The organism is Mesobacillus boroniphilus JCM 21738 (genome assembly GCF_000517385.1).
GTDB lineage: Bacteria > Bacillota > Bacilli > Bacillales > Cytobacillaceae > Mesobacillus > Mesobacillus boroniphilus.
In genome coordinates, this window is the sequence record NZ_BAUW01000030.1 from 1 (window position 1) to 40,695 (window position 40,695).

The window sequence follows — 40,695 nt, forward strand, 5'->3', positions numbered from 1 at the left end:
TGGATTTCCAAATAACATAATGAACTTCGGTAATTCAGCCGGAGTTCATTATGCTTTTGCTGAATCGTTACTTAGGTGTTATTCGAATAAGGTGGTGAAGTATATGACGGCAATTATCGAGACGAAAGAGCTTAGCATTACATTTGGCGGCCATACCGCGGTAGACTCTGTCAGCATCTCAGTTCCGCATAATCATTTCAAATCAATCATCGGTCCGAATGGTGCTGGGAAAACGACTTTCTTTAACCTGTTGAGCGGGCAGCTCGCGCCGACGAAAGGACAGGTCATGTATAAAGGCAGTGACATCACGAAGCTCTCACCGACCAAAAGGACAAGGGCAGGAATTGGACGGTCCTTCCAGATCACCAATGTATTCCCCAATCTGACGGTGATGGAAAATGTCCGTCTAGCGGTGCAGTCACATGAAGGAGTCCGCTATCAGATGCTGAGGCATTTCCGTTCTTTTAAAGAATTTGAGGAGCAGGCAGAAGAGTGGCTGAAGCTTGTTTTGCTGAATGACAAGAAGGATGCACTTGCAACAAACCTTGCCCACGGTGAAAAAAGGAAGCTGGAGATCGCAATGCTTCTTGCTTTGAACACAGAGGTGCTGCTGCTTGATGAACCGACAGCAGGCATGTCTCTTGAAGAGGTTCCGGCAATCCTGGAGGTAATCAGGAAAATTAAACAACGCGGCGACCGGACGATCATCTTGATTGAACACAAAATGGATATGATCATGGATCTTTCTGATACCATCATGGTCCTGTTCAATGGCGCCTTGCTTGCTGACGGTACGCCAAAGGAAATCATGAAAAATGAAACGGTCCAGTCTGCCTATTTGGGAGGTTTGCATAATGAGCACGCTGCTGAAGCTTGAACAGGTTGAAACATTCATTGGACAGTATCACATCCTTCAAGGCATCTCATTTGAAGTGCCGAAGGGGGAGGTTACCGTACTGCTGGGCCGAAACGGTGCCGGGAAAACAACGACACTCAGGACAATAATGGGCCTGAACCCGGCTGCTAAAGGTTCGGTTCAATTTAAAGGAAAAGAAATCAAGAGTCTGCCGACCTATACGATTGCCAATAACGGGATTGGATATGTTCCAGAAGACCAGGGGATTTTGCCGGCCTAACCGTAGAAGAAAATATCAAGGTGGCAGTCAAAAAGGAGAACGATGAGACCCAACAGCGACTGAATTGGATTCTTGACCTTTTTTCCTGATTTGAAAAAGTTCTGGAAAAAACCAGGCGGGCTTTTGAGCGGCGGCCAAAAGCAGATGCTTTCTATCGCAAGAGCATATGTCAATGACAATGAACTTCTCTTGATCGATGAACCGAGCAAAGGCCTCGCTCCGATCGTTGTCGAGAAGGTAATGGAATCCATCCAGCAAATGAAGGATAAAACGACAATTATTCTTGTTGAACAAAACTTCATGATGGCCAGCACGATTGGCGACAGCTTTTACATCATCGATGATGGCAGGACGGTTTCGAATGGCTCGATGAACCTCCTCCGCGAGGACGAAGAAATGAGACGGAAATACCTCGGCATTGCGTAGGAAAGGGGGAAGCAAAAGTGGATGTTTTGATTAACTTAAGCCTTAACGGTCTTGCCACGGGAATGCTGATCTTCCTTCTGGCAGCCGGACTTACTTTGATTTTCGGGTTGATGGATGTACTAAACTTTGCCCATGGTGGATTGTTTGCCTGGGGCGCGTACAGCGGCATATGGATTTATACCTCGACCGGAAGCTTTTTTATTGGGATCATCGGTGCCATCCTTACTGGGATGATCCTCGGAATTGTAACCGAGCGCTGGATCATTAAACCTGTGTACGGCAACCATGTACAGCAAATATTAATCACGCTTGGCTTGATGCTTGTTTTATCGGAGATGTTAAAAGTGGTCTGGGGACCTAACCAGATTTCAGCGGTAACCCCTGATTACCTTTCAGGCAGCTGGGAGTTTGGCGGGATCATCATTATAAAATACCGGGTTTTCATCATAGCTGTCGGGTTCGCGGTATTCCTGGCCGTACAATACTTGCTTAAAAAGACGAAAATTGGCCTGGTTGTCCGCGCGGGTGTCATGAACAAGGAAATGGTCCAATCACTCGGAGTAAACATTCAGAGAGTATTCATGTTCGTGTTCATGATTGGTGCCGGAATGGCCGCTCTTGGCGGGATGCTGCTAGGACCATATTCCGGGGTGATTTATGCGGATATGGGGATGGAATTCGCGATCCTCGCGTTCATCGTAGTGGTCATCGGCGGAATGGGCAGCTTTACAGGCTCGGTGATGGCTGCAATTCTGGTTGGATTGTCAGGTTCATTCATGGCCTATTATGTTCCAGACCTTGCGCTGGCAGCAAACATGCTGCTTATGGCAGTCGTGCTGATCTTCAGCCACAGGGCTTATTCGGGGCAAAGGGGTGAGGAGATGATGACAAGAATATTTTCAAATCGCATGAACATCTTATATTTGCTTGTCGCCGGGTTCCTGGCAGTGCTTCCATTTGTCTACGATTCAAGAAGCTTGCTCATCCTTCTCTCCCAGGTGTTCATTTTTGCCGTATTGGCAATGAGCTATGACATCCTGCTAGGGTATACGGGTATCGTCTCGTTCGGCCATGCGATGTTCTTCGGCATCGGGGCTTACACAGTTGGTGTCTTTATGAAGAGATTCGAACCAGAAACAAGCTACTTTTTGCTGGCTGTTCTGGTCACGATTTTACTGACTGCTGTGGTCAGTTATTTCGTCGGGCTTTTGACACTGCGGCTGAAAAGTCATTTTTACGCAATGCTGACGATGGCATTCGCTGGATTGTTTTTAGTACTCGCTGAAAAATGGCGCACAGTTACTTATGGAAATGATGGCTTCACTTTCAGGGTGCCGGATTTCCTCAAGGACAGGACAGACTTTTACCTGATCTGCCTTGGTGCCATGGTCATTGTCTTCATTTTATTAAAAAGATTCACCAATTCCCCACTCGGAAGGGTTCTTCAGGCAATCAGGGAAAATGAGCAGCGGACAGAATCGCTCGGATATAGCGTTTTACAATATAAAATCATTGCCAGTGTCGTATCGGGCGTCATCGCTGGTATTGCAGGTATTTTATACGCTGTTTCCCTGAGGTTCGTTAACACGAGTGTTTTTACAATGGATATCACACTGGATGCATTGCTGATGACGATCATTGGCGGAGTCGGTACGCTTGTTGGGGCAATTATAGGCGCGGGAATCATCGAGTTTTCCCATCACTGGCTGACAGAACTGGCAAAGGTTCACTGGATTTTCGAAAGATGGATCATCTTTTTCGGAATCATTTATATTCTCGCTGTCATGTTCTTCCCTCAGGGGATTGTCGGTTCCTTGCAGAAGCTGAAATTCAGAAAGAAAAAGAAAGCTTCGGTTCCGGTTGAATCAGAGACTGTAAGCCAGGGAGATTTGTGATGGAAACAAAGCAAGTTACTTCATTCGTACTTCGTTTCCAGCTCGCAGACATCGAAATGGGCAGCGGCAGAAAATACTGGAGAGTCAAGGTAACATATGTGCAGGAAGAAAAGGAAGCAGTGTTTGAATCCGTAGAGTCGGCAATGGAATTTATTAAAGAGATTGTTGGAGAATCATAGAGTTAGTTTTTACTGTTCAACTTCAGCGCTTGCGCTTTTTTAAAAAGGAGGGGAGAAGATGCAGATTGGCATTGTCAGTACGGGAATTTTCCTTCCTGAAAATTACATCACAGGAGCAGAAATTGCCCAGTTGGCAGGAATTCCCGAACGAGTTGTGGGAGAAAAAATGGGAATCAAGAAAAAACCAGTGCCCGGTCCGGGTGACCATACATGTGAGATGGGAATCAAGGCTGCGAGGGTTGCATTGGAAAAAGCAAACATGGATCCGTTGGACATCGATCTTGTCATCTATATTGGCGAGGAATACAAGGAGTATCCATTATGGACAGCCGGAATCAAGCTGCAGGAGGAAATCGGTGCAAGGAATGCCTGGGCCTTCGATACTGCCCTAAGGTGTGGAACGACTGTGATGGCTCTGAAACTCGCAAAGATGATGCTCTCTGATCCGGAAATCAATAACGTCCTCCTCGCTGGAGGCTATCGCAATGGTGATTTCATAGATTACCAGAATCCGAGGACAAGGTTCATGTACAATCTCGGGGCCGGCGGCGGTGCAATTTTATTGAAAAAGGGCCATCAGGAGAATGTGCTGTTCGAAACAGAAATGATTACGGATGGGTCTTTTTCGGAAGATGTCGTGGTGGTTGCCGGCGGGACAAAAAATCCGATTTCAGCAGAGAATCTGGCGCGAGGTCTTTATCAGCTTGATGTGCTCGACCCACAGGGGATGAAGGAGAGGCTCGAGCAAAAGTCGATGGCCAATTTCCTAAAGGTCATCCGGCGGTCCGTTGAGAAAAGCGGTTTTTTAGAAAAAGACATATCCTACGTCGGGATGCTGCACATGAAGCGGTCGGCACATGATTTTGTATTGAGGGAGCTAGGGCTTGCGGAAGAAAAATCTATCTACCTCGAAGACTATGGGCATATTGGACAGATCGACCAGATCCTATCGCTGGAACTGGCAGAAAAGGCAGGGGAATTGAAGGATGGGGATGTTGTCGTTCTTGTCAGTGCCGGGATTGGTTATGCATGGGGTGCAACAACTATTGTTTGGGGAAAGGGTGTGCAGTAATGGAAAAAACGGCAGTGGAATTGAAGAAGGTTGACTTGCCAAATGGTGAAACAATTGCTTATAGAGAACGGGATGGCGGAACCAAAAATGTTCTGTTGATCCACGGAAACATGACATCTTCCAAACACTGGGACTTGTTGATTGATCAAATAGATCCCGAATATAAAATATTCGCTGTGGACCTGCGGGGATTCGGGGAGTCCAGCTATCACAAGCCAATCATGTCCATCAAGGATTTTTCTGATGATGTAAAGATGTTTGTCGATGTAATTGGATTGAAGGATTTTGCTCTTGTTGGCTGGTCGACGGGAGGAGCAGTAGGTATGCAGTTTGCCGCTGATTACCCAGGTTATTGTGAAAAACTTGTATTGCTCGCCTCTGCATCAACGAGAGGATATCCTTTCTTTGGCACGAGTGAGGAAGGTCTGCCGGATCTTAACAACCGACTGGTTACTTATGAAGATGTTAAAGCGGATGCTGGTAAAACGATTGCCGTCCAGACGGCCTATGACCAGCAGAATAGAGGATTTTTAAAAGCAATGTGGAATATGTTGATTTATACCGATCGTCAGCCGGAAGAACGGCATTATGATGAGTATGTTGATGATATGCTGACACAGCGTAATTTGGCTGAAGTCTACCATTCTCTTAATATTTTTAACATTAGTCCGTTAAATAATGGCTTGAAGGATGGAACGGACCAGGTGAAGGATATCCAGATTCCTGTGCTTGTGCTCCGGGGTGACCGGGATCTCGTAGTTACAAGCAGGATGGCAGAGGAAATTGTTGAAGATTTTGAGGGACGGGCAAGGTTTGTGGAACTGAAAAATTGTGGCCATTCGCATTAGTCGATGACCTGGATCAGCTGTTGCAGCATATCGAAGGATTTTTAGCAGAGTAGGAAGGTGTTTTTATGAGATTAAAAGATAAGGTAGCAATTATTACTGGGGCAGCGAACGGAATTGGGCTTGCTGCAGCTAAGACTTTTGCCCGTGAAGGTGCCAAAGTGGCAATGGCGGACTTCGATGAGGAAACAGGAACGAAGCGTTCAGCTGAACTGTCAGCTGAGGGCTATGACGTCGCTTTTTTTCAGGTGAATGTTGCCGACAGGACCAGTGTTGACTCGTTGGTTCAAAATGTTCTAGTCCACTTTGGCAAAATTGATATTTTAATAAATAATGCAGGGATCACCAGGGATGGGATGCTTCATAAGCTTTCGGCAGAGGATTTTCAAAAGGTCGTTGATGTCAATCTGACCGGCGTGTTCCATTGTGCACAGGCCGTTGTGCCAGCAATGGTACAGCAGGGTTCAGGGAGAATCATCAATACATCATCCGTTTCCGGGATATATGGAAATGTGGGACAGACAAACTATGCAGCGACCAAAGCAGGTGTCGTCGGGATGACGAAAACATGGGCAAAAGAACTGGGCCGCAAAGGCATCAATGTAAATGCAGTTGCTCCTGGTTTTATTGAAACGGGTATGACCGCTGCAGTGCCGGCCAAAGTGATCGAACAAATGAAGATGCTTGTCCCGCTTGGCAGGCTCGGTTTGCCAGAGGATATTGCAGATGCTTATCTATTCCTTGCCTCGGATGAATCGAAATATATAAACGGCACGACTCTCCATGTCGATGGCGGGATTATGATGTAAGATTGAAAAGCGCACTTGCTGCGCTTTTTTATTTTGGATAGGTGTGGGGAAAGGAATGATTTCTATTCTATTGGAGAGTAAATTATTCAACCGGGAATAAATTTCTTTCAACCGGGAATAAAACTGCTCCAACCGGGAATAAAACCATCCCAACCGTCTATAAATACGACCCAACCGTCTATAAATACGACCCAACCGTTTATAAAACTCCGCTAACCGTTGAAAAAATCGTCCCAACCGTTTAAATAAATCTTCAAACCGCGAAAAGCCCTCCCAACTGGTATTAAAACTGTTCCAACTGGTATTAAACTCCGCTAAAATATAGTCTCAACCGTAAATAAATCCGAGCTTACCGTAAATAAAATGATCTCAACCGTAAATAAATCCTCCAATCTCTCGAAAATAAACCCTAAAAGGCCAACTCACCCTAAAAAACAGCTAATTAAATGTTTATCTCACTTTCTAATTCCCTGATCATCACTTTAGGGTTAAATCCCCTCCAAAAGTGGTAAATGGTATTAAAAAAGGATGAGGTGCTGTACATGGAAGAAACAAAGCAGAAGTACTACTTTAATATAGAAAGCGGCGAGGTGCTGGACACGCCGGCTGAGCCGGAGGGCCATTTATTCACGTTGATTGCGACAGGTGAAGAGATCAAGGATCTGCGCGAATACCTGGAGGCAAACTATAAAGCAGACTGGGCAACATACGGAAATTCCCATCTGCATCCTTTCAAGGACCCAGACCGTGAACATGCTGAATATGATGTATCGATGAAGGGAATATATGCAATGATTTACAGGCTTGGCGATGCCGAAGCGAAGAATCATGTAAGAAGCATGGGAATTCTAACAGAAGAAGAGTTGCATAGCTAAACTGAACGCCACAGCATAATATGCTGTGGTGTTAATTCTTTGTTGTGTAACTATCCTGTAACTCCCTTTTCTTAAAATAAATCCATCATGACGAGAGAGGGAGAGATTGCGGTGAGGTGGGAGCTCGATTGGCTTGAAGCAAGAGCAAGTTTGACCCCGGAGGCTGCTGCGATTGTCGATGCAGGGACAGGTCAGAACTGGTCATACAGGGAAGTCAATGATCGGGCTAAAGCAATCGCGGCGTGGATGGATTCAAATGGGGTTAAAAAGGGAGACAGAATAGCCTTGCTCGCGCCAAATGGAATCTGTTATTTTGATATGCTGTTTGCCTGTGGAAAGATTGGTGCAATTTTCGTGCCATTGAACTGGAGGCTATCTGTCGATGAATTAGCCTCTATTATAGAAGATTGTGAACCCTCGATCCTTGCATTCCATTCTAGTTTTACAAAAGAAGTGACGATGATCTGGGGTGAGGAAGACCGCTGTATTCAAATAAATGGTAGCCGATTCTCGAGGCTTATTGAGCAATTTGCGGATCAGCGGGAACTGCATGAAATAGATTTGGCTGAGGAAGACCCTCTGGCGATGATTTATACTGGCGGAACGACAGGAAAGCCAAAAGGAGCGGTTTTGTCACATCGGGCAATCATCTGGAATAGCGTTTCCACGATCGCTAGCTGGAATTTGACGAATGAGGACACGACGGTTACGTATTTACCTTTATTCCATACTGGCGGTTTGAACGCTCTATCAATTCCTATTTTGATGGCAGGAGGAAAGGTCGTGCTGGCAAACGATTTTACCCCCGAAAACGCGATTGATAGTTTAATGAAGCATAAGTGCACAATCGTTCTGTTCGTTCCTACAATGCACCATATGCTTGTAAAATCAGAGCTTTTCCAAAAGGCAGATTTAAAGGATGTAAAGTTATTTTTATCAGGGGGGGCGCCGTGTCCGCTTGATATTTATGAAGCTTATAAACGGAAGGGGATTGCTTTCAAGGAGGGCTATGGCCTGACTGAAGCAGGTCCGAATAATTTTACATAGACCCTTCAGAGGCAAATGTAAAAAGAGGTTCAGTCGGCAAACCGATGTTGTTCCATAATATCAGGATCCTGAATGAAGACGGCAACGAGACAGGGGCGGATGAGGTCGGTGAACTCGCCATCCAGGGAAATCATGCCTTTTCTTATTACTGGAAAAATAAGAACGCTACCGAAGACACCTTGAAGGATGGCTGGCTATACACAGGCGATCTAGCGAAAAAAGATAGAGAGGGCTATTACTATATTGTCGGCAGGAAAAAAGAGATGATCATCACTGGTGGTGAAAATGTGTATCCACTTGAAATTGAGCACTGGCTCTGTGCACACCCTTCGATACGTGAGGCGGCTGTGGTCGGGATGCCGGATGAAAAATGGGGAGAAGTCGTGACTGCGTTCATTGTTCTTGAAGAGGGAGCTGTTTTGGGGGAGCAGGAAGCCAAAATGCATTGCAGGCAGAAACTCGGCGGTTATAAAATCCCGAAAGTGATTAAGACAATCGGCCAGATGCCGAAAACGCATGTAGGCAAAATCGATAAAAAACAACTAAAAGAAGTCGCACTGGCTGCTTCTGATAAGCCCGTCAGTTAAAATAGAAAAAGGCATTTCAGCCAGCGTTTGCTGACTGGAGTGCCTTTTTTTGCATCAATACGCAAAGTACAATATTAACAGAGAAGAGTGATGACAAGAGAATCATGACTCCGCTGAATGGCAGCAGTGCAGCAACTGGCGGAGCGAGACTTGCCCCTGTCAGCAGGATAAATGAATACAGCGACAATGCTTTGGCGCGCTGGCTGCTGCCATAGAAACCGATCAGGGTAATGACGGTCGGGATGACGAGTGAAATACTTGAAACAAAAAAGATGGAGAAGAAAATCAAAGCTCCGGTGGTCTGGAAGAAAAGCAGCAGGAACGCGCTTGTTGACCCGATGGCCAATCCGAACATCAATGTCCGCAGCTCACCCAATCTATCCATCAGTTGACCCGTGAAAAGGGAAAGAGAAGCGCCAATCAATCCAACAAGCCTGATCATCAGCAGGTCTGTTTCAGGTCCGTCAAAATAACGGCCGATTGCATCATAGAAAGCGATTATCGCAAATAACAGTGAGAATGTAATACTATAGCATTTCATTAAGCGGGGATCTTTTAGCAATTGAAAAAAGATTTTCCTTAAAGGCTTGCTTTCTACCGTCTGTGGTGGTGATTCTTTCAGCAGGATAAAAGCAGCAGCAAATAGAATAAAATAGGCAGCAGAAAAGAAAAAGAAGATGCTGTTCCAAGAAAACACATCTGCCAGAAAGTCACTGGCAACCTGCCCAAAGATTCCGGCAATCAAAAATCCAGTATTGATCAGCACAACAAGGATAGTCCTCTGCCGAAAATTGAATACATCATAGGAGTAGGCGAAAGCAACTGAAGCGAAGGTAGCCAGAGTGATTCCCTGCAGCGAACGGGCGATCCACAAACTGAGAGATCCGGCAGAAAAGCCGACGGCCAGTGTTGTCAATGCAGAGGCCAAAAGTCCGAACACAAGGATTTTCCTCCGTCCTGTGAAATCGGATACCGGGCCGAATGACAGCAGTCCGCAGGCATAGAAAAAAGTGAACAGCCCACCGGCGAGGACAACGTGGGATTCGGCGATTAAAAGGTCATTCGAAAGAACGGAATAAATGGGAATCAGCGTATAAATATTGCTTGCCACCATGATGGCGCAAATTGTCAGAAGGATGGAAGCCTTGTGAAAAAAGGACATGGATTTCATGTATATCACCTGCCACCACTAACATATGCAGCTACCGCTGATTTTGCAGTTTGTTTGGGAAAAATTAACGGGCTTCCTGCTTCCAAAATGGCCTGAAAAAAAGGTATAATGAATGATATATAGAACAATCGTTTGGTATCAAGAAGGCGCATGAATATGAAGCGCCTTTTTCAATTTTAAAAGTGATAGAGAGATAGATTTTTTGAGATAGAAAGGGGAAGTCAGATGTCTGTACGTTTAGTGCTCGGGCGCTCAGGAAGCGGCAAGACCGAGATGATCATAAAGGAAATCAAGGACAGGCTCATCTCGGACCCGCAGGGGGATCCGGTTGTTTATCTTGTCCCTGAACAAATGTCATTCCTTTCCGAATACAGATTGTCCACTGACCCTGAACTCGGGGGGATGATCAGGCGCAGGTATTCAGCTTTCCGCGCCTTGCCTGGAGAATCCTGCAGGAAACAGGCGGATATACTCGCCAGCATTTGGATAGCGTCGGGATCAGCATGATGATTCGCAAAATCATTGAAGATAAAAAAGATGACTTGAAAATCTTCCAAAAGGCAGCGGATAAAAATGGCTTTGTCCAGCAGATGGAGCAGATGCTGATCGAGTTCAAACGCTATGCGATAAACCCGGATGAGCTCGCTGGGAAAATGGAGCAAAATTCCGCAGGCAATAAAGCGCTGAAGGATAAAATCCATGACCTAGAGTTAGTCTATCGTCAATTTGAAGATGAACTATTCGGCAAATATATTGATTCAGAGGATTACTTCAAACTGCTTGCCGAGAAGATTCCTGCCTCTGGATATTTGAAAAATGCAGAAGTGTACATCGATGGTTTTTACAGTTTTACGCCACTTGAATTGATGATAATTGACCAGTTGATCGGCACTTGTAAAAGAGTGACCATCGCGCTGCCTGTCGACAAGGGTTTTAAAGAGGAGCAGCCTGACGAACTGCATTTATTCAGGATAACTGGAGAAACCTGCTCAACGCTTTATGACATGATTAGGACAAAAGGTTATGAGCAGGAAGAAGATGTAGTGTTGACAGAGCAGAGACGCTGGCAGGATGAATCCCTTAAGCACCTTGAAAAAGAATTTGATTCCAGGCCTGCTGTTAAATATAACGGGGAGGCTGCGATCCATATCGCCCAGGCTGCCAACAGAAGGGCGGAACTTGAAGGAGTGGCGCGCAAGATTCTCGGCCTTGCAAGGGATAATGGTTACCGTTACCGTGATATTGCAGTTTTGATGAGAGGCAGCGAATACCGCGAAGTGCTTGAAACGATCTTTGATGATTATGGACTTCCATACTTTATCGATCAGAAGCGGAATATGCTTCATCATCCATTGATTGAGCTGGTCCGTTCCAGCCTTGAAACGGTTTTAATGAACTGGCGATATGAACCGATTTTCCGGGCTGTGAAAACTGACTTATTGTTCCCGGATGGCGTTAATCTGAACAAGATGCGCGAACAGATGGATGTTCTGGAAAACTATGTACTTGCATACGGCATCCAGGGAGATAAATGGACGAAAAAAGAACGTTGGAAATACCGGAGGATCCGCGGCCTGGAGTATGAAGGTGTGGCCCAGACGGACGCGGAAAAACAGACAGAACAGGAACTGAATGACCTGCGCCTGTTGATTACTTCTCCGCTGCTGCGGATGGCACGCCGCCTGAAGCGCGCTGACACGGGAAGAAAGCTTTCTGAAGCAGTCTATCTATTCATGGAAGAACTGGATATTCCAGCCAAGCTTGAAGCATGGAGAATGGGTGCTGAACAGGAAGGAAGGCTTGTAGAGGCGAGGGAGCATGAACAAGCTTGGAATGCAGTGATCAACCTTCTTGACCAGTTCGTCGAGATGCTTGGTGACACGAAGGTTGCGCCAAAACAGTTCGTTTCAATTCTTGATGCTGGTTTTGAATCATTAAGATTCTCGCTGATCCCTCCGGCAATTGACCAGATATTGGTTGCCGACCTTGAAAAGACAAGGCTTGCCGATGTTAAGGTCGCATTTGTCATCGGCGTCAATGAAGGTGTTCTGCCGGCGAAGATGTCGGAGGAGGGAATTTTTGCGGATGATGACAGGGAGCTTTTGCAGTCAAAAGGCATAAAGCTTGCCCCAAGCAGCCGCACGAAGCTGCTGGACGAAAACTTCATTGCTTATAAGGCATTTGTAACGCCGTCAGAACAGCTGTATATCAGTTACCCTATCGCCAATGAAGAAGGGAAAGCATTGATGCCATCTTCATTCATTAAGAGGATATCTGATCTTTTCCCTGAACATCAAGCGCATTTCTTCCTGCCGGATCCATCGGAATTGCCGGAAGAGGAGCAAATAGAGTACGCAGCTGGTGAAAATGTTGCTCTGTCCTTTCTGACATCCCAGCTTCAATTGAAGAAGCGCAATTATCCAGTCTATGATTTTTGGTGGGATGTGTACGATTATTATTTAAAGAATCATCAATGGGCTGATACTGCACGCAAGGTCCTTTCTAGCCTATTCTACGAAAACAGGACGAAGCAGTTGTCTGAAGAAGTCACGAAGGAGCTATACGGTGATGAAATCCAGGCGAGCGTCTCAAGGATGGAATTGTTCAATAGCTGTCCATTCTCGCATTATGTCCAGTATGGCTTGAAGCTGCGTGACCGCCAGATTTTCCGTCTTGAGGCTCCGGATATCGGTGATCTGTTCCATGCTGCGTTGAAGGAAATTGCCGAAACAGTGATGCAGCAAAATCTCAGCTGGGCCCAGCTTACAAGAGCCCAGGCTGAAGAACTGGCAAGGGATGCGGTCCAAAAGCTGGCTCCTAAACTGCAGAAAGAGATCCTGATGAGCTCGAACAGGCATCATTATATCAGGCAGAAGCTGCAGAATATCATCAGTCGAGCTTCACTAGTTTTAAGTGAGCATGCCAAGGTCAGCGGATTTTCACCTGTAGGCCTGGAACTCGGCTTCGGCCGCCAGGGAAAACTGCCGCCGCTTGCTTTTTCGCTTAAAAATGGCACCAGGATGGAACTGATGGGCCGGATTGACCGCGTCGATAAAGCAGAAGACGACAAGGGAATGTACCTTCGGGTCGTCGATTATAAATCCAGCGTGAAGGATGTCAATTTGACGGAGGTTTATTATGGTGTGGCCCTTCAGATGCTCACCTACCTGGACATGATCATCACTCATTCGCCACTGTTGGTCGGCAAGCCTGCTGACCCGGCAGGAGTACTGTATTTCCATGTCCATAACCCTATTGTCAACGCATCGAAAATGCTGACTCTTGATGAAATAGAAGAGGAAATTCTCAAACGCTTTAAAATGAATGGATTGCTGCTTAGCGATGAGAATGTCATCAGGATGATGGACAATGGACTGGATACAGGCAGTTCGCAGATTATCTCCGCAGGTTTTAAAAAGGATGGAAGTCTGCTTAAAAGCTCGAAAGTGGCCAGCAAGGAAGACTTTGATCATTTGCGGCAATTCGTTCGCCATAAGTATGTGGAGACCGGTAACAGGATTGTCAGAGGAATCGTCGATGTGGCGCCGTATAAGCTAAAGGACAGGACACCATGTACATTCTGTTCCTTCAAGCCGGTCTGCCAGTTTGACCAGGGAGTGGAATCGAATGATTTCAGGAAGCTTCCGGTCATTAAAAAAGAAGATTTGCTAGCGTCGCTCCGCCAAGACCAGGGGATTGAAGCTAAAGATGGCTTGCCAGGCGTAAATGATAGATTAGAAGAAATCAAGAAACAGGATATTCTGGCATCAATGAGAGAGGAGGAAGAGGATCTTGGCTAAAACAAATATAGCGCCAGTACCAGAAGGGGCAACCTGGACGGAAGACCAGTGGAAGGCGATCATGGCATCGGGGCAGGATATCCTTGTCGCAGCGGCTGCAGGATCCGGAAAAACTGCGGTGCTTGTTGAGCGGATCATCAAGAAAATCACTTCAGAAAGCAATCCGATTGATGTAGATGAATTGCTCGTAGTGACATTCACCAATGCATCCGCGGCAGAAATGCGCCACAGGATTGGGGAAGCGCTCGAAAAAGCGATCGACAGCAACCCAGCTTCAACCCATTTGAAAAAGCAGCTTAGCCTGTTGAACAGAGCGTCTATTTCAACACTCCATTCTTTTTGCCTTGAAGTAATCAGAAAGTATTATTACCTGATCGATGTAGACCCTGGTTTCAGGATTGCTGATGAAACCGAAGGACAGCTGCTTAGGGACGAAGTGATTGAGGACCTTTTCGAAGAAGAATACGGAAAGGCAGATAACCAGCACTTTTTCAACCTGGTGGATACGTTCACGAATGACCGCAGCGATGAAGGCTTGAAGGATATCATTGTTGATCTTTTTGATTTCGCCAGATCCAATCCTTCTCCTGATGCATATCTTGATTCAATCGTTTCAATGTATGAGGCAGCAGGCAGCACGGAAATTGAGAACCTGCCCTTCATGAAAGTGCTCATTGCGGATATTGAGCTCCAGCTCCAGGGGGCAAAACAACTTCTTGAAAAAGGGATGGAGATTGCCAAAATGCCCGGAGGTCCTGCGCCTAGGGCAGTTAATTTCACTGAAGACCTGCATGTGATTGATACTTTGCTTGCTGCAAAAGACCGATCTTGGGCAGAGCTTTATGATGCGATCCAGCTCGCCAATTTTGGCAGGGCGAAAACATGCCGCGGTGATGAATTCAACAAAGATCTTGTGGATAAGGCGGCCAAACTCAGAGACCGGACAAAGAAAATCGTCCAGGATTTGAGAGGGGAACTGTTTTCACGAAAACCTGAAAGTTTCCTGAAGGATATGCAGGAAATGAAGCCTTTGATCGCTGTGCTGATCAACCTTGTAAAAGAATTCTCGAGCAGGTTTGGAAAAGTGAAGCAGGACCGTGGGCTCGTTGACTTCTCGGATCTTGAGCATTATACCTTGGAAATTCTCACAGCAAATTCGGGTACTGAGGAAGCAATGCCGGCGGGTGATTCGAAACCTTCAGAAGCAGCACTCGCCTATCGTGAAAAATTCAAAGAAGTGCTTGTGGACGAATACCAGGATACGAACATGGTACAGGAAGCGATTCTCCAGCTTGTGACCGCTGAAGGAGAAGCGTCAGGAAACCTGTTCATGGTTGGCGATGTGAAGCAGTCGATTTACAAGTTCCGTCTTGCTGAGCCTAATCTGTTCCTTGGTAAATACAACAGGTTCACATCCAATGGGGAAGGGACAGGATTAAAAATAGACCTGGCCAAGAACTTCCGAAGCCGCAGAGAGGTTCTTGACGGGACCAATTATTTATTCAAGCAAATCATGGGGATCAAGGTTGGCGAGATCCATTACGATGAAAATGCCGAGCTGAAAAAAGGAGCGCTTATCCTGAAGATGATGAGTTCCCTGTGGAGCTGCTCTTGATTGATAAAAGTGAAGGTACATCATCAGAAAGTGATCCTGAAGAGGATAGTGAAACGGCAGCAGGTGAATTCGACGCAGATGACCTTGAACAATCCCAGCTCGAAGCAAGGCTGATGGCGAAGCATATTAAGGATATGGTAGAAGAGCGCCGGGGTGTTTACAATCCGAAAATAAAGACTTCAAAACCCGTTAACTACCGTGATATCGTCATACTCCTCCGCTCGATGACATGGGCGCCGCAAATTATGGAGGAGTTCAAGCAGCAGGGCATTCCGATTTACGCGAACCTGTCCACCGGTTATTTCCAGGCAACAGAGGTAGCGATCATGATTTCCTTGTTGAAGGTGATCGACAATCCTTATCAGGACATCCCTCTGGCTGCCGTCTTGAGATCCCCGATTGTCGGGCTGGATGAACAAGAGCTTGCCATCATCAGGGTCAGCCAGAAATGGGGTTCCTTCTATGAAGCATTGACAGCATTCTGCCTTCAAAAGCCGTTGCCGGAAAATGAAGGATTGCATGAGAAGACAAGTCGCTTTTTCAAAAGTTTAAAGAGCTGGAGGACTTCAGCAAGACAGGGTTCCGTTTCTGATTTGATCTGGCAATTATATAGAGAAACCCGTTTCTTCGATTTTGCAGGCGGGATGCCAGGAGGTAAGCAGCGCCAGGCAAACCTGCGGGCACTATATGATCGCGCGAGACAATATGAAGCCACGAGTTTCCGCGGCCTGTTCCGCTTTTTGCGATTCATTGAGCGGATGAGGGAGCGAGGCGACGACCTTGGTGCCGCCAGGGCTCTTGGAGAACAGGAAGATGTGGTCAGGATCATGACGATCCACAGCAGCAAGGGCCTTGAGTTCCCGGTAGTATTCGTTGCCGGCCTGGCCCGCAATTTCAATACGATGGACCTGAAGAAATTCTACATGCTCGACAAGGAGTTTGGTTTCGCGGCAAAATATATCAATCCCGAGAAGCGAATTTCCTATCCATCCTTGCCGCAGTTAGCCTTCAAGCGCAAGCATAAGATGGAAATGCTGGCAGAGGAAATGAGAGTACTATACGTTGCCTTGACGCGTGCCAAGGAAAAGCTTTACTTAATCGGATCGGTCAAGGATGCAGAAAAAACGATCAGCAAATGGCAGGACGAAGCAAGCATCCTGACTGGCTGCTGGATGAATATTTACGGGCGTCAGCTTCGGGCTATATCGACTGGATTGGCCCCGCGGTGATTCGCCATCGAGATTGTGACAGTATCAGGAAAAGTGCGGAACCCCTTCATACTGCACTGGGCGACGATATCACTTGCCATCCTTCACGCTGGAAAATCGAAAGCATTAAAGCAGAGGAAATCGCTTCATATGCAGATGGAAAAACCGAAGAGCATGAAAGCTTGATGGACTTTGTTGAAGCAGGAAAACCTGTAAACAAAGAATCTCAACTGGCAGAAACAGTGAACAGACAGCTTTCATGGAATTATCACTTCAAGGAAGCGGCAAACCACCGTTCAAAACAGTCCGTTACCGAGCTGAAGCGCAATCACGAAACCAGGGATGAAGAGAGCGGTACACAGATTGTCAGGAGGTTTGCAAAACCAATCCTCAACAGGCCAAGATTCATGCAGGAGAAAATGCTTACACCTGCAGAACGGGGAACGGCGATGCATATGGTCATGCAGCATATCGATCTTAACCAGCCAGTAACGGAAGCTTCACTGGAGATGCAGCTGGGGAAGATGGTGGAGAAGGAGTTGCTTTTCCATGAGCAACGTGATGCTGTAGATAAGAAATGGATACTTGCCTTTTTTGAAACGGACATTGGCAAACGGCTGTTGACTGCGGAAAAAGTCAGCCGGGAGGTACCTTTTATCTGTCATTGCCATCAAAAGAAGTATATCCGGATTGGCAGGGAGAGAACGAGCCGATTTTTATCCAGGGTGTAGTCGACTGTATTTTCCAGGATGAAAAAGGAACAGTTCTCCTTGATTTTAAAACGGATGGCATCCATGACCGTTACAAAGGCGGTTTCGAACAGGCAAAGCCGATTCTGGAAGAACGCTATCGAATCCAAATCAGCCTGTATGCCAAAGCAATCGAACAAGTGTGGAAGCAGCCGGTAGAAGAGAAGTTCTTGTATTTCTTCGACGGCGGCCATCTGCTTGAACTGAATCAGCTATAAAGTAATGTTAAAAACCGGCAGGATGAGAATAATAATCCTGCCGGTTTTTTGGTTTGTCTTGGAAAAGTGTCCGATAGAAGGGCTGTATCGGACAAACGGAAGGCGAAGGAGAGGAAAAGTGTCCGATAGATAAGCACTTATTGATATCCGATAAAGGAGAGGGATTCTAACTAATATAAATTGAGTCCAATAAGCAGAGTCCCGTGAGTAATATCGCACCTCACCTGTTTCTGGGTTCGCACTTTGATTTAAAGGCTATATGAGTAAGGTAACTGCTGATCAATGATAAGAGCAATGACCAAATCACGAATGGTAGGGAGGGATCACCAAGTGGCAAAGAAAAAGCAATCCGGGACATGCGAATTATGCGGCCGGGAAGAGGTTGAGGTGACAATCCACCACCTGACTCCTAAGGAAATGGGAGGCACCTTCATGTCAACGGCAAATCTATGTATCCCTTGTCATAAACAGATTCATGCTTTATTCACGAATGAGGAGCTCGCCACCAGTTTAAACACGGTCGATCAGCTACGCTCCCATCCTGAATTGCAAAAGTTTCTGAAATGGATAAAAAAGCAGCCTTCTACAAGGCTGCCGATAATTTCAAAATCTAATGCGCGGAAAAGAAATAAGCGCTAGTTATTTCCTACTGTCGGCTGGTCAATCAGGTTGGCATCTAGGACATTGCTGGCACTTAATCCATTGTTCGTTACAATGAATCCGCCTGTATTGAATCCACCCTGCCCAGCGACTGTTTTTGAATTGCTTTTTGGCGAGATGAACAGCGTGTCGCCAAACTGCACCGTCCCGCCGCCTACATTCAATATTTGCACAGGACCTATTATTGCTGGCATTGAAAACATCCTTTTCTGCTTTTGTTTAGTCTTTTTTGTAGCTAATGTTGCTGTAGAAAACCGATTGATGCTCAGTGATCAAGGCTAGAAGCTCCATAATAAATCTATATGCCTTCTTCATCCGACTTGTTATTACGGGGCAAAAGCTGGCGTATATGCTTTACCCTGGCTTCCATGACTATATTGCAGCTGTTACCAAGGTGCACAACAGACGAGGAAGAGGCTCCCAGGATATCAATGTTCCGTACCTTCAATACAGGGTTAATATTATGGGTTGCGAAGACGACATTGTCTTCACTTGCTGGCTGAAATGGGATTGCCTCCGAAAAAACCGGATATGCATTGAAATTACCTTCATTATCAAAAAAAATCTCTGCCTCTCTTTGTACGGCCAATGCCCTGGAAATCGCCTGTATTTGCTCCGAATCACCGATCTGAAAAATCGAAGAGAAGGATACTGAGTCAATTTTGATATGGTCAACACATGTTATTCTTTGCAGCATAGCGATCACGATATATCCGGCGACAATGGCACAAATGGACCGACAATCAACGATTCGGCAGGTGTGTCAAAGGTAGCTGCGAGCTGGATTGTTTCAGCGTCCCCAACCATCAAAAGTGAGGAGCTCGACACACCGATGACCCTGATGTCGCCTACACAAATATCTCGGTTATAGACTCGGAAATTCATTATGAACGTCCTTCCTTTACATTATCCGGCAGGTTTTTCAAGAACAGGAATACACCATTCTGGATTTCCTGTTTAAGCAAATCAATCACCTTTTCATTCATCTGAGGGCTTAGTTCGGTGCCTCTTTCACTTGATGATTGTTCCTGTAAATGTTGAGCCACTCTGCCAGACAACTGTTTTTTAATATCATTTTTTATGAACTCAAAATATGAATCATCTACACTGATTCCCAAATCGGTTTGTGCACCTCGGTAAATATTCTCCAAATCAGATTCCAGGTATTGGTTCAGTGCTGTTTCAAGCTCGATTGTCCTTTTAAATAACTGCTTTGGCGGAATCGGGACATTCACAGATTTTTGATCAACGCTAAAATCTTCGATACCATCCAAATCTGATGGGTTCAAGCCGATATTTAAGGTCCCTTCGAGCGTTTCCACTTTTAACTGGTCGAATTTATACTCGATATTTCCGATTTGAACCGGAGGCCGTTCCTTAAGTGCAGCAATTTCCTGCTGCAGCTCCAAAACCATCTTCTCCAATCTGGCAGTCTTTCTGCTCTGGTGCTCCACATATAAATGCAGCTTCTTTACATATTGATAGAATTCCGTGTTCAAACGAATCACCTCGCCTCGACCCAGCATTTTGACACTAGTTTAATTTTTACGGACAGGAGCCTGCAGTGGTACGGCTGGAGCTTCCAATGTGCCTCCAGGTACACCCTCCATGCCAGTTGAAATTTCCGTAGGGTGGACAGCCTCTGGAGCAGGTGCTGTGAATCCCCCGGTATTATAAAGGTAAGAAACTGGCTTTATCATTCCTGCACTGCCAATTTGCAGCACAGAAGAATTTGTGATTCCATCAATCTTCAGAAGGTTGATATTGATCGATTGTTGTATATAAAAATTCATTGTACTCACCCGCATTATACATTCAGATAATTGCCTTGATCGACGGCATCTGGATCATAGGTATTTGTTGAACTTTGGTTATTGTACACGGTCAATCCATCTCCGGTATTGAATGAACCAGCACCGGAAAAAGTTTTTGCATTGGAAACGGGGCTTATTCTGTAAACATCGCCTATGTGGAAGACAGCGCTGTTCCCAAGGGAAATGACCTGTGCGACTCCAACAATTGCTGGCATTTGCAACACCCTTTAATTAGATTTCTTTAATATCCTATGTGCCCAGGCAAAGAATGTGATTAAAATGCCTATTGTGTTTAAGTGGTTCTTTTCGCAGATTTTTTCCTTTTAAAAAAGGGTGTTCGTTATTTGTCTTATTCAGAAAAAATCCTAAGCTGAAAAGCAACTAATCATAGCAAAAAAACATGTTATATAACAGGTGAAAAATATATATAACAGAAGTGGTAATATGTTAATATATTTATATATTTAGAATTATAAAATTATTCTACAGGAGGCAGATTATGAACGTTCCATTGCTGTTGAGCCAGTTTCTAGACCGTGCAGTGTCGCTTTACGGAGACAAGAAAGCCATTTTTTCAGAAGACAGGGCGCTTACATATTCTGAGTTGAATGAAAGGGTAAACAGGCTTTCGGATGGATTAAGAAAGCTTGGAGTGTGCAAGGGTGACCGGATTGCCTATCTTGCCCCGAATTCGGTCGAAATGCTCGAAGGCTTCTATGGTGTATTCCAGGTTGGCGGAGTCATGGTCCCGTTGAATATTCGCCTGAAGCCGGATGATTATTTGTTCATCCTTAACCACAGTGAATCAAAGGTTTTGTTCGTGGACCAGGATTTATATCATTTAATCCAGCCAATCAAGGATCAACTAGAAAGCGTTCAGCACATTATTGTCCACTACAAGGAAGATAGCCTGGATGAAATCAGTTATGACGAATGGCTTTCACAGCTTTCTGCTGAAACGTTCAAACGTGAAGAGCTTGATGAAAATGATGTCTGCAGTCTGCTTTATACGAGTGGGACGACCGGGAATCCAAAAGGAGTCATGCTCACGCACCGGAATAATTACCTGCACGCACTCAGCACGATGCACCATTTACGCGTAAGCGATGAGGATGTCCTCCTGCATGTCCTGCCGATGTTCCATGTTAACGGATGGGGATCGCCATTTTATTACACTGCGAACGGGGCATCCCAGGTATGCTTGCGAAAACGACCCCTGAGACTATTTTTAACGCGTTGGAAAAACATAAAGTCAGTGTCATGCATATGGCTCCAACTGTGTTGAATGCGCTGCTTCAGTTTTATGAGAAAAATGTCCCGAGTATCGAACAGCAGGTACGGGTGGTCATCGCCGGTTCTGCACCGCCACCAGCATTCGTAACAAGAGTGGAAAAAGAACTTGGCTGGGAGTTCATCCAGGTGTACGGAATGACAGAATCATCACCATTAAGCACGATTTCAACAATCAGGTCGCATTTGAAGCAGCTTCCTTTGAATGAACAATACCGAATGAAAGCAAAAGCAGGAATTTCAATGATTGGCAGCCAGGTAAAGGTCGTGAATGATCATGGCGATGAAGTGGCCCATGATGGCAAGGAAATAGGGGAAGTCATTACCCGAAGCAATGGAGTCATGAAGCTACTGGAAAAATGAAGAGGCGACGATGGAAACAATCCGTAATGGCTGGCTCCATACCGGTGATATGGCGACAGTCGATAAATACGGCAACATTGATATTGTTGACCGCAAGAAAGACGTCATCATTAGCGGCGGCGAAAATATTTCTTCCATCGAAGTCGAGGGAGTATTGTATGATCACCCTGCAGTCCTGGAAGCAGCGGTCATTGCCGTCCCTCACGAAAAATGGGGCGAGACTCCGCATGCATATATTGTGCTTCGTGAAAAAGAGCAAGTCACAGAACGAGAGCTCATCGCTTTTTCGAGAGAAAAACTTGCCCATTTCAAGGCAATTACAGGAGTGACTTTCGTAAAAGAACTGCCGAAAACAGCTTCCGGCAAAATTCAAAAGGTCCATTTGCGAAATGAATACTGGGAAGCAAATGGCAAGACCGGCAGATTTGTAAATTAATAGCCTGAGGGGGATTGCCTTGTTGCGTCCCCCTTTTCTTTTTATTCTGCTTATAGTATCCTTTGGCACATTGGTAAATTGTGTGATATACATAGATTAGATGTTAACTTATAAGTGGAATGAGGGGGAAGATGGAGATTAACGGACGGGTATCCGGAAATAGGGTTGTTTCAATTGACCGGATGCGAGGCTTTTCATTAATGGGGATATTTCTTGTAAATATGATTTCATTCCATTCGCCCTATTTTTATATCGATCCAGAAACATGGTGGGGTGGAAACACAAATTTATTTACATACCAGTTCATTGATATATTTATCCAGGCAAGCTTTTACCCGCTGTTTGCAATGTTGTTCGGGTATGGGCTGGTTATTTTAAGAGAACGAACTCTTGAAAAAGGGATGAGCTTCAATCCTCTTGCATTAAGGAGACTTTCGATCCTGTTGTTGATAGGGATCATCCATGCATTTTTAATCTGGCCAGGTGATATTCTTATAACCTATGCAGTATGCGGTTTTGTTTTCCTTCTGGTTATTGGCTGGAGTGCAAAGAGGCTGCTCATTGCCGGATTGGGTTTATACATAGTTCCAAATATTCTCTTGTTGTTGATGCTTGGTGCAGCATCAGTCATTGACGGCGGAGAGGGATTTTCAATGTATGACGCACAAGCTGCAGAACAGACGATAACCATCTATCAAAATGGCAGCTTTGCTGAAGTGACATATCATAGAATAATTGAATGGAATAAAAATAATAACCTGTTTGGATTGTTTTTATATTTGATCACTATCCTTCCTCTGTTCATGGTTGGAGCAGGAGCGGCAAAGCTCAGATTGTTTGAGAATGTACAGGACAAGAAAAGGAAGATTGCAATCGCTGCCGCTGTCCTCGCAACTCTTGGCCTTCTGATAAAAGCAATTCCATACCTGTATGGAAAAACATTGATGACGGATTATGCGCAGGATGTTTTTGGCGGTGCGATGGTTGCGATGGCGTATGCACTGATGATTGCGCTGATTTCTGAGCTTAAAAAATTTGACAGGCTGCTCTACCCGCTGGAAGCTGCCGGCAGGCTCTCAATCAGCAATTACCTATTCCAGTCCGTCGTTTCGACATTGATTTTTTACAGTTATGGACTAGGATACTATGGGAAATTTTCCGTTTTTCAGGAACAATTCTTGCGCTTGGAATTTATGTAATTCAGTTGGCATTTAGCAGCTGGTGGGTCAAAAGATTTTACTACGGTCCGGTCGAATGGCTTTGGCGCAGTGGCACATACATGAAGAAACAGCGTTTTAAAAAAGGGGAAGCCTGATGGAGAAGGTTATCAAAAGGAGGGCCTTAACATGAAATTCGCTACATATAAAAATGAATCTGGCCAGTTTATTGGAATTGTCAGTACAGAAGGGACCCAAGTCCTGCCGCTTCGGGAAGCCTATGAAAAAATGGGTGGAGAAACAGCGATACCAGCTGATATGCTAGAGGCTATTTCAATGGGAGATGTATTTTATCAGGAAGCAATAAAAACATTGCAATGGGTAAGCGAGAACAATCTGGACAGCGAGCTATTCATCCCGCTTGAATCAGTAGAATTGCTAGCACCGATTCCGCGTCCGTCCAAGAATATTTTCTGTGTGGGCAAAAATTACGCCGAGCATGCAATAGAGATGGGCAGCAAGGACGATATTCCTGAGCATGTAATGGTGTTCACGAAAGCACCTACTACTGTCATTGCTCATGATCAGAACATTCATGAGCATAAAGAATTGACTGAGCAATTGGATTATGAAGGCGAGCTTGCAGTAGTGATCGGGAAAAAGGGTAAAGCGATCAACAGGGAGGAGGCTTTGGATTATGTGTTTGGCTATACAATCATTAACGATGTGACTGCCCGCGATCTCCAGGCAAAACACAAACAGTTTTTCATTGGGAAAAGCCTTGATACTACTTGCCCGATGGGACCATGGATTGTCCATAAATCAGCCATCTCAAATCCGAACAACCTGGATATCAAGACCACAGTAAATGGAGAAGTGAGACAGGATTCCAATACGGAAAACTTCATTTTCCCGGTAGAAGAGGTCATTGCAGTGCTCTCACAGGGAATGATACTCGAGCCAGGAGATATCATTGCTACCGGAACACCAGCAGGCGTAGGCAAAGGCTTCAAGCTCCAAGGTTCCTGAAGGCTGGGGATACAATTGAAATTACTGTTGAAGGAATTGGGACATTAAGGAACAAGGTGGAGAGTTAATCATAGCCTGGCCAGTTTATTTTAGTTTTTTTAGCGACGTTATGATATGATATTTTAGAATTTACTATTAGGAGGACGGGTACATGATACATGCCCATATGACAGCCTGGTTTTTGGCTTTGGTTTTATTCTTTGTAGCACTTGGTCTACATAAAAGCGGTAAGGAAAAAGGCGCAAAAATTGTCCAGATGATCCTTAGGCTGTTTTACGTGCTGATTCTATTGACTGGCTTCTGGCTTCTTTTCAGCATCAATATCGGCCTGATGTATGTGTTGAAAGCAGCAGTAGGCTTGTGGGTAATCGCAATGCTGGAAATGATTTTAATCCGTACAAAAAAGAGCGAAAAAGCGTCTGTACTGTGGATTCAATTCATTGTCGCAGTTCTTCTTGTACTATATTTAGGTTTCTCACTTCCACTTGGAACATATTTGTTCTAATAGTGAAATTGTCGAAAGAAAGCTGTCCTTATAGGCAGCTTTTTCTTTTTTTGTCATATCTTAACCCCATAAAATATGATAATTTAAGAGAAGGGTTATTGGAGAAATATAATAATTGGAGAATGCAATGGCTACGACAAAAAGCTGCGTTTACGAAAATGACAAACAACTTAATAGCTTTATAGAGGGCAATTCATTCAAAGACCACCACAATGTATTGGTGCAGATTTTTTTCAGTCAAAAAGATAAACCTGTGCTTCAGCATATGGAGCAGTTGCTAAAAAAGCAGCTGCCCGCCTCCATTGTGTTGAGCTGTGAAGCAAATGGCTGCTTCACTGGTGATAATCAATTCGTTATCTCATTTACCGTTTTCGATAAACAGGAACTTAATCCTATTCTTCAAGATGAGTACACGATCAACACATTGAATAATCTTGTCGAAACCTCACAACAAGACATCCTTCTGCTTAACGAAAGCCTCGAAGTGTCCGAGCAATACTATCGTTCGCTGTTTGATAACAATGGAGATTTTGTCTATTCAACTGATTTGACAGGGAATTTCACAAGTATAAACCAGGCATTCATGAAAACCTTTGGCTATACCGAAAATGAACTTATCGGCAGGTCAGCGCTCGACTTTATCAACCAGGAAGATGTGCACCGTGCCAAAATGCATTTTATTCAGGCGCTAAAGGGAAAAGATCAGACCTACACAATTGAGATTCCAGTCAAGAGCGGTGAAACCCAGATTTTTCAGATCAAAAATATTCCGATTACGGTAAATGGTACATGTGTAGGAACGTATGGTATTGGCCGGAATATTACACTCCAGAAAAAAACAGAGGAAAAGATCATTCAGCTTGCCTACTACGACCAGGATACGGGATTGCCGAACAGGATGAGGTTTACCGAACAGCTCGAAGAAATGATTCACCGTGCCAGGCAAAAGAAAGAACTCCTTGCTGTTCTTGTCATTGATATAGACCGTTTCAAAATCATCAATGACAGTCTCGGACATTATGCTGGTGATATTGTTTTGAAAGAACTGGCAGAAAGAATTCAGGCTCGGCTTCCAGCAGGCGCTTATCTCGGAAGATTCAGCGGGGATAAGTTCACGATGCTGCTGACAGAGAATGTCAGCATTGACCAGACGACAAGAACAGCCAGGGAATTACAGAATCTTATTTCAATGCCTTTATTTTACCAGAGTCAGGAATTCATCGTTACGGCAAGCATTGGAATCAGCTCCTTCCCGGGGGATGGTCTTGATGAGCATGTACTGTTGAAAAATGCGGATATTGCGATGAACCGTTCGAAAAATCAGGGCGGCAACAAGATTACTTACTTCTCAACGGGAATGAACGATCAGGCAATGGTCCGGCTTGAGCTTGAAAGCTATTTAAGGAAAGCGCTTCAAAAGAATGAATTCCATCTTTGCTACCAGCCGCTTATGGACTTGAAATCAGGAGAGATAACCTGTACAGAAGCCCTTATACGCTGGCAGCATCCGCATCTTGGGCTGGTTTCGCCAGCACAATTCATACCTTTGGCAGAGGAAACAGGGTTGATTGAAGAAATCGGAGCATGGGTGCTGACCACCGCATGTGTCCAGACAAAAGCCTGGCAGCAGAATGGATTCCCGAATCTCGGTATCTCGGTAAATGTATCAGCCTATCAGTTCCAGCAGCATGCTTTTATTGGACAGGTAATACAAGCGCTGGAAACTTCACAGCTTGCACCAGGGTACCTTTCCCTGGAACTGACAGAGAGCGCGATGCTGAAAGATATCGTCTATAGCATTTCGGTTATGAAATCGTTACAGGAACTTGGGGTAAAGGTTTCGATTGATGATTTTGGGACAGGTTATTCTTCATTAAGCTATTTGCGCAATTTGCCAATCGATACGCTCAAAATCGACCAGTCATTTATCAATAATCTTCATGATGACCCATCAGATATTGCAATCGTCAAGGCAATCATCACGATGGGACAGGGGCTCTCCGTAAAAATTGTTGCCGAGGGTGTTGAAACACATGAACAGCTGAACCTTCTAAGAGATTTGGACTGCCATTATGCCCAGGGTTACTACATCCAAAAGCCGCTTGATATAGATGCTTTCGAAAAAGGCTTCAGGACTGTGGAAAAAGTTGAGTATACCGTAAAATAATTCATAGCCTGCACAATGAGTGCAGGCTCTTTTTGTCACTTAAGAAATTCTCTCAATAACGGTCCGTTTCCCGTTATTCAAGGTCAATTCGAACCTGTCATTTTGTGTTTCAAAGTAGTCAAAGTGATGTTGTACACTGCAGATGAATTCTTCATTATCAAGAATTAAAAAATTGACTCCTGAAACCCCTTTTTCATGATCAAGGAAGGTCAGGTGGTTATAACAATAAATGCAGTCATAGATCGAAAAGTTGAGCGAATTCAATGTATTGATAAATTGGACAAAAGCTTCATCATTCAGTTCATCAAGCAGGCGCTCGAATGAATAGATCAATTGTTTCCTGATCCTGATCATTTCCTGGTCCTGCAAAGTGATTTGTTCACCCCCGGTTTGGATGCAGCCATTATCCACCAAAAACCCCTTGCACCATTTATTGTTTCGCTGCACTTCAACCTCTTGATGGATGAATTCATCGACAAGTGCGGCCTCTTCTGTTTCTTCATCAAAGAAAACCCATTGTGAATTAATATATTCTACTGTCCCGGTGTTGAAGGCTCGGGGCTGGAATTCAATTAGATTGCTTCGTTGTTGTCGATTCATTTGGATCCTCCGTTAATTATCGCTCACCTTCTTTGTAGACAGATTTTAGCGAATTTATAACATGATTTAAAAGATAGGCAATTAACCAGTTGGGATGTTTGTGCATAAGATGAGTAATGCTTAAGCAATTGTCTAGTTTCTGAAAGTGCTTATTGACATTAAAAAGTTCCGCTGAAAGGATTGATCAAAAAATGTGTGGAATAACTGGCTGGGTAGACTATCGTAAAAATATGGATCATGAACGCGAGACCATGGCAAAAATGGCGGAAACTTTGAGTAAAAGAGGTCCCGACGATACCAATGTATGGACATCTGTGCACGCCGCGCTGGGTCATAAAAGGCTGGTCGTTGTCGATCCTGAGGGCGGCAAACAGCCAATGACCAGAACACAAGAAGATAACCGTTATACCATTTGTTATAACGGAGAACTTTATAATACGGAAGACCTCAGAAAAGCACTGCTATTAAAAGGATATTCTTTTAACGGTCATTCTGATACAGAGGTTTTGCTTACTTCTTTCATGGAATGGAAGGAAAACTGCCTGGAGCATTTAAACGGAATCTTTGCCTTTGCTGTTTGGGATCACGAGCAAGAACAATTGTTCATTGGCCGTGACCGACTCGGTGTGAAGCCGCTGTTTTTTCTTGAAACAGCATCTGGTCTTATGTTTGCTTCTGAACAAAAGGCACTGCTGGCACATCCGGAGGTGAAGGCTGAGGTAGACAGGGAAGGACTTTGTGAGGTGTTTGGGCTTGGACCATCCCGTTCTCCCGGGGCAGGTATTTTTAAAAACATGAAAGAGCTCCGACCTGGCCATGGGATGACTTTTTCAAAAAGCGGGCTGAAAGTCTGGAGGTATTGGAACGTAAAAAGTGAGAAACACAGCGATACTTTAGATGAAACAGCTGAAAAAGTGCGGGAATTGTTCACAGATGCTGTCACAAGACAGCTGGTTTCAGATGTGCCGCTATGCACCTTCCTCTCAGGAGGACTGGATTCAAGCGCAATCACTGCTATTGCAGCTGAGCATTATAAAGCGGAGGGAAAGGGCAGCCTGCATACTTACTCAATCGATTACGAAGGAAATGACCAGTATTTCAAAGAAAACGAATTCCAGCCAAATGCCGATGCCTTCTGGATCAATAAAATGACGGAAACATTTGGTACTGTTCACCATAACAGCATCATCTCCCAGGAGGATCTGGCTGGCTATCTAACTGAAGCTGTCCATGTCCGGGATCTGCCAGGAATGGCTGACATCGATTCATCACTGCTCTGGTTTTGCCGGGAAATCAAACAGGATTTTACCGTAGGACTTTCAGGTGAATGTGCTGACGAGATATTTGGCGGCTACCCGTGGTTCCACAGAGGAAGACTTGAATAGACCAGGATTTCCATGGATGCGGTCGATTAATGAACGTCAAAACATGCTGAGGGACCACTGGCGTAAAAAATTGAGTTTGGAAGATTATATGATGGCAAAATTCAACGATACGATCGCAGAGGTGCCGGTACTGGATGGTGAAAGTCAAGTAGAGGCTAAGCGCAGACAATTATTCTATCTGAATATCATCTGGTTCATGACAACACTTCTAGATCGGAAAGACCGGATGAGCATGGGAGCCAGCCTTGAGGTGAGGGTACCGTTTGCCGACCACCGGCTTGTTGAATATGTCTGGAACATCCCATGGGAAATGAAGATGCACGGCAACAGAGAAAAAGGAATCCTGCGCAAAGCATTGGAGGGCACATTGCCAGATGAAGTATTATATCGTAAAAAAAGTCCGTATCCTAAGACTCATCACCCGGGCTATACGCAGACAGTACAGGGGATGCTGTCAGAATTCATGGCTGATTCGAACAGTGCGCTGCATGAATTCTTTGACAGGGCTACACTGCAAAAAATGATTGAGTCCGAGGGCGCATCCTTCAAAGTGCCTTGGTTCGGCCAGCTAATGACAGGCCCACAGCTCCTCGCACAGCTGGCGCAAATTCATATCTGGTTCAGGGATTATAATATTAATATTGCGGACTGAAAAAGCAAGCCCGGGATGTGGGCTTGCTTTTAAATATTCTTAGTGCTTTGCATCCCGGCGAGTCAGGAGTCCGAACCTTTTTAATGACATTATCGTGCCCTTATGCGAGGAAAATTTCATCTATAAGGATATATTTAAGAGCGAATCGTACCCTTATGCGAGGAGAATGTCATCTATAAGGGTACAATTAAGAGCGAATCGTACCCTTATGCGAGGGAAATGTCATCTATAAGGGTACAATTAAGAGTGAATCATACCCTTATGCGAGGGGAATGTCATCTATAAGGGTACAATTAAGAGTGAATCATACCCTTATGCGAGGGAAATGTCATCTATAAGAGTATATTTAAGAGCGAATCGTATCCTTATGCGGCAGTTTGATCTCCATTCCTATTCTGCCTGCACTTGAGAGGCATCAGGAATAAAAGACTTCTTCACCCAAACCCGCGACCTCCACCGCCACAGCATAAGCAGACCGCGCAGCCATTCGTCGGCGATAAAGGCGATCCATATCCCAACAAGCCCCATACCGAAATAGATTCCCAGGAAGTAAGACAAAGTCACGCTGACTCCCCACATTGACAGAATGCCCATATAAACTGGGAACTTCACATCTCCGGCCGCCCTGAGTGAACTGATCAGCACCAGGTTAAAAGATCTGCCTGGTTCAAGGATGATCGTAAGCAAGATCAATGTGGTGCCGAGTTCGATGATACTCATATTATCAGTGAAGATACCCAGCAGGTCTTTCGAGAAGAAGGAGACAAGCGCAGCAGTGGCGATCGAAATGATAATCGCCAGCTTCAAGCTTTTTAGTGCCCGCTTATAAGCATTCTCAATTTCCTTTGCGCCTACCATGTGGCCAATCAAAATCTGTGTGCCCTGGCTGATGGCGATACTGAAAAGGAAGATGAACATCATGACATTTTGAGTATAAACCTTAGCTGTTAAAGCCTGGGTTCCAAGGGTAGCGATAAAATACGTGATCACCATCTGCGATCCATTGTAGCTCAAATGCTCGCCGGCAGAAGGAATCCCGATATTAAGCAGATTTTTCAAATGTTTTTTTGGAAAGCTGAAAAGCATCGAAATAGGCAATGATCCAGGGACTCGCCTGGTCAGGACGTAAATGGCAGCCAACAATCCGAGGATTCTGCTGACAGTGGTGGAAATCGCCACACCTTCTACACCTAAGACAGGGAAGCCGAATGGCCCGAAGATGAACAAATAGTTGCCGATGACATTCAGCACATTCATCCCAATCGTGACATACATGATATCTCGGGTAAAGCCATAGCTGCGGATAATGCTGCTCACCGTCATGATTAAGGATTGAATAAACGAAAATCCGCCGACGATTTTCAGATAGGAATTAGCTTCTTCAAACAGCTCGGGCGGCAGGTCCATTATTCGCAGTAATTGCTCGCTGAAAATGAAAACAGCACCGCTCAGAATCAATCCGAATACAAGGTTTGCGCCGATGGAGACCACAGAAACTTCACGGGCATCGTCATCCATTTTCGCGCCAAGGTTCTGCGCAACAAGAATTGCGGTACCAGTCGCGATGAAGCCGAACATAACGATGACCATGGACAGGATTTGGTTGGAAACACCGACAGCAGCCACGGAATTATCCGAATACTGGGAAAGCATCAGCGTATCGGCATTCCCCATCAGCATATAAAGCAGAATTTCAATAAAAAGAGGCCATGTAATGGCAAAAAGTGATAGTTTACCAGTTTTATTCTTCATGTTTTACATCTCCATGTTGTAATTCCTTAAGTATACAGACTACAGGAGGAATTTGAAGTGAAAAAGATTCGTTTTACGAAAAAAATATATCGGAAAAGGAGCTGAATAGTAAAATTTGTTCCAAAAAGTTGTGTATTAACAAATTTATTCTGTTATAACCAGTATTCCTTTGTGTTTAAAGAGCACGCAAATGATTATTCCGCGATTTTTGGCAGTGATTCAGCGAAAAACCCAAGTGATTCCGTGAAAATACGAAGTAATTCCGCGAAAACCAGCAGGAATTCCGCAAAAAACTGCAACATTTCCGCGATAAGGATAAAAAATCATTAAAAGTGTAAAAGTCCACGAACAGCACAAAGAGCAAACCCCTTTCCAGGCAGGAAAGGGGCTTGCTAATTTAAAATTGGAACAATGCAAATCCATTTGCAGCAATCTTGGCTGTGAGATCATCGCTTTCAGCTGAGTATTCTTCGCCAGTATAGATATTGGTGATTTTCCTGCCTTTTAGGTTAAATGGCAGAGGATAGACTGCCTCTTCATCGCTCATGTTCACGACGACCATAATGGTTGTGTCACCATTGGACTTCGTGTAAGCAAAGCAGCTTTCATGGTAGTCAGACGGGATGAAGTGAAGTTCACCTTCATTTGCCAGAAGCGGATATTCTTTGCGAAGCTGAATCATCTTTTGCACGTGTGCGAACATCTCCTGGTTCTGATCTTCTTCATTCCACTTCATACATTCGCGGCATCCCGGATCTTGTGGACCACTCATGCCGATTTCATCGCCATAATAAATACATGGTGTACCGATGTAAGAGAGCAATACAGTGAAGATTTGTTTTACTTTATCCTCGTCGCCTCCGCACTCAGTCAAGATTCTTGGTGTATCATGGCTGCCAATCAAGTTGAACGCAACCTCGTTGACGTTCTTCGGATACATATGATTGACTGTCGTCATGTTCTCGATGAATTCTTTTACCGTGATGGATCCACGGGCAAATAGATTCAAAATGTTTGTCGTAAAAGGATAGTTCATGACAGCGTCGAACTGGTCGCCGCGCAGCCATGGCATTGAATCGTGCCAGATTTCACCGAGTATATAGAGATCAGGCTTGATTGCTTTCACTTCAGTACGGAATTTTCTCCAGAAAGAGTGGTCGACTTCATTGGCGACATCCAGTCTCCAGCCGTCGATATCAAACTCGCGGACCCAGTATCGGCCAACTTCAAGCAGGTACTCAATGACCTCAGGATTTTCCGTATCCAGCTTCGGCATTGATTTCTCGAAAGCGAAGGTATCATAATTCGGTCTTGGTTCCATTACTAGCGGGAATTCATTAGTGTGGAACCAGTCCTTATAAGGAGACTCCGCACCTTTTTCAAGTACATCCTGGAACTGAGGGAAGTAGAACCCACTGTGATTGAAGACAGCATCGAGCATGACCTTGATGCCATGATCGTGGCATACCTGTACCAGCTTTTTCATCGTTTCTTTATCCCCGAACTGCGGATCGATTTCCATATAATCAATCGTGTCATACTTATGGTTGGAATAGGCTTTGAAGATAGGCGTAAAATAAATACCGTTGATGCCAAGCTTAGCAAGATAATCAATATTGTTTATTACACCCTGGAGATCGCCGCCAAAGAAATTATCCCGTTCGGGAGGAGCACTGCCCCAAGGCAAAGCACATTCTGGATCATTTGAAGGATCTCCGTTGCCAAAGCGCTCAGGGAATATCTGATACCAAACTGTATCTTTCACCCATGAAGGAGCACGGAACACATCAATATTGTTAAGGTAAGGGAAGGCATAATAATAGCCTGTATCATCCAAAGGAGGTTCTCCATAAAACCCTTTTTCAGTCAAACAAGCTGTTTCGTTGCCATCATTTAAAATAAAACCGTAACGCATCCTGCGGAAAGGAGGTTTAATAGAGACGAACCAGTAATCGAACAGCTGGTCTGATCCGCTTTTGATCATAGGAACGGTATTTGTATTCCATTTTCCATCCTGCCAGTCATATGGATCGCCATTTAAAAGGGAAACTTCTTTCATATCATCTTTTTTAGTGCGAATGCGAATATGTAGTTCTACGTTAGTGCAAGCGTATGCATAATTGTCTTTAGGACGGTGGTAAATCGCTTCTTTTAACAACTGGAAACCATTCCTTTCACTATTAACTGATTATGATTGTGACTTCAAACGAGCACTAACTGAATTTAATGCTCTATCTGATGAAATTTTAACGGAAAGCGCTACAATACATCAAGAATAAAACAAGGGTAGAACACTCATTTTGAAATGTCAATTAATAAAAAATCGATTCACAAAACTTTAACGAATTCACATCACTTAAAAAAAAATTTAAAAAACTAGTTGTCAAAAGTATTTTAGTCTTTATAATAAGAGGTAGGTTGTGCAATCGTTTTCATAGACTTGCAAACAGAGTTACAAACGTTTGCACAGACATTGAACGTTCTGCGCAATAATTAGTTACAACATATTTTTAGGAGGGGTATACACATGAAAAAGACATTGTCGATTTTCATGATGCTGATCTTAATGATCGGCGCACTTGCAGCTTGTGGACCTAAAGAAGAAGAAAACACAGGTTCAAAAGACAACGGCGAGAAAACAGAAGACGCTTCTAAACCAGAGAAGCTAGTAGTTTGGGAAGACAAAGATAAGTCTGGCTGGCTTGAAAAAGTAGCAGCAGACTTCGAAAAAGAACATGGTGTTAAAATCGAGTTCAAAGAAGTAGAAATGGCTACAAAAATGAAAGAACAATTACGTCTTGACGGTCCTGCGGGAACTGGCCCGGACATCATCACTCTTCCACACGACCAAATTGGTGAGCTTGCAGTTCAAGGACACATCACTGAACTAAAGGTAAGCGACGATGTGAAGGGCGCTTTCTCTGAGTCTTCAATCAATGCACAATCTTTCGATGGTAAACTATACGGACTTCCTAAGTCTGCTGAAACTCCAGTATTCATCTACAATAAAGCTCTTATGACTGAAGTTCCTGCTACAATGGAAGATTTATACGAATTCGCAAAAGCTAACACTAAAGATGGCAAGTACGGTTTCCTTGCTCTTTGGGATAACTTCTACTTTGCGCACGCTCCAATCGGTGGCAACGGCGGTTATGTATTCGGGGAAAAAGACGGCGCTCTTGATCCACAAGACCTTGGTTTGAACAACGAAGGTGCAGTAGAAGGTACTGAATACATCCAGAAGTGGTACGCTGAAAAGTTATTCCCTAACGGAATTATCGGTGAAAACGGCGGATCTGCTATGGACGGACTATTCAACGAAGGTAAAGTTGCTTCTGTTATGAACGGACCATGGCATTCGGCGGAATGAAAGATGCTGGCATCGAGTTTGGTGTAGCTCCATTCCCTAAATTTGCTGATGGCACTCCAATGAAGACATTCATGGGTGTAAAAGGCTGGCACGTTTCTTCTTACTCTAAGAACCAAGATTGGGCTGTTAAGTTTCTTGAGTACATCACTAACGACGAAAATGCGAAATACCGTTTCGAACAAACGGCTGAAGTTCCAACAAACGTAGCACTTGTTGACGATCCAGCAATCGCTGAGAACGAAGGCGCTAAAGCTGTTGCACTTCAGACTCAAGACGCAGTTCCAATGCCTAACATCCCTGAAATGGGTGAGGTTTGGGGACCAATGGCAAGCGCATTGCAAACTGTTGTAACAGGCAAAGCTAAGCCACAGGAAGCTCTTGATTCCGCTGTAAAGCAAATCGAACAAAACATCCAGCAAAACCACGCAAAATAATAGCAGCAAGGTAACAGTACCTCCCTTGGGAGGTACTGTTATATTTTCCACTATGAAATTCCAGTTTCTGTTTTTTTCGTAGACGGAATGTGAAAAGTCACAAAGTTTACGAAAACTGCAGTAAAAAAGTCTTTCATTGAGCAAACGGTTGCGCTAAAATAGATTTATACCTAATCAGGTGCTTCATGAGAGTGGAAACAGGAAAATTCGATACAATAAATAAGTGTTGCGTCGAGAAAATTCCAGTAAGGAAAACAATGTATTCGTTCTCATAAAGCATCTGATGCTTTTAACAAGGTCTCTTCGCAAAGATCGTAGTTTCTTTTCATTACTTATCCATTCTTCTAAAAAGCCTATTAGCAAAGCGGCGGGATTGACTGAGAATGGTTTAAAGTAAGCATAAGAAGCGGGTTAAACGATTAGTGCCTTAAAAAACATAGAAAGAGAAAGGGGAATATAGGATGGAGAAGAAATCCTATCAAACCAACCACCGTAGAATAGCAACAGCCCTTTCGATTATTCCAGGGCTAGGACAGCTATACAACAAACAATATTTAAAAGGGATCGCATTTCTTATTTTAACCGGTGCATTCTTCGGTGTATTCGCAGATCTGCTTAACATGGGTTTATGGGGTTTGTTTACTCTTGGAGAGCAGACGCCACGTGACCATTCCATCTTCTTAATGGTTGAAGGGATCCTGGCACTGATTGTCCTGCTTTTTGGAATCGGTTTCTATCTATTCAACTTAAATGATGCATATAAGACTGGCCTGAAGAGAGACATGGGAGAGCGTCTTAGCACTGTTAAGGAACAATACAACAATTTAATTGATAATGGATTCCCATACTTAATCATGTCACCGGGATTCCTGCTTCTAATTTTCGTTGTTGTTTTCCCAATCATTTTCGTAGTCTTGCTCGCATTTACAAACTATGATCTTTACCACTCACCGCCTGCAAAGCTGGTTGACTGGGTTGGACTTAAAAACTTCTTTGATTTGTTTCAATTAGAATCTTGGCGTCAGACATTCTTCTCTGTACTTTCATGGACAATCATCTGGACATTCGTTGCTACAACTTTCCAGGTTGCATTGGGAATGTTCCTGGCAATTCTCGTAAACCAGAAGGATGTAAAAGGAAAGGCAATCATCCGTACTGTGTTCATTCTTCCTTGGGCAGTACCTGCTTTCGTATCAATCCTTGTATTTGCTGGTATGTTCAATGAATCATTCGGTGCCATCAACCGCGACATTCTTGGTTTCTTTGGAATCGATCCAATACCATGGATGACTGAAGCGATGTATACCAAAGTCGCCTTGATCATGATTCAAACATGGCTTGGATTCCCGTTCATTTTCGCGATGGTAACCGGTGTACTTCAATCCATTCCGGAAGAATTGTACGAAGCTGCAACTGTGGACGGCGCGACGAACTTCCAAAAATTCAAGAACATTACATTGCCGCTTGTCCTATTCGCTACAGCGCCAATCCTTATTACGCAGTACACATTCAACTTCAATAACTTTAATATTATTTATCTCTTCAATGGCGGCGGACCTGCAGTTTCGGGTGCGAATGCCGGAGGAACAGATATCTTGATTTCGTGGATTTACAGTCTCACAATGACATCTGCACAATATTCAAAAGCTGCAGCTATCACAATGCTTCTTTCATTGATTGTTATTGGAGTAGCTTTATGGCAGTTCAAGAGAACGAAATCATTCCAAGAAGAGGATATGATGTAATATGAGTATCAAACGACAGAAATATATCAGACTGACACTAACGTATCTTGTGATTTTGGCAATGTTTGCGATCATTATCTACCGCTCCTTTGGATTGTCGGTTCATCCTTCAACCCGGGGCAAAGCTTGTCCGGTTCAAGCATCATTCCGGAAAATGCAACGCTTGCTCACTATAAGGAGCTTTTCGATACTAACCAGAGCGCGTACTTGTACTGGTACTGGAATTCATTGAAGGTAAGTGTACTGACAATGGTATTTACAGTCATCCTTGTCAGCCTGACGGCGTATTCATTTTCACGATATCGTTTTATCGGACGTAAAAACAGTTTGATGACATTCCTGATCCTGCAGATGATTCCAAACTTTGCAGCGCTGATCGCTATTTTCATCCTTGCATTATTGACTGGCTTACTTGATACTCATTTAGGCTTGATTCTTGTATATGTTGGGGGCGCAATCCCGATGAATACTTGGTTGATGAAGGGCTATCTTGATACAATCCCGAAAGAACTTGATGAATCAGCTAAAATGGACGGTGCCGGCCACTTGAGGATTTTCTTCCAAATCGTCATGCCGCTTGCGACACCTATCATCGCGGTTGTAGCATTGTTCGCGTTCATCGCTCCATTTGGAGATTTCATCCTTGCGAGAATTCTATTAAGAACGGAAGAAAAGTACACACTTGCTGTTGGTCTATATGATATGGTAGCCAAACAGTTCGGTGCAGAATTCACAACATTTGCTGCCGGTGCCGTACTGATCGCTGTTCCGATTGCAATCCTGTTCCTGTCATTCCAAAAATACTTTGTTTCTGGTTTGACGGCAGGAGGAACAAAAGGATAATCTATTAGGGCAAAGACATTTTAAGCAAAGGCCATATTTGGCCTTTGCTTAAATTATGAGGAGGACCGGAGATGAAAAAGATTCTCATCTTCATTTTGATTTGGTTTCTTCTTTTTAACGCCCTCCCGGCAGGCGCGGTTAAAAATGAAGGACGCAAATGGCAGGATGAAACAATTTATTTTTTAATGGTTGACCGTTTTAACAACGGTGACAATAGCAATGATTTCGAGGTGGATGCAAATGATCCTAAAGCCTATCATGGAGGCGACTTCCAGGGTGTCATCGATCAGCTGGATTACATCAAGGATATGGGATTTACCGCCATCTGGCTGACGCCTGTTTTCGATAATGTCGATAAAGGCTACCATGGGTATTGGATCAAGGACTTCTATAATACAGAAGAGCATTTCGGAAGCGTTGACAAGTTCAAAGAGCTGGTAAAAGAGGCACATGATCGGGATATCAAGATCATTCTTGATTTTGTTGTCAACCATGTCGCTCCAGAACATGAATGGGTAAATGATCCAGCCAAGAAAGACTGGTTCCATGAAAAACAGGATATCTTTGACTGGAATGACCAGGAACAACTGGAGAATAACTGGCTTTATGGACTTCCCGATTTAGCTCAGGAAAATCCAGAAACAAGGAAATATTTACTGGATGCAGCTAAATGGTGGATTGAAGAAACGGATATTGACGGGTACAGGCTGGATACTGTCCGCCACGTACCGGTTGATTTTTGGTCTGATTTTTCAAAAGAAGTGAAAAGTATCAAGGATGACTTTTATCTGATTGGCGAGGTTTGGTCTGATGATCCAAATTATATTGCAGAATATGATAAAGCAGGCATCGATGGTTTTGTTGATTTTCCATTGAATGAGCAGCTGCGCACGGCATTCGAAAAACCAGATCAAACTTTGGACTGGCTAATGGCAACAGCGAAAAGAAATAAAGCGATTTATGAGAACCCTGAGTTGATGGGTAATTTTATCGACAACCATGATATGGTCAGGTTCACAAGGAAAGCAGTCCAGAACAGGCATCATCCAGGAACGAGATGGAAGATGGCGCTGACATATATGTATACTGCTCCAGGAATCCCGATTGTATATTACGGAAGTGAGATAGCCCTGGACGGCGGGGAAGACCCGGATAACCGCAGACAGATGAGTTTCAGGGCGGATAAAGAATTAATTGATTACATCACGAAAATTGGTGAACTGCGCAATGACCTTCCTTCATTAAGGAGAGGCGATTTGGAAGTTCTATATGAAAAGAAGGGTATGGCCGTTTTCAAGAGGACCTATGAAAACGAAACTTCTGTCATTGCAATCAATAATACCTCGAATACCCAGAATGTCACACTGACAGCGGATCAGCTGGAAGATGATAAAGAGTTGAGGGGCTTGCTTGCGGATGACCTTGTCAGAAGCAAGGATGGAGAGTATAAGCTTGCATTGGAACGTGAAAAAGCAGAAATTTATGTGCTTGCCGATAAGACAGGATTGAATATTCCTTATTTAACTGTAATGGGTGCTGTATATGCAGCGTTCTTCGGCTTCATTTTCCTCCTTTTCAAAAGAAGGAAACGAAGCAAGGAATAGTGAGAGCAAGACCAAAACTTGCCTCCATTGTTGTTTAATGGAGGCTTGAAAAAATAAGAAAAAATACGGGACAAATCATTTATAATAAAGATAAGTGTTTTTTCTGGCAAAAGGGAGGGGAAACTTAATGGCTGTCACAATAAAAGATGTTGCGAAGGTAGCTAACGTCGCGCCTTCAACTGTCTCGCGTGTAATCGCCAATAGTCCGAGGATCAGCGAAAAAACGAAAGAGAGAGTCAGGGAGGTTATGGACCAGCTTGGGTATCACCCAAACTTCATCGCCAGAAGCCTAGCTAGCCAATCTACCCGGGCAATCGGCCTGGTCATGCCAAGCTCTACTGATGTCGTCTTTCAGAATCCGTTCTTTCCAACTGTCTTAACAGGTTTGAGCGAAGGAGCGCATTCAAAGCAATACGCTCTTCACATGACAACTGGAAAAACAGAGGATGAAATCTTCGATGGTGTGGTCGCGATGGTTCAGGGCGGCAGAGTAGATGGTGTGGTTCTTTTATATTCAAAGGTGGAAGACAGGGTCATTGCTTATTTGAAGGAAAGAAAATTTCCGTTTGTTGTGATTGGTAAGCCTTTTAAAGATGATGAAAACACTAATTATGTCGATAACGATAATTTTAAAGCAGGCAAAGAAGTGACCGAGCATCTAATCCAGCTTGGTCATGACCGTATTGCTTTTATTGGAGGAAATCTGGATTTAGTCGTGACTGTTGAACGTCTGCTTGGCTATGAAAAAGCTTTGAGAAACTCTGGAATCCATCTGGAAGATAAGTACATTGTCAATGATGAATTCCTACGTGAAAGCGGCCAGGATGCTGTTGAGGTTTTACTTTCGTTAGATCAGCCACCTACCGCAATGGTAGTTGCCGATGACTTGATGGCACTAGGTGTGTTGAATAAGCTGGATGAAATGGGAATTGCAGTGCCACAAGATGTTTCTATCGTCAGCTTTAACAATGTACTGATTGCCGAGATGCTAGACCGCCTTTAACTTCTGTAGATATTAACATTTTCGATCTGGGATACCAGGCAGCGAAAAGCTTGATTCAAATTATAGAGAATCCTAAAGAGCCAATTAAACGAATTATCGTTCCGTTCAAAATTGTCACTCGATATTCTTGCGGTCATCCTAAGGGTTATAAAGAAGTACTAGTGTAAACTAAGCCATACAAAAGGAACTGCACCCCAATTGTAGATAATCTACAACTGGGGTGCAGTTTTTTTGTTGTTTAGGAAACTATAAAA

Annotated in this window: 24 protein-coding genes and 11 pseudogenes; 25 read left to right on the forward strand and 10 right to left on the reverse strand. The window is 44.2% G+C overall.

What is annotated here, in order from left to right:
- Positions 1–103: 103 nt before the first annotated feature.
- The 11 genes and pseudogenes from JCM21738_RS10265 (at position 104) to JCM21738_RS27325 (ending at position 8,871) form a co-directional block, all read left to right on the forward strand.
- Positions 104–877: an ABC transporter ATP-binding protein gene (locus JCM21738_RS10265; RefSeq protein ID WP_023615363.1), complete on the forward strand. Its 774-nt coding sequence runs from the start codon at positions 104–106 to the stop codon at positions 875–877.
- Positions 855–1,562, forward strand: a pseudogene (locus JCM21738_RS10270) (ABC transporter ATP-binding protein). The gene JCM21738_RS10265 and the pseudogene JCM21738_RS10270 overlap by 23 nt, the downstream one beginning before the upstream one ends.
- 17 nt (positions 1,563–1,579) lie before the next feature.
- Positions 1,580–2,439 (forward strand): annotated as a pseudogene (locus tag JCM21738_RS10275) (branched-chain amino acid ABC transporter permease).
- 7 nt (positions 2,440–2,446) lie between these two features.
- Positions 2,447–3,457, forward strand: coding sequence for a branched-chain amino acid ABC transporter permease (locus tag JCM21738_RS10280; RefSeq protein ID WP_035209336.1), 1,011 nt, complete (start codon positions 2,447–2,449; stop codon positions 3,455–3,457).
- On the forward strand, positions 3,457–3,636 hold the full coding sequence (locus tag JCM21738_RS10285) for a hypothetical protein (RefSeq protein WP_023615359.1): 180 nt from the start codon (positions 3,457–3,459) through the stop codon (positions 3,634–3,636). Before JCM21738_RS10280 ends, JCM21738_RS10285 begins: the two co-directional genes overlap by 1 nt.
- 58 nt (positions 3,637–3,694) lie before the next feature.
- Positions 3,695–4,708 (forward strand): 3-oxoacyl-ACP synthase, encoded by a 1,014-nt coding sequence (locus JCM21738_RS10290; protein ID WP_035209333.1) that lies wholly within the window; start codon positions 3,695–3,697, stop codon positions 4,706–4,708.
- Entirely contained in the window at positions 4,708–5,556 is an 849-nt protein-coding gene (phaZ, locus tag JCM21738_RS10295) for an intracellular short-chain-length polyhydroxyalkanoate depolymerase (RefSeq protein ID WP_369385709.1), read from the forward strand. The genes JCM21738_RS10290 and phaZ overlap by 1 nt, the downstream gene beginning before the upstream one ends.
- Positions 5,557–5,621: 65 nt before the next feature.
- Positions 5,622–6,362, forward strand: a complete 741-nt coding sequence (gene fabG / locus JCM21738_RS10300) for a 3-oxoacyl-ACP reductase FabG (RefSeq protein ID WP_023615356.1) — start codon at positions 5,622–5,624, stop codon at positions 6,360–6,362.
- A 542-nt stretch (positions 6,363–6,904) separates the two neighbouring features.
- Complete coding sequence (locus JCM21738_RS10305) at positions 6,905–7,237, forward strand: hypothetical protein (RefSeq protein ID WP_031307968.1); 333 nt, start codon at positions 6,905–6,907, stop codon at positions 7,235–7,237.
- Positions 7,238–7,348: 111 nt separating this feature from the next.
- A complete protein-coding gene (locus JCM21738_RS27320; RefSeq protein WP_369385710.1) occupies positions 7,349–8,284 on the forward strand; it encodes an AMP-binding protein in 936 nt (311 codons plus the stop codon).
- A 44-nt stretch (positions 8,285–8,328) separates the two neighbouring features.
- Positions 8,329–8,871 carry a class I adenylate-forming enzyme family protein gene (locus JCM21738_RS27325; RefSeq protein ID WP_369385711.1) on the forward strand — a complete coding sequence of 181 codons (543 nt, stop codon included), beginning with the start codon at positions 8,329–8,331 and terminating at the stop codon, positions 8,869–8,871.
- A 16-nt stretch (positions 8,872–8,887) separates the two neighbouring features.
- Here JCM21738_RS27325 and JCM21738_RS10315 read toward each other — a convergent pair whose 3' ends face one another.
- A complete protein-coding gene (locus JCM21738_RS10315) occupies positions 8,888–10,042 on the reverse strand; it encodes an MFS transporter (protein ID WP_023615353.1) in 1,155 nt (384 codons plus the stop codon).
- 225 nt (positions 10,043–10,267) lie between these two features.
- Between JCM21738_RS10315 and addB the strand changes: the two are divergent.
- From addB to hlpB, 3 genes and pseudogenes are all read left to right on the forward strand, one after another.
- Positions 10,268–13,731 (forward strand): annotated as a pseudogene (gene addB, locus JCM21738_RS10320) (helicase-exonuclease AddAB subunit AddB); the annotation flags it as partial.
- Between the two features lie 103 nt (positions 13,732–13,834).
- Positions 13,835–17,632, forward strand: a pseudogene (gene addA, locus JCM21738_RS10325) (helicase-exonuclease AddAB subunit AddA).
- A gap of 309 nt (positions 17,633–17,941) precedes the next feature.
- Positions 17,942–18,271, forward strand: a complete 330-nt coding sequence (gene hlpB / locus JCM21738_RS10330; RefSeq protein ID WP_031307964.1) for an HNH nuclease-like protein HlpB — start codon at positions 17,942–17,944, stop codon at positions 18,269–18,271.
- Here hlpB and JCM21738_RS10335 read toward each other — a convergent pair.
- From JCM21738_RS10335 to JCM21738_RS10360, 6 genes are all read right to left on the reverse strand, one after another.
- Positions 18,268–18,486, reverse strand: coding sequence for a spore germination protein (locus JCM21738_RS10335; RefSeq protein WP_023615349.1), 219 nt, complete (start codon positions 18,484–18,486; stop codon positions 18,268–18,270). The genes hlpB and JCM21738_RS10335 overlap by 4 nt on opposite strands.
- Before the next feature lie 104 nt (positions 18,487–18,590).
- Complete coding sequence (locus JCM21738_RS10340) at positions 18,591–18,989, reverse strand: spore germination protein GerPE (protein WP_031307963.1); 399 nt, start codon at positions 18,987–18,989, stop codon at positions 18,591–18,593.
- 5 nt (positions 18,990–18,994) lie between these two features.
- Positions 18,995–19,177: a spore germination protein GerPD gene (locus JCM21738_RS10345; RefSeq protein WP_023615347.1), complete on the reverse strand. Its 183-nt coding sequence runs from the start codon at positions 19,175–19,177 to the stop codon at positions 18,995–18,997.
- Positions 19,177–19,791, reverse strand: a complete 615-nt coding sequence (gerPC, locus tag JCM21738_RS10350) for a spore germination protein GerPC (RefSeq protein ID WP_023615346.1) — start codon at positions 19,789–19,791, stop codon at positions 19,177–19,179. Before gerPC ends, JCM21738_RS10345 begins: the two co-directional genes overlap by 1 nt.
- Before the next feature lie 39 nt (positions 19,792–19,830).
- Complete coding sequence (locus tag JCM21738_RS10355; RefSeq protein WP_023615345.1) at positions 19,831–20,085, reverse strand: spore germination protein GerPB; 255 nt, start codon at positions 20,083–20,085, stop codon at positions 19,831–19,833.
- A gap of 14 nt (positions 20,086–20,099) precedes the next feature.
- Positions 20,100–20,321: a spore germination protein gene (locus JCM21738_RS10360; RefSeq protein WP_023615344.1), complete on the reverse strand. Its 222-nt coding sequence runs from the start codon at positions 20,319–20,321 to the stop codon at positions 20,100–20,102.
- 284 nt (positions 20,322–20,605) lie between these two features.
- Between JCM21738_RS10360 and JCM21738_RS10365 the strand changes: the two are divergent.
- From JCM21738_RS10365 to JCM21738_RS10385, 5 genes and pseudogenes are all read left to right on the forward strand, one after another.
- A pseudogene (locus tag JCM21738_RS10365) lies at positions 20,606–22,195 on the forward strand (long-chain-fatty-acid--CoA ligase).
- Positions 22,196–22,998: 803 nt separating this feature from the next.
- A pseudogene (locus tag JCM21738_RS25725) lies at positions 22,999–23,510 on the forward strand (DUF418 domain-containing protein).
- A gap of 31 nt (positions 23,511–23,541) precedes the next feature.
- Positions 23,542–24,449 (forward strand): annotated as a pseudogene (locus JCM21738_RS10375) (fumarylacetoacetate hydrolase family protein).
- Between the two features lie 83 nt (positions 24,450–24,532).
- The gene (locus tag JCM21738_RS10380; protein WP_023615340.1) at positions 24,533–24,886 is read left to right on the forward strand and encodes a YisL family protein; all 354 of its coding nucleotides are present in this window, start codon (positions 24,533–24,535) and stop codon (positions 24,884–24,886) included.
- Between the two features lie 127 nt (positions 24,887–25,013).
- Positions 25,014–27,053: a sensor domain-containing protein gene (locus tag JCM21738_RS10385; RefSeq protein WP_081742103.1), complete on the forward strand. Its 2,040-nt coding sequence runs from the start codon at positions 25,014–25,016 to the stop codon at positions 27,051–27,053.
- 39 nt (positions 27,054–27,092) lie between these two features.
- Here the strand turns inward: JCM21738_RS10385 and JCM21738_RS10390 are convergent, their stop codons facing one another.
- Positions 27,093–27,653 carry a DUF2777 domain-containing protein gene (locus JCM21738_RS10390; protein WP_023615338.1) on the reverse strand — a complete coding sequence of 187 codons (561 nt, stop codon included), beginning with the start codon at positions 27,651–27,653 and terminating at the stop codon, positions 27,093–27,095.
- Positions 27,654–27,844: 191 nt separating this feature from the next.
- Here JCM21738_RS10390 and asnB point away from each other — a divergent pair.
- Positions 27,845–29,690 (forward strand): annotated as a pseudogene (gene asnB / locus JCM21738_RS10395) (asparagine synthase (glutamine-hydrolyzing)).
- 390 nt (positions 29,691–30,080) lie between these two features.
- On the opposite strand, the gene JCM21738_RS10400 reads toward asnB, so the two are convergent.
- Positions 30,081–31,442 (reverse strand): MATE family efflux transporter, encoded by a 1,362-nt coding sequence (locus JCM21738_RS10400; RefSeq protein WP_023615336.1) that lies wholly within the window; start codon positions 31,440–31,442, stop codon positions 30,081–30,083.
- 397 nt (positions 31,443–31,839) lie between these two features.
- Positions 31,840–33,600, reverse strand: a complete 1,761-nt coding sequence (locus JCM21738_RS10405; RefSeq protein WP_023615335.1) for an alpha-glycosidase — start codon at positions 33,598–33,600, stop codon at positions 31,840–31,842.
- A gap of 369 nt (positions 33,601–33,969) precedes the next feature.
- On the opposite strand from JCM21738_RS10405, the pseudogene JCM21738_RS10410 reads away from it, so the two are divergent.
- From JCM21738_RS10410 to JCM21738_RS10430, 5 genes and pseudogenes are all read left to right on the forward strand, one after another.
- Positions 33,970–35,246: pseudogene (locus JCM21738_RS10410) on the forward strand (sugar ABC transporter substrate-binding protein).
- A gap of 461 nt (positions 35,247–35,707) precedes the next feature.
- A complete protein-coding gene (locus JCM21738_RS10415; protein ID WP_023615333.1) occupies positions 35,708–36,991 on the forward strand; it encodes an ABC transporter permease subunit in 1,284 nt (427 codons plus the stop codon).
- A gap of 1 nt (position 36,992) precedes the next feature.
- Positions 36,993–37,834: pseudogene (locus tag JCM21738_RS10420) on the forward strand (sugar ABC transporter permease).
- Between the two features lie 71 nt (positions 37,835–37,905).
- Entirely contained in the window at positions 37,906–39,438 is a 1,533-nt protein-coding gene (locus JCM21738_RS10425) for an alpha-amylase family glycosyl hydrolase (protein WP_023615331.1), read from the forward strand.
- Positions 39,439–39,565: 127 nt separating this feature from the next.
- A pseudogene (locus tag JCM21738_RS10430) lies at positions 39,566–40,608 on the forward strand (LacI family DNA-binding transcriptional regulator).
- The last annotated feature ends 87 nt before the right edge of the window (positions 40,609–40,695 follow it).

What these genes read in the sequence shown, in the direction of transcription:
- JCM21738_RS10265 (WP_023615363.1), top strand. Translation starts at nt 104, where the DNA reads ATGACGGCAATTATCGAGACGAAAGAGCTTAGCATTACATTTGGCGGC.
- JCM21738_RS10280 (WP_035209336.1), top strand. Translation starts at nt 2,447, where the DNA reads ATGACAAGAATATTTTCAAATCGCATGAACATCTTATATTTGCTTGTC.
- JCM21738_RS10285 (WP_023615359.1), top strand. Translation starts at nt 3,457, where the DNA reads ATGGAAACAAAGCAAGTTACTTCATTCGTACTTCGTTTCCAGCTCGCA.
- JCM21738_RS10290 (WP_035209333.1), top strand. Translation starts at nt 3,695, where the DNA reads ATGCAGATTGGCATTGTCAGTACGGGAATTTTCCTTCCTGAAAATTAC.
- phaZ (WP_369385709.1), top strand. Translation starts at nt 4,708, where the DNA reads ATGGAAAAAACGGCAGTGGAATTGAAGAAGGTTGACTTGCCAAATGGT.
- fabG (WP_023615356.1), top strand. Translation starts at nt 5,622, where the DNA reads ATGAGATTAAAAGATAAGGTAGCAATTATTACTGGGGCAGCGAACGGA.
- JCM21738_RS10305 (WP_031307968.1), top strand. Translation starts at nt 6,905, where the DNA reads ATGGAAGAAACAAAGCAGAAGTACTACTTTAATATAGAAAGCGGCGAG.
- JCM21738_RS27325 (WP_369385711.1), top strand. Translation starts at nt 8,329, where the DNA reads ATGTTGTTCCATAATATCAGGATCCTGAATGAAGACGGCAACGAGACA.
- JCM21738_RS10315 (WP_023615353.1), bottom strand. Translation starts at nt 10,042, where the DNA reads ATGAAATCCATGTCCTTTTTTCACAAGGCTTCCATCCTTCTGACAATT.
- hlpB (WP_031307964.1), top strand. Translation starts at nt 17,942, where the DNA reads ATGGTAGGGAGGGATCACCAAGTGGCAAAGAAAAAGCAATCCGGGACA.
- JCM21738_RS10335 (WP_023615349.1), bottom strand. Translation starts at nt 18,486, where the DNA reads ATGCCAGCAATAATAGGTCCTGTGCAAATATTGAATGTAGGCGGCGGG.
- JCM21738_RS10340 (WP_031307963.1), bottom strand. Translation starts at nt 18,989, where the DNA reads ATGCTGCAAAGAATAACATGTGTTGACCATATCAAAATTGACTCAGTA.
- JCM21738_RS10345 (WP_023615347.1), bottom strand. Translation starts at nt 19,177, where the DNA reads ATGAATTTCCGAGTCTATAACCGAGATATTTGTGTAGGCGACATCAGG.
- JCM21738_RS10355 (WP_023615345.1), bottom strand. Translation starts at nt 20,085, where the DNA reads ATGAATTTTTATATACAACAATCGATCAATATCAACCTTCTGAAGATT.
- JCM21738_RS10360 (WP_023615344.1), bottom strand. Translation starts at nt 20,321, where the DNA reads ATGCCAGCAATTGTTGGAGTCGCACAGGTCATTTCCCTTGGGAACAGC.
- JCM21738_RS10380 (WP_023615340.1), top strand. Translation starts at nt 24,533, where the DNA reads ATGATACATGCCCATATGACAGCCTGGTTTTTGGCTTTGGTTTTATTC.
- JCM21738_RS10385 (WP_081742103.1), top strand. Translation starts at nt 25,014, where the DNA reads ATGGCTACGACAAAAAGCTGCGTTTACGAAAATGACAAACAACTTAAT.
- JCM21738_RS10390 (WP_023615338.1), bottom strand. Translation starts at nt 27,653, where the DNA reads ATGAATCGACAACAACGAAGCAATCTAATTGAATTCCAGCCCCGAGCC.
- JCM21738_RS10400 (WP_023615336.1), bottom strand. Translation starts at nt 31,442, where the DNA reads ATGAAGAATAAAACTGGTAAACTATCACTTTTTGCCATTACATGGCCT.
- JCM21738_RS10415 (WP_023615333.1), top strand. Translation starts at nt 35,708, where the DNA reads ATGGAGAAGAAATCCTATCAAACCAACCACCGTAGAATAGCAACAGCC.
- JCM21738_RS10425 (WP_023615331.1), top strand. Translation starts at nt 37,906, where the DNA reads ATGAAAAAGATTCTCATCTTCATTTTGATTTGGTTTCTTCTTTTTAAC.